This window comes from Raoultibacter timonensis (assembly GCF_022845715.1).
Taxonomy (GTDB): Bacteria; Actinomycetota; Coriobacteriia; order Coriobacteriales; family Eggerthellaceae; genus Raoultibacter; species Raoultibacter timonensis.
In genome coordinates this window covers 3,863,986-3,921,656 of record NZ_AP025564.1, presented here as the reverse complement: position 1 = coordinate 3,921,656, position 57,671 = coordinate 3,863,986, and the positions used below count along the sequence as shown (strand labels likewise).

General features: G+C 60.0%; 43 protein-coding genes (2 of these 43 only partly in view). 22 read left to right on the top strand and 21 right to left on the bottom strand.

Translation table 11 applies throughout. The features are described 5' to 3' along the window. From MWL89_RS15880 to MWL89_RS15865, 4 genes are all read right to left on the bottom strand, one after another. Positions 1-2,171, bottom strand: the 5' portion of a protein-coding gene (locus MWL89_RS15880; RefSeq protein ID WP_244387366.1) for a mechanosensitive ion channel domain-containing protein. It extends 904 nt beyond the left edge of the window; the window shows 2,171 of its 3,075 coding nt (coding positions 1-2,171); the start codon lies at positions 2,169-2,171; its stop codon lies off the left edge, out of view. A 14-nt stretch (positions 2,172-2,185) separates the two neighbouring features. Further along, positions 2,186-3,016, bottom strand: a complete 831-nt coding sequence (locus MWL89_RS15875) for a transporter substrate-binding domain-containing protein (RefSeq protein ID WP_244387364.1) — start codon at positions 3,014-3,016, stop codon at positions 2,186-2,188. 258 nt (positions 3,017-3,274) lie between these two features. Further along, positions 3,275-4,504, bottom strand: a complete 1,230-nt coding sequence (locus tag MWL89_RS15870; protein ID WP_244387362.1) for an MFS transporter — start codon at positions 4,502-4,504, stop codon at positions 3,275-3,277. A 161-nt stretch (positions 4,505-4,665) separates the two neighbouring features. Beyond that, the gene (locus MWL89_RS15865; protein ID WP_244387360.1) at positions 4,666-6,348 is read right to left on the bottom strand and encodes an FAD-binding protein; all 1,683 of its coding nucleotides are present in this window, start codon (positions 6,346-6,348) and stop codon (positions 4,666-4,668) included. 224 nt (positions 6,349-6,572) lie between these two features. On the opposite strand from MWL89_RS15865, the gene MWL89_RS15860 reads away from it, so the two are divergent. From MWL89_RS15860 to MWL89_RS15835, 6 genes are all read left to right on the top strand, one after another. Then, on the top strand, positions 6,573-8,045 hold the full coding sequence (locus MWL89_RS15860) for a helix-turn-helix transcriptional regulator (protein WP_244387358.1): 1,473 nt from the start codon (positions 6,573-6,575) through the stop codon (positions 8,043-8,045). A gap of 128 nt (positions 8,046-8,173) precedes the next feature. Then, positions 8,174-9,901 (top strand): glucose-6-phosphate isomerase, encoded by a 1,728-nt coding sequence (locus tag MWL89_RS15855; RefSeq protein WP_244387356.1) that lies wholly within the window; start codon positions 8,174-8,176, stop codon positions 9,899-9,901. 58 nt (positions 9,902-9,959) lie between these two features. Beyond that, complete coding sequence (hypF, locus tag MWL89_RS15850) at positions 9,960-12,554, top strand: carbamoyltransferase HypF (RefSeq protein WP_244387354.1); 2,595 nt, start codon at positions 9,960-9,962, stop codon at positions 12,552-12,554. Positions 12,555-12,642: 88 nt separating this feature from the next. Next, a complete protein-coding gene (locus MWL89_RS15845) occupies positions 12,643-12,948 on the top strand; it encodes a HypC/HybG/HupF family hydrogenase formation chaperone (RefSeq protein ID WP_244387352.1) in 306 nt (101 codons plus the stop codon). A 2-nt stretch (positions 12,949-12,950) separates the two neighbouring features. Then, complete coding sequence (gene hypD / locus MWL89_RS15840) at positions 12,951-14,027, top strand: hydrogenase formation protein HypD (protein WP_102380276.1); 1,077 nt, start codon at positions 12,951-12,953, stop codon at positions 14,025-14,027. A gap of 164 nt (positions 14,028-14,191) precedes the next feature. Next, positions 14,192-15,481, top strand: coding sequence for an amidohydrolase family protein (locus MWL89_RS15835; protein WP_102380266.1), 1,290 nt, complete (start codon positions 14,192-14,194; stop codon positions 15,479-15,481). A gap of 192 nt (positions 15,482-15,673) precedes the next feature. Here MWL89_RS15835 and MWL89_RS15830 read toward each other — a convergent pair whose 3' ends face one another. Further along, complete coding sequence (locus MWL89_RS15830; RefSeq protein ID WP_244387349.1) at positions 15,674-19,384, bottom strand: S8 family serine peptidase; 3,711 nt, start codon at positions 19,382-19,384, stop codon at positions 15,674-15,676. A gap of 633 nt (positions 19,385-20,017) precedes the next feature. Between MWL89_RS15830 and MWL89_RS15825 the strand changes: the two genes are divergently transcribed. Next, entirely contained in the window at positions 20,018-21,499 is a 1,482-nt protein-coding gene (locus MWL89_RS15825; RefSeq protein ID WP_244387345.1) for a cytochrome ubiquinol oxidase subunit I, read from the top strand. 8 nt (positions 21,500-21,507) lie between these two features. Further along, positions 21,508-22,536 (top strand): cytochrome d ubiquinol oxidase subunit II, encoded by a 1,029-nt coding sequence (gene cydB / locus MWL89_RS15820; protein WP_244412616.1) that lies wholly within the window; start codon positions 21,508-21,510, stop codon positions 22,534-22,536. 91 nt (positions 22,537-22,627) lie between these two features. Here the strand turns inward: cydB and MWL89_RS15815 are convergent, their stop codons facing one another. Next, entirely contained in the window at positions 22,628-23,857 is a 1,230-nt protein-coding gene (locus MWL89_RS15815; protein WP_244387343.1) for an MFS transporter, read from the bottom strand. 192 nt (positions 23,858-24,049) lie between these two features. Further along, a complete protein-coding gene (locus MWL89_RS15810; RefSeq protein WP_244387341.1) occupies positions 24,050-25,552 on the bottom strand; it encodes a helix-turn-helix domain-containing protein in 1,503 nt (500 codons plus the stop codon). 240 nt (positions 25,553-25,792) lie between these two features. Here MWL89_RS15810 and MWL89_RS15805 point away from each other — a divergent pair, with 240 nt between their 5' ends. Genes MWL89_RS15805 through MWL89_RS15795 form a run of 3 tightly spaced genes read left to right on the top strand, consistent with a single transcriptional unit; the run spans position 25,793 to position 29,506 of the window. Next, complete coding sequence (locus tag MWL89_RS15805; RefSeq protein ID WP_244387339.1) at positions 25,793-28,360, top strand: molybdopterin-dependent oxidoreductase; 2,568 nt, start codon at positions 25,793-25,795, stop codon at positions 28,358-28,360. Positions 28,361-28,364: 4 nt separating this feature from the next. Then, on the top strand, positions 28,365-29,186 hold the full coding sequence (locus MWL89_RS15800) for a 4Fe-4S dicluster domain-containing protein (RefSeq protein ID WP_244387338.1): 822 nt from the start codon (positions 28,365-28,367) through the stop codon (positions 29,184-29,186). 32 nt (positions 29,187-29,218) lie between these two features. Beyond that, on the top strand, positions 29,219-29,506 hold the full coding sequence (locus MWL89_RS15795; RefSeq protein ID WP_244387336.1) for a hypothetical protein: 288 nt from the start codon (positions 29,219-29,221) through the stop codon (positions 29,504-29,506). Between the two features lie 35 nt (positions 29,507-29,541). Here MWL89_RS15795 and MWL89_RS15790 read toward each other — a convergent pair whose 3' ends face one another. The 8 genes from MWL89_RS15790 to MWL89_RS15755 form a co-directional block, all read right to left on the bottom strand. After that, positions 29,542-30,828 carry a sensor histidine kinase gene (locus tag MWL89_RS15790; RefSeq protein WP_102380262.1) on the bottom strand — a complete coding sequence of 429 codons (1,287 nt, stop codon included), beginning with the start codon at positions 30,826-30,828 and terminating at the stop codon, positions 29,542-29,544. Between the two features lie 2 nt (positions 30,829-30,830). Next, complete coding sequence (locus MWL89_RS15785; protein ID WP_244387335.1) at positions 30,831-31,511, bottom strand: response regulator transcription factor; 681 nt, start codon at positions 31,509-31,511, stop codon at positions 30,831-30,833. Positions 31,512-31,648: 137 nt separating this feature from the next. Beyond that, positions 31,649-32,344 carry a TorD/DmsD family molecular chaperone gene (locus tag MWL89_RS15780; protein WP_244387332.1) on the bottom strand — a complete coding sequence of 232 codons (696 nt, stop codon included), beginning with the start codon at positions 32,342-32,344 and terminating at the stop codon, positions 31,649-31,651. 13 nt (positions 32,345-32,357) lie between these two features. Beyond that, positions 32,358-33,230, bottom strand: a complete 873-nt coding sequence (locus MWL89_RS15775; RefSeq protein ID WP_180995309.1) for a dimethyl sulfoxide reductase anchor subunit family protein — start codon at positions 33,228-33,230, stop codon at positions 32,358-32,360. A 2-nt stretch (positions 33,231-33,232) separates the two neighbouring features. After that, complete coding sequence (locus tag MWL89_RS15770; RefSeq protein WP_102380258.1) at positions 33,233-33,799, bottom strand: 4Fe-4S dicluster domain-containing protein; 567 nt, start codon at positions 33,797-33,799, stop codon at positions 33,233-33,235. After that, positions 33,796-36,381, bottom strand: a complete 2,586-nt coding sequence (locus tag MWL89_RS15765; RefSeq protein ID WP_244387330.1) for a molybdopterin-containing oxidoreductase family protein — start codon at positions 36,379-36,381, stop codon at positions 33,796-33,798. The genes MWL89_RS15770 and MWL89_RS15765 overlap by 4 nt, the downstream gene beginning before the upstream one ends. Before the next feature lie 37 nt (positions 36,382-36,418). Beyond that, positions 36,419-37,291: a 4Fe-4S binding protein gene (locus tag MWL89_RS15760; protein WP_244387328.1), complete on the bottom strand. Its 873-nt coding sequence runs from the start codon at positions 37,289-37,291 to the stop codon at positions 36,419-36,421. Beyond that, the gene (locus MWL89_RS15755; protein ID WP_244387326.1) at positions 37,288-37,905 is read right to left on the bottom strand and encodes a 4Fe-4S dicluster domain-containing protein; all 618 of its coding nucleotides are present in this window, start codon (positions 37,903-37,905) and stop codon (positions 37,288-37,290) included. The genes MWL89_RS15760 and MWL89_RS15755 overlap by 4 nt, the downstream gene beginning before the upstream one ends. 706 nt (positions 37,906-38,611) lie before the next feature. Between MWL89_RS15755 and MWL89_RS15750 the strand changes: the two genes are divergently transcribed. Further along, entirely contained in the window at positions 38,612-39,157 is a 546-nt protein-coding gene (locus MWL89_RS15750; protein ID WP_244387324.1) for a pyridoxamine 5'-phosphate oxidase family protein, read from the top strand. Positions 39,158-39,349: 192 nt separating this feature from the next. Here the strand turns inward: MWL89_RS15750 and MWL89_RS15745 are convergent, their stop codons facing one another. From MWL89_RS15745 to MWL89_RS15735, 3 genes are all read right to left on the bottom strand, one after another. Next, entirely contained in the window at positions 39,350-40,294 is a 945-nt protein-coding gene (locus tag MWL89_RS15745) for an aminopeptidase (RefSeq protein WP_244387322.1), read from the bottom strand. Between the two features lie 160 nt (positions 40,295-40,454). Continuing rightward, positions 40,455-41,261 (bottom strand): AroM family protein, encoded by an 807-nt coding sequence (locus MWL89_RS15740; protein ID WP_244387320.1) that lies wholly within the window; start codon positions 41,259-41,261, stop codon positions 40,455-40,457. A gap of 9 nt (positions 41,262-41,270) precedes the next feature. After that, positions 41,271-42,230: a DUF1177 domain-containing protein gene (locus MWL89_RS15735; protein WP_244387318.1), complete on the bottom strand. Its 960-nt coding sequence runs from the start codon at positions 42,228-42,230 to the stop codon at positions 41,271-41,273. A gap of 259 nt (positions 42,231-42,489) precedes the next feature. Between MWL89_RS15735 and MWL89_RS15730 the strand changes: the two genes are divergently transcribed. The 4 genes from MWL89_RS15730 to MWL89_RS15715 all read left to right on the top strand — a co-directional run bounded on the left by MWL89_RS15730 (position 42,490) and on the right by MWL89_RS15715 (position 46,804). Then, positions 42,490-43,587, top strand: a complete 1,098-nt coding sequence (locus MWL89_RS15730; protein WP_244387316.1) for a DUF917 domain-containing protein — start codon at positions 42,490-42,492, stop codon at positions 43,585-43,587. Further along, positions 43,587-45,167 (top strand): hydantoinase/oxoprolinase family protein, encoded by a 1,581-nt coding sequence (locus tag MWL89_RS15725; RefSeq protein ID WP_244387314.1) that lies wholly within the window; start codon positions 43,587-43,589, stop codon positions 45,165-45,167. Before MWL89_RS15730 ends, MWL89_RS15725 begins: the two co-directional genes overlap by 1 nt. A 9-nt stretch (positions 45,168-45,176) precedes the next feature. After that, complete coding sequence (locus MWL89_RS15720; protein ID WP_102380250.1) at positions 45,177-46,013, top strand: nitrilase-related carbon-nitrogen hydrolase; 837 nt, start codon at positions 45,177-45,179, stop codon at positions 46,011-46,013. Positions 46,014-46,579: 566 nt separating this feature from the next. Beyond that, positions 46,580-46,804 carry a hypothetical protein gene (locus MWL89_RS15715; protein ID WP_244387312.1) on the top strand — a complete coding sequence of 75 codons (225 nt, stop codon included), beginning with the start codon at positions 46,580-46,582 and terminating at the stop codon, positions 46,802-46,804. Positions 46,805-46,864: 60 nt separating this feature from the next. On the opposite strand, the gene MWL89_RS15710 is transcribed toward MWL89_RS15715, so the two are convergent. Continuing rightward, positions 46,865-48,199, bottom strand: coding sequence for a purine-cytosine permease family protein (locus tag MWL89_RS15710; RefSeq protein WP_244387311.1), 1,335 nt, complete (start codon positions 48,197-48,199; stop codon positions 46,865-46,867). A gap of 223 nt (positions 48,200-48,422) precedes the next feature. On the opposite strand from MWL89_RS15710, the gene MWL89_RS15705 reads away from it, so the two are divergent. Both MWL89_RS15705 and MWL89_RS15700 read left to right on the top strand, forming a co-directional pair. Further along, a complete protein-coding gene (locus MWL89_RS15705; protein WP_244387310.1) occupies positions 48,423-50,396 on the top strand; it encodes an FAD-binding protein in 1,974 nt (657 codons plus the stop codon). A gap of 83 nt (positions 50,397-50,479) precedes the next feature. Next, positions 50,480-51,286 carry a MerR family transcriptional regulator gene (locus MWL89_RS15700; protein WP_244387308.1) on the top strand — a complete coding sequence of 269 codons (807 nt, stop codon included), beginning with the start codon at positions 50,480-50,482 and terminating at the stop codon, positions 51,284-51,286. Between the two features lie 75 nt (positions 51,287-51,361). On the opposite strand, the gene MWL89_RS15695 is transcribed toward MWL89_RS15700, so the two are convergent. Continuing rightward, entirely contained in the window at positions 51,362-51,805 is a 444-nt protein-coding gene (locus MWL89_RS15695) for a GatB/YqeY domain-containing protein (protein ID WP_244387306.1), read from the bottom strand. Positions 51,806-51,921: 116 nt separating this feature from the next. Next, entirely contained in the window at positions 51,922-52,734 is an 813-nt protein-coding gene (locus MWL89_RS15690; RefSeq protein WP_244387304.1) for a prepilin-type N-terminal cleavage/methylation domain-containing protein, read from the bottom strand. A gap of 249 nt (positions 52,735-52,983) precedes the next feature. Between MWL89_RS15690 and MWL89_RS15685 the strand changes: the two genes are divergently transcribed. The 4 genes from MWL89_RS15685 to MWL89_RS15670 all read left to right on the top strand — a co-directional run. Then, positions 52,984-53,472, top strand: a complete 489-nt coding sequence (locus MWL89_RS15685; RefSeq protein ID WP_102380245.1) for a PH domain-containing protein — start codon at positions 52,984-52,986, stop codon at positions 53,470-53,472. Positions 53,473-53,475: 3 nt separating this feature from the next. After that, the gene (locus MWL89_RS15680; protein WP_244387302.1) at positions 53,476-55,506 is read left to right on the top strand and encodes a PH domain-containing protein; all 2,031 of its coding nucleotides are present in this window, start codon (positions 53,476-53,478) and stop codon (positions 55,504-55,506) included. A gap of 153 nt (positions 55,507-55,659) precedes the next feature. Continuing rightward, positions 55,660-56,352: a PAQR family membrane homeostasis protein TrhA gene (gene trhA / locus MWL89_RS15675; RefSeq protein ID WP_180995334.1), complete on the top strand. Its 693-nt coding sequence runs from the start codon at positions 55,660-55,662 to the stop codon at positions 56,350-56,352. A gap of 26 nt (positions 56,353-56,378) precedes the next feature. Further along, positions 56,379-57,671 carry the 5' portion of a hemolysin family protein gene (locus tag MWL89_RS15670; RefSeq protein ID WP_244387300.1) on the top strand. It continues 84 nt past the right edge of the window, so the window shows 1,293 of its 1,377 coding nt (coding positions 1-1,293); it begins with the start codon at positions 56,379-56,381; its stop codon lies off the right edge, out of view.

Genomic DNA, 57,671 nt, shown 5'->3' with positions numbered 1-57,671 from the left:
GAGAAGATGGAGCCGCTGCCGAAGATGCGATCCTGGAACACTACGGCTATAAATACCGCAAGCACCGATATCGCAGCGAGCCATTGGGCGACCGAGAGGATCTTCTGCTCAGCGGTTTTCTCGTTCCACTTGAACGACCTGTTGATCCAGCGGCTTGCCGCCGATTCCGTTTTGATCGTGCGCCCGCTGGGCATCTTCACGTCGATCATGCGCTGTTCGGCATCCGTCCCGTTCTTCGGCTTGCCTGCGAATGAAAACTCGCGGTCGAATGCAAGCAGCAGGAAAATGATGACGAGGCATGCGAGCGCGATGCCGCCCGTTATGAGCGTGAGGGGTACGCGCTCTTCCATGAGCTCGCCTTCGGTACCGGCAACGTAGAGATAATAATTGTCCGTCTCGAGCGACGAGGCGTAGTATTGCTTGGAATCGATGGTTATGTAATCGCAGTAGCCGTCTTTGAGCTGGGATTCGGTCATGCCGTGAGCCAGGGCTTCCTTGCCGAGCAAGCGATCGTCGGGGAAGTACGCAAAGGTGTTGTCGGCCTTGTCCACGGCGAAGGCGAATCCGTCGGTGCCCACTTTCACGCCGTCGAGGATGCTTTCGATCTGGACGCTGGCGAGCAGGTTTTCGAGGCGGGTCGGACGGATGCCGATTTGCACGAAGCCGTCGGCGCCTCCTTCGGCATCGTACAGGGCTACGCCGATGTATTGAGCCATCTCGCCTGAGATTTCATCGGCTTGGGGCTCTTGGACAACGTACTCCACGCCTTGCAGCAGCTGGCGAAACTCGTAGGATTGGTCGGTAGGATCGTCGCTCAACACGAAGTTCGTATACGTGGAATTCGTTGCCGTCAGGGTTCCCGCCGCATCGAATACGAACACGCTCTTGATCTGCAGAACGTCTGCCAGCTCTTGCAGTTTATCCCTGGTTGCAAGAGCGGGATTGCGCTCGATGATGTAGGCGGCCGTCTCGCATTTGCTCAGGTAGCGTTCGCCGTATTGCGCGGTGAGCTCGTCTGCTCGGGCCTCTGCGCGCTGGATGGTGCCTTCGATCTCGTTGACACGCTCGTTGTTGGCGACGGATTCCGAGGAAAGTGCGAACAGGGTTTGCATATAGAAGGATATGACGAGAATGCCCAGGAATCCCACCAGCGACAGCACGGCCGCCTTCTTGCCGATGGTCTTGTTGTAGCGCAAAGGCCCGACAGGGCTGTAGTCTTCGAAATCGTGTCCTCGGCGTTCGTCTTCCCGCATTACGAAGATGCCGTACGTGATGATGATCGTCATGACCGCAAAGAAAACGAAGAGGATAACGCCAACCGTCACGTTGCGCGACGCGGTCATGTCGCTTTCGGGAACCGCAGCGATGTAATATGCATCGTCGATCTTGCTCACGCCGCAATAGAGCTTTTCGCCGTCGAGGGTCATCCAGGTGAAAGCGCCGTCTTCAAGGTCGGTCACATCGATCCCGCCGTCGAGGGCGTCGCTTCCGACGAGGTTCGACAGCGGGTGGTACTCGATCAAGTAATCGCGGCCCGACACCGCAAACATATAGCCGTGCTGACCGATGCTGATGTTCTTGAGCACGCTTGCCGTCGATCCCGTGTCCGCGATAAGTTGGTAGAGCTCCTCGGGATTCTGCTCGATCACGACCATCGTGGAATCGTCGATGCGGGCGGCGTAGTAGCGATCCCACCAATCCTGTTCGGGCAGCTCCGCTTCCACCGCGGCAGAGGGTTCGCCGTCATCGAATACGGTTCTGAGTTGGTTGAATCGGCTTGAGGAGAAGTTCTGGGGGGGGGAATTATATGCTCTGGCGACGATCGTTCCGTCGCGGTCGACGACCATGACGTTATCGACGTCGAGCAGCTCGCAATACTCCGCCATCTTCGCGTCGGTTGCTTCGAATCCGACGTTGTTGTTCGCCATGAAAGCGACGCTTTCGGCTTTCGATTGGTATATTTCGTCGTAGGTGACGGTGTTCTGCTCGGTCTCTTCGTTCGCTTCGGCAAGGAGGGTCTTGAGATCGCTCGCCTCCTGCTTCATCTCGTCGGTATAGCTGTCGAGCGAGAGGCTGCTTTGCATCGTAGTAAGCGATACGGCCATGACGGCCAAGCTCGCTACGGCTACAACGATGAGGATGGCTGTTTTCACCTTGAGTTTTCTTGACATGCGATGCACCGTTCCTAATCCCATTTGTCGATCAGCGCGTCGATGGTTCCGTCATCGAGCATTGCCTGGATGACGTCTGCGACCGGCCGGCTTAAGTCAGAGCCCTTTTGCGTGGCAACGCCGTATTGCTGGTTCGCGATCTCGGTGTCGAGAAGGCTGCGATCGTCGGTGAGGTACGTTTTGGCGATGCTTCCGTCCATGCATGCCACATCGATGGTTCCCCTCTCAAGCGCCTGGCTGAGTTCCTGGTATGAGGGAATCTGCTGGAGGTAGAACGTATCGAACTGCGTGCCCGCCCCATCTTCGCTTTGGGAGACGACCTCGCCGTTGGTGAAGCCCATCTCGGTGAGCTTGATTGCGAGCTGCGGAGCGGTGTTCGATCCCGACATGGTGCCGAACGTCATGCCCTTAAGTTGATCGATATCGGTGATGAGCGAACTGTTCTCCACCATCATGATGGCGGCGTCGTTGTAGTAGGCAGGCGAGAAATCGAAATTCTCAAGACGCGTATCGGATATGGAGTAGCAGGCAACGAGGCAATCGACCTCGCCGTCGAGAAGCATCTCCTTGCGCGTCTCGGGCAAGACGCTTACGAATTCGACGTCTGCGTAACCGAGCCGATCGGCCAGTTCTTCGGCGATGTCGATCTCCAAGCCGTAGTAGTTGTTCGTATCTTCGTTGAGATAGCCGAAGTTCATAACGTCGCTGCGAACGCCGACGCGCAACGTGCTGCTGCCCGAAGCGTTGGCTTTGTCGGTATTGCCGGTACAGCCGGACAGCGGTGCCAGCGCAAAAGCAAGAAGCACGGCGGCGAACACAAGCGCACCCCGTCTTACACCTCTCATGTGCAATCCTCCTGATGAACGTTATGAAGCCGCATGCATACGTCGGCTCGTCCGCTCTGATGTGCACGCTCGTATCGCTCGGGCGGCGGTATCAGGGGATTCGATGACAGACGTGCGTATGCGGCTTCGTGTGCCTTTCCACCATTGTATATGCGAGTAACTGGGTGAGGGAGAGGTCGCGCAGCGGTACAACTAATGGTTAAAGCGCTGCGTAGCCTCGGAGTTCGCGGAGGCTTGCGGCTGCGCGCGCAGTCGTCCTTAACGGGGTTGCCGAGCGGCCTTCGCTTCCTGCGCAAGGTTGGGTGGCTTGCGGTTGCGTGCGAACACGAGAAACAACGCAGCCGATACGAGCGGCAGCGCGGCGAAGCAAAGGTACATGCCCGCATAGCCGAGCGATGCCGCGATCCAGCCCGAAACGACCGATCCGATACCGATGCCGCCGTCGAAGCCGATGAGGAAGGTAGCGTTCGCTGCACCGCGGTGCTCGGGCTCGGCGTCGGCGACCGCCATGGTTTGCAGCGTCGAATTGCAACCGGCGAACCCGAAACCGTAGAGAAAAGCGGTCAGCACGAACATCCCAAGCGAGTGCGCTTGGGATAAAACCACAAGCCCCACTATGACGAGCACGATTCCCGGCAACAGGATCGGCGCGTACCCTTTTCGATCGACGATGCGACCGAGAAAGGGGCGCGAAAGCGCGACGGCGATCGCGTAGGCGGTGAAGAAGAACCCAACGTTTTCGACGCCCTGCGACGAGGCGTGGATAGCCAGGAACGTGACCAGCGAACCGTATGTTGCGCCCATGAAGAGCATGATCAGCGCCGGCAGTACCGACGATCGGTTGAACATGCTTGAGAGATGCAGCGATGCCGGTTTTTTCAACGTGCGGTATTTGAGTGTGCTGGCGAAAGCGAACGCCAAGGCCAGCGTTGCGACGGCCACCATCACGACGGGCACCATGCCGTTCGCGTGAAACAGTTCGAGCGCAACGCCGGGCGCAATGGCGAACGCGAGGCTTGCCGAAAGCGCGAAGAGCCCCATGCCTTCGCCGAAGCGTTTCGGCGGTATGATGTCGCTCGCTACCGTCGAGCTCGAAGTACTCGTGATGCCCCATGCGAGCCCATGGACGAAGCGCAGCGCTAATATGATGCCGACAACGGGGATGAAGGCGAACGATGCCGATGCGAGGCCCATGAACGCGATGCCCGCTAAAAAGATGCCCTTTCTTCCGAATCGATCGAGGATAATGCCGCAGAACGGACGAACGAGCAATGCCGATACCGTGGTGATCGCGGTCACCCAGCCGAGTGCGGCATCGTTCGCACCGAGGGATTGCAGGTAGACGGGCAGCACGAAGGGAAACGTCTGCCAACTGCTGAAGATGAGGAAGTTCACCGCGGCAATGAGAACGAAGTCTTTCGTCCGGAGGGTTTGCTTTGCGTCTTCGGGTACCACGAGCATCCATTCTCTTGATTCGATACGACACATGGTATCACCAGAAGCAATCGGCGACGGCGATCGCGGGCGGTTGCGGACTAACGAGCGGCTGCGGGCCAGCCGATCTGGCCGCAGAAACCCTTGATGCGCGCTGCGAGGGCCGAGCGAACAGGATCGCTCGGCTCTCTAGCAACGGGAGGGGGGAGTCGAGGTTACGCGATGGCCAGAACGTCTTCTTCCGTGACGGGCTTGGAGGCTTCCAGCTTGCCGCCTGTTGCGGCTTGGATTCCGCAGATGCGACCGGTCATGATGCAATGGCCTGCCGACATGCCGCCCTGATACATCGACCAGTCGGGGCTGCCGCACAGCTGGCCCGCGCTGAAGCCGGTTACCCAGAGATTCGGGATAACGGCGCCCTCTTTGTTCAGGGCTTGGTAGTTCTCATTCACGGTGACCCCGGCGCACAGGGCGGAAACGCGTACATGTTTGTGGATGCCCCAGAACGGCGCCTTCTCGATCTTCTTGAGGTACTTCTGCGCCTTGCCGAAATCGGCGTCGAATCCCGCGTCGCAGAGCTCGTTGTAGCGTTCAACCGATTTCTTCAGGGCATCGGCGGGAATACTGAGCTTTTCAGCCAGTTCGTCGAGGGTGTCGCAGCAGTACGTGTCGATGAGGCCTTCGATAACGTTCGCGCCGCTTTCGGCAGAACGATCCATCTCGACGTCGGGCATGTAGGGCTTCATCTTTTCTTTTTCGGTCGGCTTGCCGCCCCATTCGGTGACGGTTTCGAAATAGTCGTCATCGAAAATCTGCGAGTACCAGCCGGGTTTCGGCTGGTTGCGTAGGACGCAGTTGATTTCCTCGAACACGCAGTCTTCGTTCATGAAGCGCTCGCCGTTTTCGTTGACGTTGAGGAACGGCTCGTTGTACATGGGGCCCGAATCGAAATCGTGCATCATGTGGGAGTGGCCGACGGGAACGAAACCCGCGCCGACCGCCATGCTCATGAGGATGCCGTCGCCTGTCTTGTTGACCTGCTTGCGGTCGAATTCCTTGACGTCGGGGCAATAGCGCTCGACAAGGCTTTGGTTGTTCTGGTAATCACCGGTCGAGAGGATGACGCCCTTCGTGGCGTTGAACTTGATGTAGCTGTTGCCCTGCTTGCCGACGATGCCCGTTACGGCTCCCGATTCATCGGTTATCAGCTGAACGCCGGGGGTCGAATAGAATATCTCGACACCCTGTTCTGCTGCATAATCGGCAAGGTGCTCGATCATGGTGCCGTTGTTGTACGGCTTGGGGCCGAACATGATGCTGCGCCTCGAGCATTTGCTGCCGTCGTCGTACGTGGTTACCGCAGTCGGGCGAACGTTGTAGGGCGGAAATCCCGCTTCGGCGCTGCGAACCTGAAGCCAGCGGATGGATTCGCCGGAATACTTGCAGTACGTTTCAGCAAGGCCTCGATCGGCGCGCCAGCGGCAGTCTTCCAGGTAACCCTGCAGGTAGTTTGCGATTCCCTGCTCGTCGCTTTCGTCGAGTAAAACGCCCGAGCACGTTCCGCCCTGCGCGATGGCTTTCGATTCCTTTTGCAGCAGGGCGACGGTTGCGCCCTCCTCGAGGGCGGAAAGCGCCGCGGGAACGCCGCCCGTGCCGGCGCCCACGACAACGACGTCGTAGGTTTTCTCTTCGGAGAACTCGGTGATGGGGGTTATCTCCGCTGCCGAAACCTCGAAGTCTTGTGCGGTTAGCCCGTCGGGGTACTGCACGCCTCCCGCATCGGGTGCAGCGCTTGCATTGCCGTCGCCTGCCGGCGAGCAGGCGACCATGCTCGCGCTTGCGGCTGCCGCCCCGGCGACGAGCGCGCCTTTGAGAAAATCGCGTCGATTGAGTTCCATGACAGAACCATCCCTTCCTTGGTGTTCCTTTTGCCTTCAGATTGCGGCGGGCTTCCGATAGTCGATTGCTCGCGACGAGTTTTCGACTCGGTTGCGCGAATGCCGAATTCGCATATCAAACCTACCAACGAGGATAGATTTTTTCCTACCACAAACGGTATGAAGTTGCTTCGAACGAGCGTTTCGACAGCCGTTTTCTGGTATATATGTCTTCGGGAGGAAAGATGATCAAACGCTTCGCACGCACATCTCTGCACATAGGGGTAGCCGTCATCGGCTTTGCGTGCGCGCTTTTGGTGCTTGAGATCCAACGAATGCCCGCCGTTCACCATGTCAATTTCTCCATGTTCGCCCCTGCTCCGTATTTTGTCGAGGTTGCCTTCATCCTTGCGCTCGCCGCGGGGTACGGCGCGAAAAAGACGCTGCGCATTTCCTCACCGAAGATCGCTCGCGTGGGGATTGCTGTGGTTGCGGCCGCATTCTCGCTGTTGGCGGTATCCGGAGCAGAGTTGCCGAACGATGGGGCTGTGCTGGCGACGCAGTCGTTGTACCGAATCGGGAGCGCTTGCCTTCTGCTGTTTTGGGGCGAACGCCTCGCCGAGCTAGGTGCGCGAAGGTCAGCGCTGGTGTTTGCGGCCGCTTGCCTTGCGTCGGGTTGTATCACCCTTGTCCTGTCGGTGCTCGATCAAGGCATTTCGTACGTCCTCGTCTGTGCGCTTCCGTTGGTTGCGGGCGCGTGCTTCATCGTCTACGAACCCAAAATCGTCTCGGTTGACGGCGCGGCGGAAGACGAGAAACTCGATGACGAGCTCGCTCGCCCCCTTCCGCGATTCTCGTGCGGAAGCAAAAGGGAGACGGTTGTGGCTTTCGGCCTGATCGCGTTGCCGCTGCTTTGCCGCGGGCCGTTCGTATCCATCCAGTCGGTCTGGATGCCGTTTCAAAGCGACTCGCTCGTGACGTTTCTGATCCAGCTCAGCATAGGGTGCGGTGTGCTTATCGCGGGGGCTGTGGCCCTTCTCGTGGTTTTGCGGGTCTGGAATCGTAATTTCATTCTCGTGTTCGAGCTGTTCGTATTGCCTATCACGTTTCTCGCGTTCTACGCATCGCAGGCGTCGGCCGATCTGTGGTTCATCTACCTGCTCATCATCGATGCGACGTACAAAGTGACGCTGTTCTATCTGTTTGCCACGCCGTTTTTGTTTTCCGATCGGATCAATCCGCTGCTTCCCCTGTTGCTGTCGTTCGCCTTGATGATTTTTGCGCGAGCGGCTTCGTCTGCGCTGTACGCAATGCTGCCCGCAGCTACGTTCGCTGCGATAGCTTCGGTGATCGTGCTGGTGACGTTTATCGCAGGCGGCATATTGGCCTTTCTCATGATTCAGAAGAACCTGGTTTCGGCCACATCCGATACCGGGGAGTCGGCTGCTCTGGAGGTTCCGGAAAAAGATTCATGTGCGGTACTGATAAAGCGGTTCGGACTCACCGCCCGAGAAGGCGAGATCCTCGTCCTCCTTGCCCAAAAGTACCATGCGCCCTACATCGCAAAAAAGCTCGTCGTAAGCCAATCGACGGTGAAGACCCACATGCGCAACATCTACGCGAAGCTCGAAGTCCATTCGCAGGCCGAGCTGTACCTGTTACTCGAGCAGATCGAAAACGAGATCGAGGTAATCGACGAACCTGCGCACGAGGGGTGAGTGCGTCTACGACAAAATACCACGTCAGAACTAGGAAATAACGTCCCATTCGGGAGGATATGCGGAGATGGACCTTATCCTGAGCGTGTCTGATAGAATAGGGGGACTTTCGCAGAAAGAAGGTCCCAATGTTAGTCGGTGAAGTTGAGAAGCTCTACCCCTCTGCAAAGATGCTGGTGAAAGAAAAGGTAGCCAGCAGAATCCTTGCGAAGGATGCGAGTCTCTACGAGTTTTCTGATGACGCAAGCGCATGCGCTGCTGAATACATGGGCTGGACCGATTTGGCCAGCAACCCCCCGTATCCCCTTGGGGATATCCAGGCATTTGCCGACGATGCGATCGCCGGCGGGCTGAAAACCGTCGTGCTGATCGGCCAAGGCGGCTCGACGCAGGCGCCTATGACCATCACCAAGTACAACAAGGTCGATTCGGGGATGGTCTCGTTCAAGACGCTCGATTCCGATTCCCCGGTTCGCGTACGCGGCATCTTGGCCGAGGTGAAACCCGAAACAACGCTGTTCATCATCTCGTCGAAGAGCGGCGGCACCATCGAGCCGAGGCTCGCGCTGCGCGCCGTGCGTAACGAGCTTGCCGAGTGCGTGAGCGAAGAGGACCTCGTCAAGCGGCTCGTCGCCATCACCGATCCCGGTTCCGAGCTTGAGAAGCAGGCGAAGGAAGAGGGCTGGGCCGCAGTGTTCCCGGGCGAGCCGACGGTTGGCGGACGGTTCTCCGCGCTCTCGGTATTCGGGCTTTTGCCCGCAGCGCTTGTGGGCATCGACCTGCGCGAACTCATGGACCATGCGATCGAAGCGGAGCGTCGCTGCAGCGAAGACGCCATCGACAATCCCGCCGTCGGCCTTGCGGCCTTCCTGTACGACAACTACCTGCAGGGTCGCAACAAGTTCTCGTTCCTTACGCCGAAGCGCGGTCGCGTGCTCGGCCTGTGGATCGAGCAGCTCGTTGCCGAAAGCCTCGGCAAAGGCGGCCAGGGGATCCTTCCCAACATCGAGCTCGACGCGCTGCTGCTCAACAAGGATACGGGCGATCGCACGGCGATCGTTTATCAGACGAGAACCGATCTGTGGGACGAGCGCAAGAACTTCGAGATGAGCCTTGCGTACCTTGATCCTGCCATACCCCGCCTCAACTTCAAGATCGACAACGCAGCCGAGCTTGCCGAGCATTTCGTCATGTGGGAGTACGCCATCGCGATGTGCGGCTACCTCATGCGCGTATGCCCGTTCGACCAGCCCGATGTGGCTTCGGCAAAGCAGGCGGTGCTCGGCATTTTGCGCGACGGCCAGCCAGCCCCCGATTTTGCCGAGGATTACATCGGCGATGTGCATACCGGTGAGGTTGAGGTTACGGTTGCCCCGATGTTCGACGGCGTATCCGATCTGCGCGGAGCGCTCAGGGCGCTGCTCGGCAGCATCAAGCCGGGCGACTACTTCGCTGTAAATGCGTTTCTCCCGTTCACTGGCGAGGGGCGTCGCGAGGCGCTTGAGACGATTCGCCATGGCGTGGGCGTCACCTGCCGCGTCGTCTCGTGCCTCGAGGTCGGTCCCCGTTACCTGCATTCCACAGGCCAGCTGCAAAAAGGCGGGCCGAACGACGGCGTGTTCCTCATCCTGTCTGCCGACGAGCTCAAAGATATTCCGCTCGATCAGGAGGCGGAAAGCCTCGGCGCGTTGGCGAAAGCCCAAGCGGCGGGTGACCTGATGACGCTTGCCGACCGCGGGCGCCGCTGCATCCATATACATCTCCCCGATCATTCGGGCGTCACGCTACGCGCGCTGTCCGAGCTGGTGGTCGAAGTGCTCGAAGAACTCGAGCAGGAGGCGGCGGAAAAAGAATAGGATCCGCGCCGTCGTGCTGCACCGCGTTGCGGATTCGCGTCCCTAGAAGGATTTTGCGATGATCGAGGCTCTAGACATTCAAGTCCGCGGAATCGTACAAGGGGTGGGATTCCGCCCCTTTGTTTACCGTATGGCGAAAAAATACCTGATCAACGGTTGGGTTCTCAATGCAACCGACGGTGTGTTCATCCACGCAGAGGGCGAGGGCAAGCTGCTTGACGAGTTCGTGATCGAGCTTTCGGAAAACCCGCCCGCCGCTTCGCAGGTTGACGAGCTGTCGCTCAAGGAGGTGCCGCTCGAGGGCTTCGATACCTTCGAGATACGGTTTTCGGATGCTGGAGCCGTGGAGAAGACCACGCTCATTTCGCCCGATTTGGCAACGTGCGAGGATTGCGCCCGCGAGTTTATGAACCCCAACGATCGGCGGTACCGCTACCCGTTTATCAACTGCACGAACTGCGGGCCGCGGTTCACGATCATCGAGAAGCTCCCCTACGATCGCAAGAACACGTCGATGAAGGAATTCCCGATGTGCCCTCGGTGCCAGAGCGAGTATGACGAGCCGCTCGACCGGCGATTCCATGCCCAGCCGAACGCCTGCTTCGAGTGCGGTCCGAAGGTGAGTTGGCGCGAAACCGATGCGGCAAGTGCTTCGGCCTCGGACGGCGCTTCGAGCGATACAGCGGACGCTTCAAGCTCGGACGGCGCTTCTGCCGATACCGCGGGTGGTTTGGCGCAGAACGTCGAGGCGGACGCAGCCGAGTCGGCGGGCGGCCAGAACGTCGAATGGGGCACTACGCGCGAAGAGAGCGATGCGATATTCGCGAAGGCGGTACGGTTCCTGCGCGACGGCAAGATCCTCGCCGTCAAGGGCCTCGGCGGTTTTCACCTGGTGTGCGATGCCGATAACGAGAAGGCGGTTGCCGAGTTGCGCCGCCGCAAGCGTCGAGAGGGCAAGGCGTTCGCGGTCATGATGAAAGACATCGCAGCCGTTCGCCGCGTATGCGAAGTGAACGACGCGGAGGAGCGCCTGCTCACGGGCTCCCAGCGCCCGATCGTACTGTTGAAAAAGCGGGCCGACGCCGGGTTCGCCCCGGGGCTTGCCGACGGCCTTGCCGAGCTCGGCGTCATGCTTCCCTATACGCCGGTGCAGCATCTGCTGCTGAACGATTACGACGGTATGCTGGTGATGACGTCGGGCAACATTCACGACGAACCCATCGTCACCGATGACGGGGAGGCGTATCGCGTGCTCGGCGGCATTGCCGACGCCATCCTCGGGAACAACCGTGCGATTCGTGCGCGCTACGATGACTCGGTCGTGCGCGTGCTCGATCTCGGCGCGGCAGGTCCGGTGATCCAGTTCGTGCGACGCGCTCGCGGATATGCGCCGATGCCGCTTGCGCTGCCCGAGATCGCCGTGGACGAGGCCGGCGAAACGCGGGAGGCCAACGCCGCCGCCGATGCGCCCGATGAGGCCGAAGCCGAACCCGCATCGCTGTTCGCGACGGGTCCCGAGCAGAAGAACACCTTCTGCCTCACGCGTGACGGCGAAGCGTTCGTTTCGCAGCATATCGGCGATATGGAAAACGCCGAGACCTACGACGCCTGGCTTGCCGCAAAGGCGCTCTACGAGCGGCTGTTCGAGATTGCGCCCGAGCGCATCGCGTGCGATATGCACCCAGAGTATCTGACGAGCAAGTGGGCCCATGAGCAGGATCTTCCCGTGTACGAGGTGCAGCATCACCATGCCCATATCGTATCGGTCATGGCGGAAAACAAGCTGGTCGGGCCGGTTGCGGGCTTCGCATTCGACGGAACGGGTTTTGGGGCCGACGGCAATATGTGGGGCGGGGAAGTGCTGCTCAGCAACCTTTCTGCGTACGAACGGTTTGCGAACTTCGCCTACGTTCCCATGCCGGGCGGTGCTGCGGCCATCAAGAACCCGCTGCGGATGGCCTACGGCGTGCTATGGGCGTTCGACCTGCTCGACCATCCTGCGGCGAAGGACCTTCTCGAACAGCTTGGCGAGGCGGCGGAGGTGTGCGGCCAGATGATCGACCGCGGACTCAACACGCCGCTCACCTCGTCGGTCGGCCGTCTGTTCGATGCGGCATCGGCCATGCTCGGCATCTGCATTGCGCCAAAGTACGAAGGGGAGGGAGCTATCCTGCTCGAGGCGGCGATCGGCGATAGAGCGGCCAACCGCGAAAAACGAACAGATGTTTTATGTGAAACATTCGACGCCGATGCTGAAGCCGACGCGGCCGAGCGCTACGCGATCGACATCGTCAAGAACACGGCGACGGCCGAAAGCACGGCGCTCGATACGTCGGTGGTGCTCTACGATGCCGCTCCCGTATTCGAGGCGTTGCTCGACGACAAAGCGGCTGGGGTGCCGGTCGGGTTGATCGCGCGGCGGTTCCACGATGCGTTTGTGACGGCGATCGTGCAGGGCGCGCGGCTGATTCGCGCAACGTACGGCATCGAGATCGTGGCGCTTTCGGGAGGCGTATTCTTGAACCGCTATCTTATGGAGCACGCGATTCCGGCGCTGGCCGATCAGGGATTCACGGTCGCCATCAACCGCGATCTGCCGCCGAGCGATGGCTGCATCTCCTTCGGGCAGGCTGTGGTAGGATTGCGCTTGTAACACGGATAAGCGTAGTGCGGTGCGCGATGCGCTATTTGCTGCGAGCGCGCAGCGGATGCGATCGCGCCGCTTCTGAAAGAAGGCAGTTATGTGTTTGGCAATTCCTGCGAGGATCACCGAGCTCAAAGACGACCATATGGCGACCGTCGACATCCTCGGTGTAACCCGTGATATATCTCTCGATCTGACTCCGCAGGCGGGCGTCGGCAATTTCGTGCTCGTGCACGCGGGCTTCGCCATCGAGGTGGTCGATGAGCAGTACGCCCAGGAGACCATCGATCTTATCAAGCAGTTTCCCGAGCTTGCAATGGACGACGTTCCGCAAGCGGCACCGCAAGGCGCTTCGGCACCATCCCTCGGCGGGGGTGGCTCTCTCGGCTCGTTGGGGCTGTAGCCATGGATCTCTCCCAGTTCAAGGATCCGAAACTCGCCCGCGGGCTTATCGATTCCATCGGATCGCTCGCCCCCGAGCAGGCGACGCTTATGGAAGTGTGCGGAACCCATACGGTCGCCATCGCGCGTAACGGCATCCGCAACCTCATGCCCGAGGGCATCCGCCTTGCATCGGGGCCCGGTTGCCCGGTGTGCGTGACGTCGAACCGCGATATCGATACGGTCATCGCGCTCGCACGCGTCGAGAACGTGACGATCGCCACGTTCGGCGATATGACGCGCGTGCCCGGTTCGACCTCGAGCTTGCTGAAAGAGCAAGCCGCCGGCCGTTCGATCCAAATCGTGTACTCCCCGCTCGACGCGCTCAATCTTGCCCAGGACTGCCCCGATCGTGAGATCGTTTTCGTGGGTGTGGGCTTCGAGACGACGACGCCGCTTGTCGCCATGTCGATCAAGCGCGCGAAGGCCATGGGCCTCAAGAACTTCTCGGTCTTCGCCGCCCACAAGAACATGCCCGGGGCGCTCGAAACCATCGTGAACGACCCCGAGCTCAAAGTGGATGCGCTCATCCTCCCCGGCCATGTGAGCACCATCATCGGCATGGAGCCCTATCGGTTCTTGGCCGAAAAGTACGGCATCGCCGGGGTGATTACCGGATTCGAGCCGGTCGATGTGCTGCAGGGAATCGCCATGATCATGCGGCAGCTTCACGAGGGTCGCGCCGAGATCGAGATCGCCTATGCCCGCGGCGTCATGGCCGAAGGCAATCCGACGGCGATGGCCGCCATCGACGAGGTGTTCGAAACGTGTCCCGCCATCTGGCGTGGTTTGGGCGAGATCCCCGATTCGGGCTATCGCATTCGTCCCGAGTACCGCGAGTTCGACGCGGTACTGCGCTTCGACCCCGAAATCGAACCGACGCAGGATCCGAAAGGCTGCCGCTGCGGCGATGTGCTGCGCGGCATCATGGCGCCGAACGAGTGCCCGCTGTTCCGCAAGGTCTGTTCGCCGGAGAACCCCGTCGGTCCCTGCATGGTATCGAGCGAAGGCAGCTGCGCCGCGTACTACCGCTACTACTGAGGGTGCGTGTAGGTTGCCGTTCGGTCGAACGGCATTCGGTCAATCGGTACACGGTATTCTCGAAAGGTAATCCGGCTAGGGATCTCCTACGTGCTTTTTGTTCCCGATGCGTCAGCGAGCGGTATACTGGCGCTGCAAGGCATTCACGGAAACGAGGCTGGCTCATGGACTACGTGCTTTCAAACTGCAACCTGTTCGATGGAACATCGGATGAGGAAAATCTGCGAGAGGGCGTCGATATCTACGTGCGCGACGGCTCTATCGCCGCAATTACCGATCATGGCGAGGTGGAACCCGGCTTCCAGCGCATCGATTGTGCGGGCAAGTACGCCATTCCCGGCTTGATCAACCTACATGTGCACCTGTTCGGCACGGGCAAGCCGAGCAAGGCGCTTTCGGGCGGCGGCGGTGCGCAGATGCTCATCAAAATCACCAAAACTGCGCTCGGTGCGAAGGTGCTCGATTCGATGGTGAAATCGGGAGCCCAGGCGCAACTTGCTTCGGGCGTAACCACGGTGCGTGCAGTGGGAGATTTCCATTGGTCCGACGTGCGTTTGCGTGACCGTATCAACGCAGGGGCGGTGCGGGGTCCGCGTCTGCTCGTATCGGGTCCGGCGATCACGGTTCCGGGCGGGCACGGTGATGGAACGTTCGCGCAGACGGCGACCGATCCCGAGGAGTTGCGCGCGCTCGTTCGCAGCCACAAGGAGCACGGCGTCGATTTCATCAAGATATGCGTAACGGGTGGCGTGATGGATGCCAAGGTGAAAGGCGAGCCGGGCGAGCTCAAAATGAGTCTTGAGCAGACGGCGGCAGTATGCGATGAGGCCCATAAGCTCGGCTTCTACGTGGCGAGCCATACCGAAAGCACCGAAGGCGTACGGGTGGCGCTCAGCGGGGGAGTCGATACCGTCGAGCATGGAGCTCCCGCAACGCCCGAGATCATCGAGCTGTACAAGCAAACGGGGTCGGCCGACATCTGCACGATCTCGCCTGCCATCCCCCTGTGCAAACTCGATCCGAGCGTGACGCTCATGAACGAATTCACCCAGTTCAACGCCAACGTGGTGTTCGAGGGTATCGTCCAGGGCGCCCGCGATGCTCTCGACGCGGGCATTTCTGTGGGACTCGGTACCGATTCGAGCTGCCCGTTCGTGACCCAGTACGACATGTGGCGCGAGGTGTGCTATTTCGCGAAGCATGTCGGCGTCTCGCCCGCGTACGCATTGCATACAGCTACGCTGCTGAACGCCCGCATTGCAGGTATTGCCGAGGAAACGGGAAGCGTCGAAGCGGGCAAGTGCGCTGACATCGCGCTCTACGACGCCAATCCCCTCGAAGACCTTACTGTCCTTCGCACGCCGAGCATGGTTGTGTCGCGCGGATTGCTCGTCGAGCATCCGGCTGCCAAACGCCTTACGATGGTGGATGCGGAGCTCGATAAGCTGCTCTAGGCGAAGGCGAAGGCGAAGGCGAAGGCTCGGGCGCCGGGTTTTCGCACGACGGCATCCGCAGCGCGCGAGTCAGCAAAACCCGCGCGGTAATCCGCGCACAGCGAGCCCTGGTTTGCTCTGTGCGACGGCAGGTGCTTCAAGGCGGCAAAACGGGCGGTCGTCGATGCGGCCGCCCGTATTCTTCGAGTATGCCTACCGTCCGCTTTTGCTTCGACGGCGGACGGCGAAGCTGAGCGCGAGTGCCGCGAGGCTTGCAAGGCCGATGGCGGCGAGGAGGATCGTGTGCGGATCTCCCACCTTCGCTAACGTCGATCCTGGCTTGTCCGAGCCGCCGGGGTCGGGATCGCCGCCCGGTCCGCCGGTGTAGGAGAAGCGCGCTTCGATGGTGGCAGCTCCGGTCACAGGGAAGGTCCATACGGCATCGCCCGAAAGCAGCGTATTGTCAGGCGCGTACCAGCCGCTGAAGGAGTACCCGGCTTTCGGTAAGGCGCTCGCGGTAAAGCTGTCGCCGACGAGTACGCTGCTGGCTTCTGCCCAGTTCCCGCCCGAAGCGGTACCGCCGCCGCTTGCGGTTACGGCAACTTCGTGCAGATTGCTCGCAGAGGGCATGCGGTAGAGACCGGCGGTCGCCGCAGCGGCGGGTGCGATGCCGTCGGAAACAGACGAGGTGTCCAGAGGCGATTCGGGCGAATCGGAGAGAATCGCGTAGTACGAATCACCGAGTACGGTTGCCCCGAGCACCGGCTTGGCAGGATCGGCCGAGTAGGGGCTCGTCTCCCATGCATCGGCTGCAGGGTCGTACGAGAACAGCGTGCCGTACGAAGTGAGCGAATCGCCGATGAAGTGGATGCGTTCGCCGTCGGCTACCGGATGGTAGCGGCAGAGCGCGGGGCTGTCGATGGCGGGAATGTCGTTCGAGGGACTCTTCTCCGTCCATGCGGTTCCGTCAAACACATAGGGAACGAACTGCCTCGTCTGCGAAATGCCCTCTTCGGCGGTGCCGAACGAGATGAGGAAATCGCCGAGCTGCGTCATGTAGCCGAAATCGCAGACGGTGCCATCGGTGTCGGTCGGGCCTCCGATCACCTCGGACGTCATGGCTACGGGGTCGATCAGAAGCAATCCGAACAAGGTGTCTTCCTCGGAGATGCTCGAGCTTGCCAAAGCTATTCGGCCGTTGTAGGTACCCGCCTGAACCGCATCGGCCGAAGCGAGCCCGTCCACGGCGAACGGATCGCCAAGGCTCTCCCACGCGCCTGTCGCCGCATCGTAGCGATACAGCCAGGCGAGCATCGTGTAGATGGGGTTTTCCGCCTGCGGGTCGTTAGTCGTGTAATAGGCATCGACGGCGTAGAGTTCGCCGTTTGCCGCAAGGTAGTACAGGTTGCTTGCGTGTCCGCTCTCGATGCCTTCTGCCGAGGGCAGGTTCGTCCATGCGTCCGTAGATACGTTGTAGGAATATACCGCTTCGCCCGAATCTCCGGCAAAGTAGACAACGTCGCCGTCGGTGAGCAGACGCTGGTAGTTGAGCATGCTCGAGGAAAGCTCGAAGGGAACGTCGCTTATGCGTTCGAGAAGCTGCGTTTCCGCAGTGTCGTCGGGGAAGAAGTAGCGCGCCTTGTAGGTGTGGCCGTTCTTTTCCACGTTGACGCGATGGTAAGCGTTGTCGGCATAGGCCGATGCATCGAAGGAGGTCGTCATGCCGTCAGGCGCTACCGTTGCCGATGCAGGCGTGTTGTCGATGATGACAGTCGCTCCGTCAAGTGCCCGTCCGTGAAGCGTTGCCGCACCATCCTCGAAAGTGAGGGCGTAGCTTGTGGGATTAAGGGTGCCCGCCGCCTGCACGGCCTCGTCGAAGACGAACCGCCCGCCCGAGGCGATCTTGCCCTGCTCGGTGGAAACGAGGCTCTCGGTGCTGCCGATGAGTCGCCCGCGAAGCTCGAGGGGCGATTCGACATCGCCGTACAGCGAACACAGCGCCGCATAGCAGCCCGCGAGCGTCGGGGTTGCCATCGAGGTTCCGCTCATGATGCCGTAATTGCCGGTTGGAGTCCCGAGGCCGAGGTCGTCGAGGTAGAGCGTGGTGGTCTGCGTCTCTTGGTTGGCAGGCAGCAAAACCAGCTTGACCTCGAGTGTCGGAGATCCGCCGGCAAGGGCGGCAGGGTCGGCGATCTTGTAGGTGACATCGGAGTACTGATGGCTTGGCATCGCTGCGATCTCGACGGAACCCGTGTCGCCGACGAGCTTGACGGCCGCCTGGGCCGAGAGCACGCCCGACGCAGGAGTTTGCCGTTTGCCCATGAAGCCGAGGTAGAGGTCTTCGGGCACGTCTGCAGCCGAGAGGCCGGCGAAAGGGTTGGGTATGTTTAGGGAGAGCTCGACGAAGCCGTCCGGCTCGAAGTCGGCGGTTACCGAGAGCTGCTTCGAATGCCCGTTCTGCTGAAAGCCCCCTGAAACGAGATCGAGCGTAACGGGCACTCCCGGATTGGCGCTTCCGTCCGGATTGTAATACGCGGCCACGATGCCGAGGTCGGCTATTGCGGTTGCGATATCGGGGTAGCTGTCGAAATCATGCAGCGCATAGTTCACGGCTTTCTGCGTCGTCGGGGTGCCCGGTTGCGCCGTTGCGCCGACCGACGAGATGTAATGCTCGCCCACATTTGCCGAGAGCGTCGAGAGGATCGACGAGCCGCCGATGGCCACATCGACGATGGTCTCGTTGTAGTTGGTGAAGTTCGAAAGCGTTCCGTCGGGATCGGCAGATGCCACGACGATGGCGTAAGGGCTTGTGGTATCGGCGGGATGGTTCGGGGTCGGTCCAACGTCCATGCCGTCGTTTCCTGCGGCGATGAAGGTGATGACGCCCGCGCGGCCGATCTGGTCGATGGCGAAATCGATGATGGCGGAGTAGCTCGGTCCGCCCCACGAGCAGTTCGTGGCGACGACGTTCTCGCCCGCCATCTTGGCTTTGAGCACATAGGCGAATGCTCCGATGCACGAATCGTCGTAAATGCCTGCAGTGGCATCGCTCACCTTGAGGCCCATGATGCGCGCCTGATTGGCCGAAGTGCCGGAGAGGCCTTCGCCGTTGCCGGTTTGTGCGGCGATGGAGCCTGCGCAATGCGTACCGTGCGACGTGACGTAATCGGTGCCGTCGGGCATGGGATCGTCGTCGTAGGTGCCGAAGTCGTAGCCGTGCTGCCCCTCAAGCCCGATGGTTCCCGGATTGTTCCACATAACGCCCGCGAGATCGGGATTGGTGTAATCGACACCCGTGTCGATGACGGCCACGATGGGGGAACTTGTCGTTGGGGCACTCGTCGTTTTGCCAGCCGCTTCGAGCGCATCGAACGCCGCCTCGAAGTCGATGCCTTTTGCGGCGGGGTGCGAGGTGGTGCCGTTGCCGAGCGACCATTGGCCCGTTTCATAGAACGGGTCGGAGGCGGGGTCGTATGATGAGATGGTGCGCAGGTAGTTCGGCTCGGCTGCGAGTACGTCGGGCATGGCTTCGAGCTCGGCGATCATGGTCGCCGTGTCGGCGCCGTCCTTCTTCACGAGTGCAACGGAGAGTGAATCGGGATCTTCATCGAGAAGGGAGAGCGGGCGGGCGATCGCATCGGAGGTGGGGTCGGCTGCTTCGTCGGGCACCGTGAAGTCCCATGTGTTCTCGATCGTGTATCCGTCGAGAACGTTTGAGCGAGCGGATATGCCTCCTGCCGAGTTGGCGAGCAGTACGAGCGCCTCCCCCTCGGCGTACGTGCCCTCGACGAGGTCGAGGGGTTGGCTGCCTTCGGTTGCTTCGGCGTACTGCGTCGAACCCGAAACGAGCGGAACGAGTCCGAATGCGAGAACAAAGGCGAGAAAGACTGCGATGATAGCGGAAAGGGGACGGCGTGCGGTCATGGGTCCTCCAATGGATGTCGTGCCTGCGATCAAACCCGCAGCTCGGCTACTGGCAAAACGCTGCCGGAGCTATCGGTCGAACGAGGGCATTCGTTCGCAGGAACAAGCAATAAAACGATAGCGGTAATAGTAGCATAATTTACTTAAGATCTTCCATAAATGGACGAAGTATTCGGCAGGATACAGCTTATATTGATGTGCCTCCGTGCTAACGATTTGTGGGCAATAGGCGTGCTGTAGGCAATAATACGAACAAATGTTTCACGTGAAACACTGGTGGGAATCGAAAACTACGAATCCCACAATCTGTTATGGGGCAAGATAACGAGCAGGTAACAGCCGCACTACCTCGCAGTATCCAACGGACGACCCCCTTGAGAAACCTATTTTCGCAGGCGTATGATGGTATCGACATCTGCGCATCGCGGCTGTTCGTAAGAGAAAATACTCTAAATGATATAAAAAAAGTATCATTTACGGACACAAGGAGCGGTTTCGGTGCTAGAATGTCGACAAAGTTTCCAAGGGGAAACGCCGCTGGTATTCGTAACCGGTGCGTTGGGAGCGAGTCAGACGTCTCATCGCACGGGTAGCGAAAGCGGGTTCAACGCTTGATCAAAAAGGGGGTGTGCGATGGAGATCTTTTCTGATCCGACAATGTTGGCGCGAATTCAGTTTTACCTGACCGCAGGGTATCACTTCTTCTTTGTGCCGCTGTCCATCGGAATTGCATTGATCCTAGCCATCAACGAGACGAGGTACTATCGGTCTCGCAGCGAGAAAGACGCTGCTGCGGCCAAGTTCTGGGTGAAGATTTTCACCGCGACGTTTGTGGTCGGTGTGGCCACAGGCATCACGATGGAATTCTCCTTCGGAACCAACTGGGCGGATTACGCCCGCTTCGTCGGTGACATCTTCGGTGCGCCGCTCGCGGCGGAGGCGCTGCTCGCCTTCTTCCTCGAGTCGGTGTTCTTGGGCGTGCTGCTGTTCGGCCGCGACAAGGTTTCGCCGAAGTTCTATCTGGTGTCGTCTTGGCTGGTGTTCATCGGGTCGGCGCTTTCGGCGCTGTGGATCCTGATCGCCAATTCGTGGATGCAGACGCCTGCGGGCGCCGAACTCAACGCCGACGGCACGAGGGCGGTCATCACCGACTTCTTCGCGGCGGCCTTCAACCCGTCCACCATACCCCGCTACACCCATACGGTTGACGCCCTCATTATCATGGGCGCGTTCTTCGCCATTGCCGTTGCCGCGTACTATCTGCGCAAGGGCAAGCATACCGAGTTCGCCATGAAGACGATGAAGATCGGCGCGGCCGTCGGTATCGTGTCGAGCTGCCTCATGATCGTGTTCGCGCATTCCGCAGCGGTAGTGGTTGCCGAAGAGCAGCCTACCAAGCTCGCCATGATGGAAGGCATGTACGAATCGGAGGTTCCCCCGCTCTATGCGTTCGGCTGGGTCGACGAGGAATCGGGCGAGGTGCTCACCCCGTTCTACATTCCCGGCGGCACAAGCTTCCTTGCAACCGGTACATGGGATACCGAGTTCCTCGGCCTGAACGACCTCGCCGAAACCGAGCAGTACGCCGATCTCGACGTCGATTCGCTGCCGGTGAACGCTGTGTTCCAGAGCTACCACATCATGGTTGCCATGTACGGCCTCATCATGGTGTGCGTGATCCTCGCGCTCGTGTTCTCGTTCCGCAAGGGCAAGGTCAAGAACATGCGCTGGCTGCAAACGTTGCTGCTCATTTCGCCGGTGTTCCCGTTCATCGCGATCCAGACCGGTTGGTTCACCACCGAAGTTGGACGCCAGCCGTGGGTGGTCTATCCGTCGACGACGGGCCCTGACGGCGTGAGCTTGCTCACCTACAACGGCGTATCGCAATCGGTCTCGTCGGTTGAGATACTTATCACCTTGCTGCTGTTCGTGCTTGTGTACGCGTTCATCGCAGTGGCATGGGTGCGCATCGTGATGCACTTCATCAAGCAGGGGCCGGTTCTCGCCCCCGCAGGCGTCGGCATCCTCGGTGCCGAAACGGACGATGCCGACGAGGCGAAGGCTGCTTCGACGGTAAGCGACGACAAGGCTTCGGCGTCGAAAGGTGGTGAGTAGTCGTGGAAATGACATTCTTCCAAGTTCTCTGGTTCATCCTGATCTTCGTTCTCATCGGCGGCTACTTCGTGCTCGACGGGTTCGATCTCGGCGCGGGCACCCTGTACCCGTTCGTGGCTAAAAACGATAAGGAAAAGGCGATCGTGCGCAGGAGCATCGGTCCGGTATGGGACGGCAACGAGGTGTGGCTGCTCACGGCCGGAGGCGCGCTCTTCGCCGCGTTCGCTCCCGCCTATGCGACTACGTTCTCCGGGTTCTACCTGGCCATCATGCTCGTGCTGTTCAGTTTGATCGTCCGTGCGGTCTCCGTTGAATTCCGCGGCTACGATCCGAAGTGGGCGAGCATTTGGGACAAGCTCTTCTTCATCGGGTCGGCGCTTCCGTCGCTTCTGTTCGGCGTTGCGGTCGGCAACATCTACGCGGGCATTCCCATGAGCGCGGGCGGCGATTACATCGGCATTCCGCTTCTGGGGTTGATCACTCCGTTCACGCTGCTCACTGGTTTGCTCGGACTCTCGATGTTCCTCGCGCAGGGCGCTACCTGGCTCGCGCTCAAGTCGCCGAAGCCCTCCGCGCTGCGCGATCGTGCCGTGAAGGTTGCGTTCCCGATCCAGATTGCGGCGCTCGTGCTGTTCGTGATCGTTTCGATCTACGGTCACTTCATCGTCCAGCCCGATATGGTGCCCGAGCTTTCCGTGCTGCGCTTCCTGTTCGCGGCGATCGTGCTCGTGGGCATCGTCGGATCGATGGTTATGATGCGGAAGGGATCCGACCTGTGGGCGTTTCTGTGCCAGTCGGCAGGCGCGTTCTTCCTCGTGGCGCTGCTGGCTGCGTCGATGTTCCCGAACTTCGTGGTAGCATCGCCCGACAGCATCGGCCCGTCCATCACGCTCATGAGCGCCGCGGGCTCCGAGCTCGCCCTCATGTGGATGACCATCATCACGTGCGTGGGCCTGCCGCTCGTGCTCGTCTACCACGTCATCATCTACCGCACGTTCCGCGGCAGGGTGAAAGACGAGGATCTGAAGCACTACTAGGAGATTCGCTTCGCACGGTCAAAGTACCTACGGGAGCCGCCTTCGGGCGGCTCCTTTTTGATCGGTGCTATGGATTTGCGCTGCTCGATCATTACTTGACTTTGATGAGCACCATTGCCACGACGGCGATGATCGCCAAGGGAACGCAAAGCGAAACGGATGCCGTGAGCCAACCCAAGCTACTCGAAAGGCCGCCGAATAAGGGGGAGCCGATGGTCGGTGCGAGGTTCTGCGAGATCTGCATAACGCTCATTCCCATGGCTATGGCGAGTGCTCCGCCGCCCTTCTTTTCCATGATCTCCGGCGTCATCGGACGCGTGCCCGATGCTACTAGGCCGCCCATCAGGCCAAAGATTATGACTGAAGCCCAAACAAGCGAAATGTTGCCCATGAACGCAATAGCGAGCGTGCAGGCGCAGAGCGCAAACGCTGCGACAACGAAGGGCTTGCGACGCCCGATGCGGTCATACACGACGCCCATGATGGGCATGATGCAGATGGTGAGCAACGGCATGATGGATGTGATGGCGCCGGCTTCCGCATTGGTCATGCCGATACCCCGTTCGAGATACATCGGATAGAAGTTCATGAACACGCCGTTGCAGACGAAGTTGAAGCAGAAAAACGCCAGGCACAAGAGCCAGATCTCTTTGTTCTTGAGGAATTTGAGACCGCGGATAAAGTAGCCTTTTTCCTGTTCGACTTGCTCAACGGCATCTTCGCCCGATCCGTTTGCGGGCATTTTAAAGAACAGCAAGACGAGCAGGAACACGACGACAGCTGCGATGACGCACATCCACCACGCCCCGCGCCAGCCGAATGCGTCGGCGATCTGCGGAACGACCAGCATAGCGACCGTCGAGCCAAGGGGCATCCACGTGCACCATATGGCCAGCGGCAACGCTCGCCTGCGTTCGGGAAACCAAACGGAGATCGCAGTCGGTGCCGAAACGCCTATCAGCGCGATGCCGCACCCCTCGATTGCGCGGCTGAAATACAGAAGCGGTGCCGTTTCGGCAAATGCGCCGATGAACGATCCGACTCCGACGCAGGCTATCGAAGCGAGGATTGTTTTCTTGATGCCCATCCTGCCGCACATCCAAGCGGCGGGTATGGCGAGGATGACGCCGCATACGGTGAGCGCCGACATGAGCCAGCCGAATGAAGCGGGGTCGAGACCAAACGCGTCCATCAAGGGTTTCGAAAGCGTCGTTACTTTGAATTGCGCCATGGGTGCGATAAAGCTGGCTAAAAATACGATTAAGAGAATCAACCACGCATACGGCTGCGCTTTTTGACTGCTGGTGCCCCTCGTATCCACAAGAACCTCCCTTTCAACGTTTCCCGAGACGCCCTTTAGCGTTTCGGCGAAATCATGCTACGTCTCAAGGAGGCGGCTGTCTGTCCCACTGAGGCCGCGATTTCAGGGTTCTTTCCGTGTCGTATCAGAGGTACTACAGCTATAGTGATCAGGCGATACATTTGCCTTCGAAAGATGATTGCGTGGTGATGGTTACCGTTCTTGACGTTGCTGCAACAGCTTTTGCTCGATCCGCTCTACATGGTCGAGAAGTTCTTGATGGGTGCTCACCTCCAGCTTTCGGTAGATGCGGTACTTGTGGGTTTTGGCAGTGTTTTCGGAAATGAAAAGGCTGTCTTTGATGAACTTGACGTTGCGTCCGTGGGCCAGCATCCCGAACACCTCCCGCTCTCGCGGGGAGAGTTTGTAGGTGTCCGCTATGAGCTCGCAGGCCTGTTCCCAGCTGTTGCCGCTTCGGTCGATGGGGTCCGGCTTTGGTCGAGCGTCTTCGGGGCTGAGCAGATCCATCTCAAGGAGCGTATTGGTGGCGTAGGGTGCAATGGAAAGCACGATGGTGTAGACAACGATCCAGCCGAAGAACAAAACGAACGGATGGGCAAGATTGCCGCCCGCCAACGCATATGCAGAAGCGATGCCCCATCCGATGCAGATACCGACGGAGGGTGCGAGCAAGCTGGCGGAAAAGTGGCGCGGAGAAGCCGTTTTTCGATCGCGGCCGACGGCGATGATGAGACTCCAGTAAAAGGCGGCGTAGAAGAAGAACATGCTGAGCGCTATGCACGAGGGAACGAACTTGAGAAAATCGGGCAAAGTCGGTACAAGAAAGAAGCATATGGCAGTGATAGGGAAGTAGAGCCGCTCGATAAGGGTGTTGGTAAGCGCACGCCGTATCGTCATAGCTGTTGCGAGGAAAACGGCTCCTCCGACAAGGCAGCCGATGGTTGCAACGCCGAGCGTTCCCCGCATGCCAAAATGCGCTATGCAGTAGCAGGTCAATACGCTGAATGTGCCGCCGACGATGGTGGGCGATAAAAACTTGGGCGCTAGCGTTTCTAATCCGCTTTCCTCGTTCGTCTCGTCGCCTTCGATGCGCCGTTGTGTGCGGATTGCCACGAAGATGATCAGGGTAGTGGCAAAGTACAGGGCGGGCAGAAATGATCTAAGCGGATCGGGGGCGAACAACGCGAGAGCTCCAAATACAGAAGCGCACATCACGGCGCCTCCTATGGAGGCGAGGTGGAGCTTTCTATTCTCTTCCGTGTGCCCAATTTCAGCTTGCAGCGATCCGATCATAGGAAAGAAGATTGCCTGCCCCAAACCCCAAAGCGCCCATGCAGCCGCTTGCAACAACAACGAGGCTTGCAGATCGAAGGAGGCTGCCGCCATGGCGGCAAGAAGCGGAACGGTTAGAAGCGCGGATAGGACGAGCGGAGCGTTTCGGCGATGGCTCCAAGCACGTGAGCGCCCGCGAATCGCGAGGAGCTGAGCGCCCGCAAAAACGAACAAGCCGCAAAAGGCGGGCAGTACGGTGAGCGTCGAACCCACTTCATCTTGGGTTTTCACCGGAAAGATCAGTGTGGTTATGAGAAAGGAGCAATACAGCATAAAGGCAATGGCGGCCATGACGCCATAGATGCTCTCCGGGATCGCTCCATCAAGGCGGTCGGAGTCGCGCTTCTTCACTTCGTCAGTCATTATTTCCCCCTTGTAGTACCAACGACATGACAGGTAAATCAGCTTTTGCAATGGTTCGGCGACTGTGCAGCGCACGCCCCGAAGCTATGGTTATCGCGGGCCGAGCGAATGGGCGCTTCAGGCGGGTTTCTTTTAGGGGCTTGCCCGATATGACGATCTGTGGTGGGACGTCATCGGACAGTGTAGCACCATTCGCGAGGCTCGACGAGTGCAAGCAAGGAGTAGAAAGAGGAGGAGTTCATGGGCGATGCGAGAAGTTATACCGATCCTTTAGATGTTGAGCGTCATACCTCGTGTACAACCGCCGGTCCGATGTTCGTCGACGTGAAAGACGGCAAGATAGTACGCGTAGATCCGCTTTCGTTCGATCCGAGTGAAGTCGACTCTTGGGAAGTCAAGGTGAACGGCAAGTGCTATCGTCCGCCTTTGACGCTGCCGCTTTTGCCTTGGGGGCAAGCGTACAAGGCCATGCAGTCCACCGAAACGCGCGTCAAGTATCCCCTGAAGCGCAAAGACTGGGATCCCCATGGTGAAAGGAACCCCCAGAACCGCGGCATTACCGCCTATGAGCGAATCAGCTGGGATGAGGCATACGATCTTATCGTAGAGGAGATGAGCCGCGTCCGCGCAGCCAAGGGACCTTCGGGCATCGGGTACTGCGACAGCGCCCATACCGAATGGGGAAGCCTCCACTTCGTATTCAGCGACGTGTATCGGTTCTGGCACATGGTTGGCGGTACGTTCATCGAGTTTACACCGAACAGTTGGGAGGGGTGGGCTTGCGGCGCGCCGTTTTTGTGGGGCGATTGGCAGGGGCACGGCCTTCCGGCGGCTCCGGATTCGCTGCAGGACATATCCCGTCACAGCGAACTCATTATACTTTGGGGCAACGATCCTCTCATGCACAGTATCTATAGCGGCATCGATACGGCGAGACTCTGGCAGTACTGGCGCGATCTCGGCAAGGAAATCGTCGTCGTAGAGCCGTTCCTCAATGAAACTGGTTTGAACTACGCTGACAAATGGATTCGCATCTATCCGGGAACCGACGGCGCCATGGCGGCGGCAATTGCCTACACGTGGATCACTGAAGGTCTGTACGATCAAGCGTACCTCGATACCCATGCCGTTGGTTTCGACGACGAGCATCTGCCGGAAGGTATTCCCGCGGGAAGCTCTTTCAAGGCGTACATTCTAGGCGAAGGCGAGGACGGTATTCCGAAAACCCCCGAATGGGCTTCGGCCATCTGCGGGGTAGAGCCGCGGGTGATTCGCGCCTTGGCCCGTCAGTGGGGAACGCACCCCACATCGCTGTGGTGCATGCAGGGTGGTGCTTGCCGTCGGGAGTTCGCCCATGAGTTCACGCGTATGATGGGTACGCTGCAGATCATGCAGGGCCTCGGCAAACCGGGCGTTGGCGTTCAGGGAACGTGCCTGTCGATTTCGGGTCCGTATGATGGCAAGAACCAGGTTGGTCCGACTGGGTATGCCGACGGCGGCATGAACGTGGTTATGGAGCAGTATTACCCCAATCCCGTTCCGCAGAAGATTACCTTCCAGAAGTTCAACGACTGCATCAACAACGCTCCGCAGCATTGGCAGGGCGGCCATCAAGACAACTTCAGCGCAGACATGTTTCTTGAGAAGATGGATTATCCGATGGCGGGTTGCGCGGAGGTTGAATTCGTGTGGCTGCATGGTTCCACGCTAACGAACCCGCCCAACTATCAACACCACGCGGAAACGTATCGCAGCGAAAACATCAAGACGTTTGTGGTAGCTGCCCCTTGGTTCGACCGCGATTGCCGCTACGCCGACATCGTTCTCCCCATTACGACGGTTTTCGAGCGTCAAGACATTACAGAGCCTGCTTCTGTTGGGCAGTACGTTCCGCCTTCGTACGTAGGGCTCCGCAATGCGGTCTTTACGCAGAAATGCGTCGATCCGATCGGTGAGAGCAAAACCGATTTGCAGGTTTATACTGACATTGCGACGCGTTTGGGGTTGGGCGACTACTACATCGAGGGCAATACCGAAGAAACCCTGCTTCAGAAGATGTTCGAGCGGACGAGCATTCCCTTGACATACGACGAGTTCAAAGAGAAGGGCTATTACGTTTGGCCACAGCCGGAAAACTACGAGGAATGCAAGCAGTTCCAGAAGTTCTACGAAGACCCTGAAAACAATCCGCTTGATACGCCTTCGGGGAAAGCCGAGATTTTCAGCATGCGTTTGTATGAGCATTACGGCAACAGCCCCGAGATTCCTCCTGTTCCGCATTTCATTCCCGAGCGCGAAGGACATCTTTCCGAGGAGCTGAAGCGAACGTATCCTCTGCAGATGCTCATGGCGCACCCGAAGTACCGTTTCCATGGGAAATACAACGATATCGAATGGCTTCGTGAGAATTACAAGGTGTACGGCTCCGATGGTTATGGGTACGAACCGTGCTGGATGAACCCGATCGATGCTGAAGAGCGTGGGCTGCAGGATGGCGATATCGTACTGTGCCGCAACGATCGCGGGCGTGTTATGGCGGGCATTCGTATCACCAAGCGGTTGATTCCCGGTGTTGCCTGGCTGTCTTACGGCGCTTGGCAGGATCCGCTGTCCGAAGACGTTCACTCCATCGACCGCGGTGGCGACGGCAACGTTTTATCCAACAATGCTCCCATGTCGGTCCATCATGTTGGCGGCGCGTTCAACTCGGTTCTGTTCGAGGTGGAAAAAGCCGATCTCGAAGCGCTGCAAGCCGAGTATCCCGAAGGTTTTGCCGGCAAGTATCGTACGTGGAACAGGGGGGAATAGACCGATGAAAACGCTATTGATCAACGCTGAGAAATGCATTGATTGCCGCAATTGCCAAACTGCCTGCAAAGACGAGCACTGCGACAACGATTGGAGCCCGATTGCGGCGATCCAATCCCCGAAGCAGTACTGGATCAAAATCCAGAACGTGGAAGCAGGCGATGGGTCTCGGGTTGAGATGCAGCGCACGCAGCTGGTTTGCCAGCACTGCGCCGATGCTCCCTGCATCAAAGTCGCCAAGAACGGCGCAGTGTACCGCCGTGCGGATGGACTCGTCATCATCGACCCCGAGAAGGCGCAGGGTCAGCGGGCCATCATGGAAGCATGCCCGTACCATGCGGTGTATTGGAACCCCGAGCTCGATATCCCGCAGAAGTGCACGATGTGCGCCCACCTGCGCGATGCAGGCCGCGATCCCCGCTGCGTGACAGCATGTCCGACCGATGCGTTGAAGATCGTCGATTCCGAGGATGTTATCGATTCGACGCTTTTGCCGGCATCCGTCGAGCTCCTTCATCCCGAATACAAAACTCAGCCGCAGGTGCTTTACCAAAGCCTGCCCCGTCCGTTTATTGCTGGCGAAGCGTGCACGGCCGACGGAAAGGCGTGTCTTGCCAACGTAAAGGTGACAGCAACCCATCAGATCCTCGGGCTCGAGTACCGCGATGTTACCGATGCTTTCGGAGAATTCAAGCTCAAGGGTCTTGAGCCCGGGTTCTATACGGTTTCGTTTGAAAAAGACGGCTACGACTACAAGGTGCTCGCAAACATGGATGCTACCGAGTCGATAAACCTCGATGCCGTCAAGCTCTACGCGCTCGTGTAAGGGCGTACGAAGAAGAGAAAGGATACAGTGCTATGTGTTTTAGACCACCTACTGTCGAGATGGCGAGTCCTGTTTGTCCCCAATGCGGGCATGAGAACTTCATCGGTGTAACCGTATGCGCCCAGTGCGGCGCGGGCATGGCTTCAGGCCCCGTGGGAACCCATTCGGCGGAGAGCCGCGATTGGACTCCCGGCTTGGAGTTCCAGCAAAACGCCGCACCAGCGGGTGTGCCGACTGGTGCACCGAAGCCGCCTGCGGCTCCGGGTGTTCCTGGTGCACCAGCCGCACCGTCTGCGCCCAAGCCGCCGAGCGCTTCGTAGCAGCATGTCGGGGGGGGGTCGTCTTTGGCGGCCCCTCATTCATGAAACGTAATGGTGAAGCGGGTTCCCTCGCCGAGAACGCTCGAAACGGTGAGCTCGGCATCGTGGCGGTCAACGATCCAGCGGGCTATCGCCAGGCCGAGGCCGGTTCCTTCGGGATTGATGAAGCGGGCCTTGTCGTTGCGGTAGAACCTTTGGAAAACGGAATCGATCTCATCGTCGGCTATGCCGATGCCCGTGTCCTCGATGCTCACAACGGGTCGGCTTTTGTCGAGGGTGCAGGAGATTGTGACGGTGCCGCCCGGCTCGGTGTAGCGGATGGCATTGTCGAGCAGAATCGAAAGCAGCTCGCCGATCCGCTCCCGATCTCCTGTTAAACGCACTCCTGGTTCTATATGGGCGATAACGCGTATATCGCGCGCACTGGCGATCTGTGCGAATTGTTCGTACATGCTTTCGGCAACCTCGCTGAGGTCGACGCTGCTGTAGGAAAACTCGTCTTGGTCGGCGTCGGCGCGGGCAAGGGTGAGCAACGTCGAGATCATCGAAGCCATGTGGTGGGAACTGTCGAGAATGGCTGCAACATGCTTGCTTTCCTGCTCGACCGTACGATCGGGGTTCGCGAGTAGCAGCTCTGCGTTGGTTTGGATCGAGGCGAGCGGGTTGCGCAGTTCGTGCGAAGTGTCGGCCGCAAACTGCCGCTGCTTCTCCCATGCTTCGTTGATGGGGACGATGGTTTTGCGCGCACGCCAATAGCTGAAAACGCCGAAGATGAGAATGCTTGCAATCAGGCAGCCGGCACTGGCGAAGCGCAGCGAGTCTATCATGGCCTTTTCGGAGGTGATATCGAGAAACGAGACCGTTTCGGTGACGTTGTACGATTCGTCCTGCTCCCAGAACACCAACGTCTCGTCGTATACGACGCGGTATATCCGATAGCTCCGATCTCCAATTACTTGCGTCGAATAACCTTCGGGCAGATTGCGAGAGAGGATTTCGTCCATGTGCTCGGCAACCATGTAATCGGCGGGATGGGGGTTGATGTAGCCCTCTTGCGCATCGAAGAAGAAGATGAGGGGGAGCAAACCCGAAGGCAGCCTCTGCGAATGCGATTCGGATGATAGGTGTGATTGGGAGAATCCGGCAAGATCGCGTTCGAGCTTCTCGTCGGTTCGGGCTGTCATGCTCGTTTGCGTAAACACGTTGAGAAAGACGATGCACAGCGCAAACAGGATAACGAGCATGATCAGGTTCGCAAGCGTGAGCTTTCGCGTAATGCGCCGTGACGATTCGCCTGCAGAGTATATGCGTTGCTTGCCCATGCTCAGCGTCCCTCGGCCTTGAACTGGTATCCGACACCGCGGATGGTTTTGATGTTGTCTTCGCACGATACAGCAGCGAGCTTCTTGCGAAGGTTGTGCATGTGCACATCGAGAATGCCGAAACCGATGTTGGTATCGAAGCCCCAGAGCCGATCGGATATTTGGCTTCGAGTGAGAATGGACCCCTTGTTGATGATGAGGAACTCGAGAAGCTCGAATTCCTTCATGGTAAGGTTGAGGTCGCATCCGTTGTAGCGGGCTTCGCGGCTGAGAAGATCGAGTTCGAAGGCACCGTGCGCGAGAACCCGCTTGGTCGCTTCGCCGGCGCTCCGGCGCAGCAGCGCATGCACGCGCGCGATCAGCTCGGCCAGGGCAAACGGTTTGACGAGGTAATCGTCGGCTCCGATGCCGAGCCCCGTAACGCGATCGGCTATGGTGTCGCGTGCGGTGACGAACAGGACGGGGGTATCGATGGCGTTGGAGCGCAGCTCCTTGACGATTTCGAGCCCCGACATGCTGGGCATCGTTATGTCGAGCACAAGCAAGTCGTAGATGCCTTGCGCTGCGAAAAAGTACGTATCGGCGCCGTCGCCGACGCTGTCCACCTCGAAGCCTTCCTTGCCGAGGGCTTCAGAAATTGCTTGGAGCAGAGAAGCGTCGTCTTCGGCGACCAAAAGCCTCATGGCATCCTCCTTCGCGGTGCTCCATCCTGTTGTACCATCCGTTGCTGCGGCAGTCAAACGAGGGACGGCGGGCAGGTGCGATCCGAACGTTTACGGGGGTTGCCGTCTGCCGCGAGAACGGCAGACGGCAACGACGGTTACGCCGCTCCGGCCTTCGACGGGGTCGCTTGCGGCTCGCCTTCGACGATCGAGGCGTCGAGCATAAGAAAATCGCTGGCGATGTCTGCGATCGCGCGATAGAAATCGGTCTTCGCACAGCGCTTGACATCGGCGCAGAAATCGGGGATCCACCGCATGGCATGGCCGAGGAGAAAGCCGATGCGCTCCGATTCGACGCTCCAAGCGCCGTCGGTATCCCCCTTGCCCAGGAGGCGGCGCACGTCGTGTGCGTAGCGGGCAAGCAAGGCGAGCTCGGTCGAAACATGGTCTTCGTCGGAAACCATGTCGATGGCAAGCGCGATGCGCTTGCTGCGCAACACGGCGTTCATTTCGTCGAACGCTTCCTGTTTGAGCAGCTTCTCATCGCTCGTGTACACCGATTCGTAGGGAAACGCGCCATCATGGCGAGGCCCGATGCCAAGGAACGTGGCCGCATAGTCGACGGCGAGCTCGGTAAGAGGCGCATCTTCGCAGCGGGCCGCATAGCGCGCCAACCGGGCGAATCCCCCTGAGGCGTCGCTGTTCGATTCGGTGTGCGCTGCGGCGATGTCCTCGACCGCCTGCCAGAGCCGTTCGTCCGCCTCTTTGCTGAACGCCTGGCCGGTGAAAGCGTATATGCTTTCCCGTGCGGCGGATAGCTGCTCGAGCTCTTCTGCGGTGCAGTAGTGAGACATGGGGCCTCCTCGCCTAGTAGATGAACGATTGGACGCTGCTGCCGAGCAGGTACATGATCGATCTGATGGCCACCGATCCGGCAACGAGGCAGACGAGCCCGACGAACAGCACGCTCGGGCGGGAAAGGACGGCGGTGCCGCCTTTCGCCTGCGGCTGCTTCCCGAACGCCTGCATCGCCGTGAGCGCAAGCGGCACGATCAACCCGAGTGCAACAGCCGCGCCCCAGAACAGCAGGGCCAGATCGCCGCTCAGCAGCCGATCGATCGAGCGGGAGGGATCGGGGTAGGGGGCCAGCGCAACCGCCGAAACGTACAGCACCACGGTGACGGTGCATATGATCGCCGCGACGAAGGATGCTCTGCCGATCAGGGTGCGGTCGGCATCGTCGACGTGCTTGATGCGGGAAAGCACCGTCATGGTAAGGGCTCCCATGGCGAACGCCGCACCGACGTACATGATCGGGAGGAACAGCGTGTTCCATGCGGGGCGCGCCCCCTGCACGTATGCTTCGCCCGTGATGAACGGAAGCGCGATGGCGGCGATCAACCCCAAAACCGCAAGCGTCTTGAGCACGGCGGGCGACGCCTTCTTCACCAAGGCGATGCAGAGGGCGACGATCAGTACGCCTGCCACCGCCGTTGCGAGCAGCTCCTGGGTGATGCCCGACTGAAGGTTGCCGAGAATGTAGAGGATCCTATCGGGGTTTCCCAAGTGAAACGCCGAGGCGAGGCCTCCCGCAGCGATCGCTGCAAGAGCGATCACGACGCCGGGCATCCGCAGGGATTCGGCTTTCCCCGCCAGAATGAAAGCGCACACGAAGCCGAGGCATCCCATGCTCAGGCCCGCGAGCACGCCGAATACGAGTAAAGGCCACTGAATATCCATTGCTAGCTCCTCCATGTCTGATTGGCCAACAGAAACGCTTCGCCGGGGGTGTTGCCTACGTCGGCAAGACGGTGCAGGCTGTCACCGGCAGAGGCGAGCTTTTGGGCGACCTCGGAAGCCGGATCGTCGGCATCTCCGAAAATGCGAGCATGGCCCGGGCAGATATCGACGCATGCCGGGTTCTTCCCATCGTCGACCAAGTGCGCGCACAGCGTGCATTTCTCGATAACGCCGAGGCGGTCGTTGCGCGACCGCACGCCGTAGGGGCATGCCATGATGCAGTATTCGCAGCCGATGCACTTGTTGTGATCGACGAGCACGATGCCGTCTTCTCGTCGGTACGAGGCACCGGTGGGGCATACCTTCACGCAGGTCGGCGTTTCGCAATGCTGACATTTCACCGGCAGGTAGTACTCTTCGACGTTCGGGTACGTGCCGGTCGGTCCGACGTTGATCACTTTGGTGTAAAAGCGGCCGAGGTCGATTTCGTTCTCCTGGATGCACGCCGCGGTGCACGAATGGCACCCAATGCACCGGTCGAGATCGACGATCATGCGGTGGGTCGTCATTGCTGGTCCTCCTGTCCGTTGCTCAGAAACGCCGAAAGCTCTTCAGGGGTTGTGAAGATGCCCTCGGGCGGCCCGTCGGGCGACTTGTAGATTCTGCACATCGAGCTGAAGTTGTCGGTTCCGACGGCGGGGTCGAACACCTTGTCGTTATCGATGATCGCGTTGGGGTTGCTGTCGAACGCGCCGTGGAGGCCGTCCTGTGCGCCCTTCTCGGGGAACCACCAGTCGTGGTCGCAGTGAACGACGCGTGCATCGATGCCTTCGGTCAGATGGGCCACCTGCTTGATCGACCCCATCGTGGTTTCGATGCATACCCAATCGCCCTCTTCGACACCGTTTTCGTGCGCGGTTTCGGGGTTGATCTCCACCACGGGAAACGGTCTGATGGAGCGCATGTACGCCGACTCCCGGTACTCGCTATGGAAGTACTGGTGGTTGCGCCCGCCCGTCAGCATGACATAGGGGTACTCCTGTGCGAGGTCGGGGTCGCTGAAGGGCGATTGCGGCTGCTCGCGGTATCCGGGAATGCCGCCCCAGCCGAAGCGCTGCAGCTCTTCGGAGAAGATGTTCACTTTCCCGGTCTTGGTTTCGAATCCCGGTTTCATATCTTTTCGGAGAAGGCCCTTTTCGTGTTTGCCGTACGTAATCTCGTCGACGAATTCGCCGGCTTCCCTGAATTCCTCGAAGGTCATTCCGGTTGCTTTGAGCGCGAAATTGAACCAATCGTACTTGTCTTTCCACGTCATATCGATGTCGAGACGGCTGGCCAGATCGAAGAGGATGTCCACCTCGTCGCGGCATTCGCCCTGCGGCTCGGTGAACGGCTGCCTGATCGTCGCCGTATGGTTGGCGGGCCAGCAGTGTCCCGACTGCGGATACTCGATGCGGTCGATCTCGTTTTGATGGGCGGCTGGCAGCACGATGTCGGCCAGCTCCGCCGAAGGCGACATGAGGAGGTTGACGTTAACGGAGAAGTCGATGTTCTTCAGACCTTCTGCAACCTCCAAGCTGTCGGCGCAGCTGATGATGGGTTCGCAGTTCATGCCCCAGTAGATACGCGGTTGGAACGGCTTTCCGGTGGTAAGCGCGTGGGTTGCCGCCGAGTAGACGCCGTCGCGTATGCCGTAGATCTGGGCTTTGCCCGGGCACATGCTGTAATCGTCGATGTTCGCTTCGATTTCCTGGCGCACTGCGCTTTTCGGGGGCACCGCATCGAACAGAGCCGATCCCTTCGTCGAAGTGCCGGGCTTCACGCTGTTGCCGCCGGGAATCTCGTAATTGCCCGCAAGCGCCATCATGATCGTGAACGCATGCGACACGCTGCTGCTGTTATCGCTGAAGTCGGTTTTCTGACCGCGCGTGAAGCAGGTGCCGGGGCTGCTCTCGATGTACAGCTCGATAGCGTCTTTCACTTGGTCGGTTGTAAGCCAGGTCGTCTCGGCGGTTTTTTCGACCGTCCATTCGGCAGCTGCGTCGGCAAGCTTTTGGAGCGACGTCCGGCGCTCGATGCCTTCGACGTCGTAGGAGCCGAGCAGCGCGGGCTTCGGGTCGTCGACGCTCCAGGCAAGATCGACGGTATCCCAGAACTGCACCGATCCGGTGCCCTCGTCCCAGTAGGCGATCTTATCCTTTGAGCCGCCGTCGGCAAGATCGCTTTCGCGGAGCAGCAACCCGGTCTGGTCGTTGAGCAGAAACGACGAGTTCGTCCACTTGGTCGCAAAATCCTTATCGAAGCGTCCCGAGCTGATCATTTCGTTGATGATCGCAAGGATGAGCGCCATGTCGCTTCCTGGGCGGATCGGAACCCACATCGTCGATTTCGCCGCTGCGGCGGTATGGCGCGGGTCGACCACCATGAGCTTCGCACCGCGGTCGAGGGCTTTCTTGATGTAGATCCAATCGTAATAGCCCCACGAGAACATGCCGCGCGCCCACATGACGATGAGATTCGTGTCCTCGGGATTCCAGCCGGTGAATTGGCAGGGGTTTCCGATCGTGGTCTTCTGGACGAAGTCGCCGGCGATCTTGCAGATGCTGCCGACGCCGAACCCGCCGACACTGCCCATATCGTAGAAGCACTTCTGAAGCACCGATATATTGAGCTGATCGCGTCCCGTCCCGTTGTTTGCGAGAATCGTGTGGCCGCCGTACTGCTCGATGACTTCCTTGAACTTCGGAATGATGATGTCCCACGCCTCATCCCACGTGATGCGCTCCCACTTCCCCTCGCCCCGTTCTCCGACGCGCTTCATAGGGTAGCGGACGCGCAGCGGGCTGTTGACAAGCTGCGGAATCGCGAAAGCGCGGCTGCAGATGGTTCCCTCGGAATAAGTACCCGGTCGTCCCTCGACGCGGACGAGCCGTCCGTTCTTCACGATCCCGTTGATGGTACAGCGCCCATAGCAGTTGCGGCACGCGCTGCGGATGACCTGCGTTTCGCCCTCGGTTTGCGCGCTGCCGGCATCGTCCGCCGCAAGCGCGGTGAACGGCTTCCAGGCTTCGTAACCGAGTGCTGCGGCTGTCGCGAGGGCACCCGAAGCGGCCATCGCCTTGACGAACGATCGTCTTGATACTGCGTTCATAGCTTTATCCTTTCTTCCCTGTCGTCTTGCTGGTACGTTATTCGGTGGATTCGGTCATGCGCTCCTCCTTTTCGGCTCTTCGGGGCGATATGCCGACAGCGAGCGATCGATGCGGACATGCTTGTGCGCATTCGAGGCACAGCGTGCATGTTTCGTCGGATCCGACAACGATCGACGGGGGTTCGAGTGACTCCGGGCAGGCTTCCGAGCAGGCATGGCAGGACGAGTCGATGCGGCAGGTGCCAAGGTTCGCTTTCGTCTTGAGCTTGAACGGGCTTATGCGGGCGATGAGGCTTGCAGCCGCTCCGAGCGGGCAGATGCGGCTGCACCATGATCCGAACAGCCGAAGCTCGATGATCAGCATGAGCGGAAAGATGACGAGATCCCAGCTCGGTTGGTACACCGTCAGCGATCGAAAGATGGCGAACATGAGCCCGAACACCAGGCCGATCGGGCAGAACAGGCAGAAAACGGGGAACCCGACGATGAACGACGCGAGCAGCACGGCGGCGATGAGCGCGATGCTCGGCAGCGGGTGTGCGGCGGACGCACTGCACGATTTTCCCTGCGACGCGCATCCCCCCTTGCTGTCCTGACCGCCTCGCTTAGTGGCGCTCGATCTCGCACGGCTCGCCCCGCGTTTTTTGACCAGACCCGAAGGGCATCCCCACGAGCAGAACGCGCGGCCGAGCAGCGCTGCCGCAGCGATCACCGCGACCAAGGGCGCCAGAACAGCCGCATGGAACTCGCGAGATGCAAGCGATGTTTGGGCGAACCCGAGCGGGCACCATGCGCAGAGGGTCCCCGCATCGGTGCCGAACGCCACGCCTGCGCCGATGGCTGCCAGCACCGCAACAGCAACGCCGGTGCGCACGAGGCGAATCGGATGGGACGGCTTGGGCGGTTTCATGCTCGTTCACGCTCCTTCGCAACGACGACGATGCCCTTCGCTTCGGAGCGGCCGCCCCCGTACGAGCGCAGCGACGAACTCGGGCAGATGAGTTCGCACAGGCCGCATCCGTCGCACAGGGCATCGTCTACGAGGGCGCGCCCCTGCTCGTCGAGCGCGATGGCGTCCTGCGGACACTCGTCGACGCAGACGGTGCAGCCCTTCCAATCCCAGGCGATGCAACTCCGTTCGTTGACGACGGCGATGCCGTTGACGGTGGCCTTGCCGGACTGCGGAAGGAGGGCTTTGGTGGGGCATACTTCGGAACAGCGGGGCCTCCCCCCGTTCTCCTCGGCGCAGAAATCGCAGTAGTTGCGCGAGAAATCGAGCGTGGGCGTCGAGGCTCCCTTGATGCTTTCGGCGATCGAGAGCGGTTGGATGACACGGGCGTGGCAGACGGAGACGCACTTCTGGCAGCGCATGCACCGGGCGAGAAACCCGTGCTCGGATTGTGCGCCCGGCGGCCTGAGCACGGCCTTGTCCTCGGCGAGCGCGTTGGCGACGTCCCCCGAAGCGACAAGTCCTGCCAGCACCCCTGCTGAAACGAGAAAACCCCTGCGTGACAATCCGGCCATCGTTTCCCCCTGTCGACCGCTGTTGCCTGTTGGCACGCATGATACGGGGGCTGTCTTAATTCTTTCTTAAGAGGTCAATTGCTGCGTCGATGCCTTCATCGGACGCGTGGAACCCTGCGGCTTTGCGGTTGCGAAAACTACGAACGCGAAAACGGCGGCAGAGGTTTGCCTCGCAAGCGGTCGGTACGGGTCCTTTGCAGGTCTCTTCGGCAAGCGGTCGGCTCGAAAATGCAGGTTTTTGCGGATTATGCTGCGCTCGGCTCCCTATTTCGGCCCCTTTGTCGCACTGTCCGCGGCTTGCGGAAAAACCCGTGGGCGTACCGAAGTGAGTGCACGCCTATGATCAGGTGATACGTCTTGAACTGGAAAACCTGTCGGATTGCGGCGACGGTTTCGGGCAGTCGGGTGCAACACAATGTGAAAAAACCTGCAGAACCGGGCAGCAGGCCGAATCGCCGCCTGCGGGCGTGTCGCAGCTGGACGGCGGACGGCCTTCGGGGCGATGCTCGCTCGAAACCCTGACTTTCGAACCGTACATTTGCAAGCGTATTTTTCCTCGTCGGCGGAGAAAAACGGTCTAACCCCGTTTTCTCCTGCGTCAAATTTAGGTACCATGGCCTCCTTATCATGCCGAATGAATCGCACCTGCTTCGATGCGTGCGGTTGCAGACGCGTCGCGTGCGCGCGGCGCATAGAAAGGACGATCATGTTTCGAGAGATACGCAGAAGTAGGCAAGCGCTGCCTGCAGAAGAGGGCAGAGAGATACTCAAGCGCAATACGGCAGGCGTTTTGAGCCTGCACGATGAGCTCTATCCCTACGGCGTGCCGATCAGCTATGCCTACGAGGAGCCTTCGCGCGAACCGGGAGTCCTGTACGGCACCGTTTATTTCCATTGCGCGATAGCGGGGCACAAACTCGAGGCGATCGGGCGCAACGACCGCGTTTCGTTTTGCGTGATCGACCAGGATCGCATTGTACCCGAGAAGTTCACGACCGAATTCCGCAGCGTGATCGCATTCGGCATCGCGCGCGTGGTGTCGGACGATGACGAGAAGCGCCACGGGCTCAAGCTGCTCGCTGAGAAGTACTCCCCGGGCCTCGAAGAGGCAGCCGATGCCGAGATCGAAGGGGAGTGGAAGCATACCTGCGTGGTGGCGATCGATCTCGACTACTTCAGCACGAAGGAGGCCATCGAACTCGTGCGGGCGCGCGGTGCAGAGCTTGCCGCCGACGAAGATTCGGAAGCATAGCGCAGCCTTCGGATAAACAGTTTTTGCACGTGCGCGTGCGTGCGGAAGAGGTTGAGCTTTCGAGCGGTATCCGCATAATTTCTGCACGTGCACGTGCGTGATGCGACGATGCAGCCCGACGTCCGCGCGAAGTGCCTCGAATGGGTAAAATGGCGGTCGGTATCCGAACAGGTTGCCGGCCGCGCGCGCCCGCTACTCGCCCACGAACACGCCCTTGTCGATGATGAGCTCGTCGTCGAGGTACAGCGTCGGCTGGAGGATGATGCCGTCGTAGTGGCAGTCTGCCTTGTTCGTTCCGCCGAACGAGGTATTGGTGCCGAAGGCGATGTGCACGGTGCCGTAGAGCTTTTCGTCTTCGAGGATGATGCCCGAAAGGATGGCCTCGTCGTTCGTTCCGATACCGAGTTCGGCCACCGCGCCGTTTTCCGGTCGGGCGAACAGGATGTCGAGAGCACCCGTGTCGTCGCCGTCCATCGAAACCAGGTGCCCGTTTTCAATGGTGACAGTGAGGGGGCTGTCGAGCTTGCCGATGCCCACCATCGACCCGTCGATTATCATCGAGCCGCCGCCCGCGCCCTCGACGGGGGCGATGTAGGCTTCGCCCGAGGGAAAGTTGCCACTCGATCCGGACTCGCGGTACACGCCGGGGCTCGGTATGCCGGGGCGTCCGTCCAAAGAGAGCTCGAGGACGTGCCCGTCTTTCTCGATGCGGGCGGTTTTCGCACAGTCGAGCCGTTCGGTTAGCCGTATCGTGCGCTTCTCGACACGCGTGTAATCGGCGCATGAGGCCCCTTCGCGCAGCATGTCCAAGGTGATGCCCGGCATGGTGACCACGCGGGTGCCAGCGGCCGCCGCTTCGATACGGGCATTGGTATGCGTGATCGATTTTGCCGTGGGGCACAGCGCCACATCCGCTTTGCACATGGCGGCTGCGACCGCCGCGGGAGGCTCCTGCCCGGCAACGTCGAGTTCGGGCATCTGCATGAGGAGCGCCTTACGGCCAAGTTCTTGGGCGGCTCGGTAGAAAAGCGCGCCCACCTCGGCGGTGGGATCGTCGGTAACGACGAGCAGGGTTTCATCCTCGGCAAGGCAGAGGCTGTCGATGATGATGCGCTTGGCGCGTTCGGTCAGTTCCATATACGGGCTCCTCTTGTGTTGTGATAGCGAACAAATGTTTCACGTGAAACATGGTGTATCGCGGCTCGGGAAACGTGCACTGTCGTTCGTCGGTTGCAAAACCGAGCAGCGGTTCGGATGCCTCGGGCGACGCAGGCAACCATAGCCTGGCCTCTGCAGATCATAGCAGTTCCTTAGCCGCTTCGGCGACGATGGCGCGCGGCAGCACGACGGTCTTGCCGCTTGCTCGTTCGATATCGCGCGCCATGGCGGTCGAGTAGCCGATGCAGTCGAGTACGATGGCGCCGGCGTCGGTGCGTCCGATGGCTTCGGCTGCAGCGATTCTCGGTTCGGCGGGGCCGTACGGCGAAGCGGCAAAGAGCGCGGGCCTGCTTCCGAGCAGCTGCTCCCACCGGTTTCCGATATCGCCTATCTGCGACTCGTCGGGCACCATGACGGCGATGCCGTCGCCGCAAGCCCCATCGCGCACCATGCGCACGACGGCCTCTGCGAGGACGACGTTCGGGTGGATGAGCGGCACCGCAGAGGTGGGCGGGTTGCGCAGCGTTGCCGTGCACAGCAGCACGACGGCGAATGCGCCCCGGGCTACCACCCGATCGATCGCCTGCTGCACGAGCGGCATGACTTTTGCTTCCGACACGATCACGCCTGTGCCGTCGGCCAAGCGCGAAGCGAGTGCCGATTCGCCCCCCTGCGGGGCAAGCGGCGAAACGTCGCTTACTCCATCGAGCGCGCCCGCTTCGATGACACGGACGTTCGGGCCGAGAAGCGGTGCGATGTCGGCGGTCACATCGGTGCGCGGGGCCTGCCCGATCGTCACGGCTCCGAGCAGGAGCTTGCCGCTTCGGGAATCGTCCTGCGTCGGTGTGTTTTGGCCGCCGCTTCGGGGATCGCCCTGCGCATGCCTACGCTCTCGAACGTCGTGCTGATCGTTCGCTTTCGGCTCGTTCTGCTGCGGTTCTCCCATGGTGTGCGCTTACGCCATCTCGTTCTCGGCGGGAAGCGCGCCCATCGTCTGCAGGGCGGCCATCGAACCGTAGCGCTTGCCGAACAGTTCGAACTCGGCCTCGTCGAAAAACGAGCAGGAGCCTTCGCCGAACGCCTTTGCGGTTTCGAGCATGAACGTGCCCGCCTCGTCGAGGTCGGTGAGGTGCGTTGCCCCCGTCGCGCATCCGGGTACTGCCGTTTCGGTGGTGATGGCCACGCCGACCACGGGCGCATCGGTGGCCGTGCACGGCTGCAGGATCGAGTTGAGGTGGTAGAGCCCGTTGCCGTACGGCGTGATGTCGGCCATCGAAAGCGCGAACACGTTGGGCCTTCTCCCCGTGGAGATTTCTACCAGATCGAGCAGGTCTTCGCTCACGCGCAGGATGACTCCCTGCTTCACCGTGGGCGAGATGGCGAAACCGCGGTAGTTCGCGATGCGATTGCCCTTGGTGGTGTCCACGACGAGGATGGCATCGAGTTCGTCGGTGACCTCCTCCTTGTTAACGGCTGCGGTCGCTACGGGCGATCCCATGAACGGTACGGGTTTGTGCGGCATCGTGGGCGCATGGGGACACACGTGAGTCGAGACGAACACGTCGCCTGCAAGCACGTCGCCCTTGCGGCGCATGTCGATGAGCTTCGCTGCGCACGAGAGCGCGACAAGCGCTCCGTCGCCGTCGGATACGAAGCCGATGCGCTCGGGACGTGCGCCGAGGCCTCCGAGGCGGCCGAGCAAGCCGATGGTGGGAGCGCTGCCCCCGACCGATTTGCCGCGCGAACCGGGAATGCGGATGCGCACCATGTCGGTTGTGCCCTTGGCGCTTGCCAGCGGATAGGTCTCGACGTTGCAGTCGGGATCGATGGCTTCCATAAACGCCTTGACCGCCTCGCCGCTCGCAGCGGGCGAGTCGAGCAATTCGTACAGATCGAGCAGATGTTTGAGAAGCATCGGTCCTCCTTTGACGCGCAGTCGTTCGGTTCTCGGTACGGCACTTGATTTTACCTCGTATTTCGCCGATCGTGGTTTGCTCTTAAGGTAAGGTTCTATACAATCTCATTTTGTATACAGGTTCCCGTACGCGGGCGGCGCAATCGAATCGCCGCTTGCGTGTGGTGCGCGGTGCGCAGCTGTCGGAGGAGCGACGAGGTTCGTCCGATGCGGCAGCACGTAAACCGTGCACGTGGTGAGACCATGAAAGGTGCGATATATGAGAAGGATGATCGGTGTCAAAGAGATCGAGGACATGGCGCTCGGCGCAACGGTCCTCGGCGCTGGGGGCGGAGGAGACCCCTACGTCGGCAAGCTGATGGCCATCGAAGCCATCAGGCGCTACGGCGAGGTCGAGCTCATCACGCCCGACGAGGTTCCCGACGATGCGCTCGTGGCTGTTTCGCAGATGATGGGCGCTCCCACCATCATGGTGGAGAAGATCTGCAGCGGAGCCGAGCCCATGGCCACCTACGACGAGCTCGTGAAGGAGCTGGGCGAGGAGCCCTACGCCATCTACGCGGTTGAAGCGGGTGGCGTGAACTCCACGATTCCGTTCATCCTGGCTGCCACGCGCGGCATCCCTGTGGTTGATTGCGATCTCATGGGCCGCGCTTTTCCCGAGCTGCAGATGGTCACGCTCAGCATCAACGGCGTCAAGGGCCTGCCTGCCGTGCTCGCCGACGAGAAGGGCAACACGGTTACGGTGCGTGGCATCGACGACAAGTGGCTCGAGCGCATCGCCCGCCAGGCCACCTCGGTGATGGGCGGCTACACCATCCTGGCCTCATACCCTTGCACGGGCAAGCAGCTCAAGGATTTCTGCATCCCCAACACGCCGACGCTCTGCGAACAGATCGGGCGGACCCTGCGCGAGGCGCGCGAGCAGCATGCCGATCCCATCGATGCCGTGCTCGAAGTGACGAACGGGTTCCGCCTGTTCCGCGGCAAGGTGGTCGATGTCGAGCGCAAGACCGACGGTATGTTCGTGCGCGGCCAGGCTGTGGTGGACGGCCTCGACGAGGACAAGGGCAGCCGGATGGTGATCGAGTTCCAGAACGAGAACCTCATTGCGCTCCGCGATGGCGAGCCGGTAACCACTTCCCCCGATCTCATCATGTCGCTCGACATGGAATCGGGAACGCCCGTGACCACCGAGGGCCTCAAGTACGGCGCGCGCGTCGTGGTCGTCGGCATGCCGTGCGCGCCGCAGTGGCGCACGCCTGAAGGCCTGGCCGTGGTGGGGCCACGCGCCTTCGGCTACGATGTCGACTATCTGCCTGTTGAAGAACGCATGGCGAAGGGAGGACGAGCATAATGGCTCAGACGACACGGACCTGGCGCCTCGGCATCGACGTCGGCGGCACGAATACCGACGCGGTCATCATCGACGGCGACCTCAACCTCGTCGCGGCAACGAAAAGTCCGACGACCGAAGACGTGATGGGCGGCATCAAGGCCGCAATGCATGAGGTGGTCACCCAGATCGGACCCGAAGATGCGGAAAACATCGGATTCGCGATGCTCGGCACCACTCACTGCACGAACGCCATCGTCGAGCGCAAGCGCCTCAACAAGGTGGTGGCTCTGCGCATCGGCGCTCCGGCAACCACGGCCATCAGCTGCATGGCCGATTGGCCCGAGGAACTCAAGAGCGCCATGGGCGTACGCGATTTCATCGTCCACGGCGGCAACGAGTTCGACGGCCGCGAGATCAGCGAACTCGGCGAAGACGAGATCCGCGACGTCGCCCGTACGGTGCGCGAGGAAGGCTTCGAGTCGATCGCGGTGACGAGCGTGTTCTCTCCGGTGTCTGACGCCCACGAGAAGCGCGCGGGCGCAATCCTGCGCGAGGAGCTCGGCGACGAGTTCCCCATCACGCTCTCCTCCGAAATCGGTTCGCTCGGATTCCTCGAGCGCGAGAACGCTTCGATCTTAAACGCAGCGCTCCACGATGTGGCGCAGACCACGGCGTTGAGCTTCGAAGCGGCGCTTGCCGCCGAGGGGCTCCATGACGTAGCGGTGTACCTCGGCCAGAACGACGGTACGCTCATGTCGGTCGAGTACGCGAAACGCTATCCCATCTTCACCATCGCCTGCGGTCCCACGAACTCCATCCGCGGCGCATCGTTCCTTACGAAAGAGAAGGATGCCGTGGTCGTCGATATCGGCGGCACGACGACCGATGTGGGCGTGCTCGCCCACGGCTTCCCGCGCGAGAGCATGGTGGCGGTCGAAATCGGCGACGTGCGCACGAACTTCCGCATGCCCGATCTTGTGTCGGTAGGCCTCGGCGGCGGCTCGATCGTGCGCAAGCGCGACGACGGCCGCGTGACGGTGGGCCCCGACAGCGTGGGCTACAAGGTGACCGAAGAAGCGCTGTGCTTCGGCGGCTCAACCCTCACGGCCACCGACATCGTGGTGGCTAAGGGGCTGGCCGCAGGCGTGGGCGATCCTGCGCTCGTGGCCGACCTCGACGCCGATCTGGTCGATGCGGCGTACAAGGAGATCACGCGCATCATCGAGGATGCCGTCGATGCGATGAAGACTTCGGCGGGCGACGTGACGGTGATCCTCGTGGGCGGCGGTTCCATCCTCGCGCCGAGCACGCTCGAGGGCGCCGATCCGGTGCTCCGCCCCGAGAACTTCGGCGTGGCGAACGCCATCGGCTCGGCTATCGCGCAGGTGTCGGGCCAGATCGCCAAGGTGTTCTCGCTGTCCGAGACGCCGCGCGACCAGGCTATCTCGCAATCGAAGGAACGTGCGTGCGCTGAGGCTATCGAGGCGGGCGCCGATCCCGAAACCGTCGAGGTCATCGACGTGGAAGACATCCCGATGGCGTATCTGGGCGATGCGCTCTGCATTCGCGTGAAGGCCGTGGGCGATCTCAACCTGTAAGGAGTACCGATGGAAACGACAAAACGCACGCCGATGAAGATCGCGCTCATCCAGTTCGAGGGAGCGATCTGCGAGGTGGAGGCGAACACCGCCCACGCGTGCGACCTCATTGCCGAAGCGGCCGGCAACGGCGCCGATCTCGTGGTGTTGCCCGAACTTTTCTCTACGGGCTACAACCTCGACATCGTGGGTCCGCGCATCCTCGATCTGGCCGAGCGCGTCGATGGGCCTACCGTTGCGGCCCTGCGTGCGGCCGCCCGCGAGAACAACGTGTACGTGATTGCGGGTTTGGCGCTCGTGAAGGAGCAGCTTCCCGCGGTGGCCTTCAACAGCTCGGTGTTCATCGATCGCACAGGCGAGCTCATGGGCACGTTCGACAAGGCGCACCTGTGGGCGCTCGAGCGCTTCTACTTCCGCTCGGGAAACGAGCTTCCTGTATTCGACACCGAATTCGGCAAGGTCGGCGTCATGATCTGCTACGACATGGGCTTTCCCGAGGTTGCGCGCATTCTGGCCCTCAAGGGTGCCGAGCTCATCGTGTGCCCGTCGGCCTGGTGCGAGGAGGACCACGATGTGTGGAACTACAACACGCAGTGCCGCGCGCTTGAGAACACGGTGTTCTTGGCTGCCGTCAACCGCCATGGGCGCGAAAACGATCTCTACATGGGCGGCCACACGCGCGTATGCAACCCGCGCGGCGCAGTGATTGCGGAGCTAGCCGAAGAGGCCGAAGGCATTCTCTATGCCGAACTCGATTTCGAGCAGCTCAAGACGTTCCGCACCGCGAGCCCCTATCTGCGTGATCGCCGCCCCGATTTGTACGACGAGGTGAAGCTCTGGCCGTAGAGCTACGGCGAAATGTTGCTGCAGCTGTTTTTCGCACGACGCGCTCGATCCTATCGTCGGATCGGGCGCGTCTCGTTATGCGTGCGCCTCATCTGCGAGCGCGGGACGCCGGTGTCGCCGCCATGTGCCGTAGACGGGCGGGCCGACCCCGGCGCGCACCGAATCCTGGGTTTGTGGCAGAAAAACGACGATATTCGTTGCTCGGGCCTCTTCCGAGTGGCGAGGCGCACGGCCACCGCGCGAGACCTTCGCATCACGCCCGATCAGAAAGATGGCTGGGAAACCGACACCGAGGGAAGGATTCGACGGCGACGAATAAGGCCCCTTTCCTGCCACGAGTTCGCCCTTCTGCCGCTGGGTCTGACTTTAGGCAAAGCCGAGGACACCATGTCGACCAAGATCAAGTAACCCAATATGTTACAGAAAACTTGCGGGGGGGGGCGTCTCTGCTATTGTTTGCAGATTGAAAAGCTATGCGTGCAGGTAATCGATTGCGAATGCTGTTTGCGACGGCGGTTGCATCGGGCGGTCGGTTACGAATGCACGGGGAAAGGGGCCGAAGATACATGGGCCTGATTGACGACATCGCTATGAAATCGGGATGCGAGTACGTGTCCGAACTCAAGTATCATCCGGAGCGATACCGCGCACACGAGGTGCTGAGTGCGCTGCCCGTCGAATCGTATAACGAGCAAGAATGGTGTGAGGCGGTTGCCTATCTCGTCGATGCAGAGGCTTCGTGCGAAGATCGCGAAGCGTGCAAGCATCGTTTGCTCGAATATTTCTCGTGAAAACAAAAGCGGCGTGCGAAATCTTCCCGCACGCCGCTTTTCGGTTTTGCTGAGACGAACCTACAGAACCTGATCGGTTTCCTTGAACTCCACGACGTCGACCTTCTTGATGCTGCCGTAGATCTTCATGACGACCCAGTACAGCACGCCCGCGAGGATGAGCGAGTTCAAGCCGGGGATGCCGATGTTCATCATGCTCGTAACCTGGCCCACCACGAAGCCGGCGATCCAGCAGACGATGGCGATCGGGTTCCAGTTCTCAACCTTCTTGGGCAATTCTCCCTTGGCGCGTGATTCGTCGAGCTTCTTGCGGCTGCGGCGCAGCACGTAGTAGTCGATGACCATGATACCCGCAACGGGCGGAATGGCAACGCCGAGCAAGGTGAGGAAGTTGGTGAAGTAGTTGATGATGCCGATGACGGACAGGATCGTGCCCACGATGCCGAGTGCCCAGATGATCGTGTTGCGCTTGACCGTTTTGTTGAACAGCGCATTGATGAGCGTCATGAGACCGAGGCCCGACGAGTACAGGTTGATGTCGTTGAGCTTGACCGTCGAGGCGACCACGATGATGACGCCGATGATGCCCGAGGTGGCCATCATGAGATCGACGACGTTCTCGGTGCCCGTGGCGTGGGCGAGCATGACGGCGAGTAGGTTCATGCCGAGCTCGCCGATGAAGGTGCCGATGAGCGTCATCCAGAACACCTGGGTGCCGCCCTTGAGGAAGCGTGCGTAGTCGGGCGTGCATATGGCGCCCGCGATAAAGCCGCCCGCAACCATGGTCGTTGCCGCTCCGAGCGAAAGGGCTGCTCCCGGGGGAGCCATGCTCACGAGTTCGGCAAGCGTGTGATCCTGCAGGATCACCCACGTGGCGTAGATGACGACCGCGATGAAAACGGGTACGAAGATGGTTGCGAAGTTCGCGATGGCCTTGATGCCGAACACGACGAGCAGCGTGATGCCAATGCCCGTGATGATGGCCCAGACGGGATACTCGAAGTCACCGAGGAAATCGGTGAAACCGACGATGGTGGCCATGCCCTGACCGAATACGGCGTTCTGTACGCCGAACCAGCCGACCATCGAAATGGCGACGACGCCGCCGAACAGTGCCGAACCGCCCTTGCCGAAGCCGGTCCATCGAGAAAGCAGGCTTGTCGAGAGGCCTTCGTGGGCTGCTGCGGTTCCAAGTGCCCAGCTGACCACCTGAAGCAGTACCGAGCCGAGCATCGTAGCCAAAAACGCGTCCCAGAACGTCATGCCGAAACCGAGAGCGGCTCCGAGCATGAGCTGCGAGACGCAGCAGATCGCGCCGATCCTGATGAAGAGAATCTTCCAAAACGGCTGTTTCGCTTCATCAGGTACGCGCGATAGCGAGTAATCGTTATCCATGGCAATACCTTTCATCCGTCTACCTTGCAAACCGTATCGCGAACGCGGAGCGGTTCGCAGATTCGAGTTAGCGTGGAATTATACCTTGTAACCTCTTCAACGAATGTATGAAATGAAAAGTTAACCAACGAAAGGATCCATACGGAGGCGTACTTGACTTGTCTAAGGTAGACAGCCCTACACTGCACCTCGCTTGTTCGTTCAATCACAAGGAGGAAAGCGCATGGAACCGAAAAGCTATTCGAGAAGAAGCTTTCTCAAGGGTGCCGGCTTGGGGATGGCTGGTATCGGGGCGGCAGGTCTCGGCATACCGGGGCTTGTGGGGTGCAGCGCCGAGCAGAAAGGGGCAGAATCGGGGCCGTTCACGTTTGCAGACACTGTTGCGTGGAACGCCGAGTACGATGTCGTGGTTATCGGGTTCGGCGGGGCTGGCGGCGTTTCGTCGATATACGCCGCCGATGCGGGTGCACGCGTTTTGCTGTGTGATGTCGCTCCTGAGGGGGAAGAGGGCGGCAACACGCGTTTTGCTGCCCAGATGTGCGTAGCAGGCACCGACCCCGAGAAGACGTACACCTACTACCGCGATGGCCTCGCGTGGCATTTCGATGTTGACGAGGAGATGCTGCGCACCTACACCGACGGTTTGTGCGGGATGAAGGAGCTGCTCGAATACCTAAATGCAGAAGAGCCCTCCAAGTGGCCAAACGGCACCGTGGTGACGCCTGAGTACCCCGAATATGAAGGTGGCGATGCGATTGAGGAGTGGTATGCCCGTCCGGGTATGTATAATAGCTCTCTCTGGCAGACGATCCGCAGAAACGTTCTCGAACGCTCCGACGCCATCGATGTGTGGCTCGAATCTCCCGCAGCGCGTCTTATCCAGGACCCGATCACCCGGACGGTCGTGGGAGTCGAGGTCGATCGAAAGGGCGAAACCGTGCTCGTCCGTGCAAAAAACGGCGTTGTGCTTACCTGCGGAGGATTCGAGAACAATAGGGAGATGATACAGGATTACCTGGGAGCTGCGCGCTTAACGCCGTTCGGTACCCTGCATAACAGGGGCGATGGCGTGCGCATGGGCATCGAAGTCGGTGCCGACCTCTGGCATATGGAGGCATACGAATCGCTGGGTATACTGAGCGGCCACGCGTGGGCTGTCGAAGAGGGGAAGCGGGGGCTGCTCGAGCCGAGCATCGCCAATTCCCGCTCGCCCCTCATTTCCCTCGACAGCGAGGACTACGGCAATGGCAGCATCATGCTGGTTGGCGATGACGGAAGCCGGTTCATTGACGAGCATGCCGGCCATCGCCACGGACACGTGTACTCGTGCGGTGTTTGGCGGACGCCGGTCGCCAACTATACGCCCCATCTCGTGTTCGACGGTACGCAATACCAGCTGCTCAAGGATGACGGCTACATCTCCGAAGAGCGTGAGGCCGCAATCAAATCGGCAGACACCCCCGAAGCACTTGCCGCGCTGATCGGTGCCGATCCTGAAATCCTCGCTCGCACCATCGCGGATTTCAACTCCTTTGCCCAGAACGGTCGCGATTACAAGTGCGAGCGCGATCCTGAAAGCATGCGAGCGTTCGACGGGGGCGCCTACTATGCGGCTGAATTCCGCCCCATGGTGCTCAACACCCAAGGCGGTCCGCGACGCAACAAGAATGCCGAGATAGTCGACACGAAAGGCGAGCCCATTCCCCATCTGTACAGCGCCGGGGAGCTTGGGGGCATCACGGCATTCCAGTACAACTCGGGCGGCAACCTCGCCGAATGCATGGTGTTCGGCAAGATCGCAGGGACCAACGCTGCAGCAGAGAAGGAGCCTTTGCCCTCCCTCGCCGCGCCGCAGGCTGTCGAGCCCGCCATCGCATACAATCCCGGGGACGTGAGCGATGCGAGCGCGGAAGAGGAGAGTGCGGATGTCCAGCTTGCTGCCGGCGAGTATCTCGGGGTCGGATCGGGTGGCATGGGCGGCGATATCAAGGTAAAGGTCGCCTATGCGGACGGCACGATAACCTCAGTTGAGGTCGTTTCCGAGAAAGAGACGCCCGACATCGGGGGAAAGGCGCTTGAGAAGCTGCCCGAGATGGTCGTTTCTGCGAATTCAACCGACATCGATGCTGTCAGTGGTGCTACGCTTACCACGAGCGCGTTCTTGGCTGCCGTCGATAACGCGATATCGCAGGCATAGCCGCTGCGAGCATGCTGAGCTCATGGGCGGATGCGCGAAAGGCGCATCCGCCCATCTTGGATGGCACGACTGTGGGAGGCGTTGTGAAGGGGAACGACACCGAAGCAGAGTACACGGTCAACCAGCTTGCCCGCGTGCTCAATATTTCGCGCACCACCTTGCTTTACTACGAGGATGTCGGGCTGGTGACGCCCGAGCGCAAGGACAAGAGCAACTACCGCGTGTACCGGAACAAGGATGTGCTCAACCTCATGAACATCATCATGCTCCGCAATATCGGCCTCGGAACCGAGGAGATAGCCGAGCTCAAGCGAAACGGTGATCCGCTTTCCGAGGAGAACATCTCGTCGTACTGCGACCATCTAACTGAGCGCATCGAATACCTGGAGGCGGTGAGAACCGCCCTCACCAACTATCGGGCGGAAAGAGGGCAAAGCGATGATCCGTTTGCGATTGCCGATGTGCCGCGCTACTACTATGCTCTGTCAAACTGCGATCAGGGGTGGGATCAGTTCAATAAGACGCCGGTCACCGATGAGCTGTTGGCTCATATGCCGCTGACCGGTATCGGCGCCATCTACGATGAGGATATCTTTCAGGAAGGCCGCACGATACGGTGGGGCAGGTTCGTCGCCGAAGAGAACCTCCGCTTTCTCGCCATCGATCCGAGCGAGCTTCTCTCGATCGGGGGCTGCCGCTGCCTTATCGTGCGCGTGTGGGGCGGGGCCTCGCTGCAAAACGATTCCGGTGAAATGCGGATGCGCGAGGCTCTCGTGTTTCTCGAAAAGCACGGCTATCGTCCCGAGGGTCGCGGGTTCTCACCGTGCATGCAGCCACGCGAGCGCTTTTTCTTCGAGCTGTATCAGCCTATCGTTGCGGTTGCGCACTGAGCGCTCGGCGTCGGGTCCTTGCTCGAACCGGTCGATTGCGGCTGCCGAACCCCTTGGGCTGCGGCAGCCGAGCTGCTACGAGAGCTTCGCGCCCAGTTCCTTTGCCGCCGCCGCTTTATCGAAATTGCCGCCCGTCGCCTGGGTAAGCGCTCCCATGACGCGGCCCATGTCCTTCTTGGTCGAAGCGCCCGTTTCCGCAAGCACCTGATCGATCAACGCGATCAGGGCATCGCCCGAAACCTGCTCGGGAAGATATCCTTCGAGGATGGCTACCTGTTCGGTCAGCGTGTCGGTGCGCTGCTGGTCATTGCCGGCCTTGATGGAGCCGTCGAGTGTTTCCTTCGTTTGCTTGATCAGCCGCTTGAGCATGTCGTCGACGTCTTTTTCGGTAACATCGCGGCGTTCGTTCACCTCGATGTTCTTCAGCTCGCCGTGCAGCTGCCGCAGGATGGACAGACGCACCTTGTCCTTGGTTTTCATGGCTGTTTTGATCTCGTCTTGCAGTTCGCTGTAGTTCATGATGCCCTCTTTCGGCTCGCACTATGCTGTTGTATCGGAAGTCAACATCAGTATAGCGCATTGAGGCAGCGAGCTCTCGGCTGCAAGGCATGGGCAGGCGAACTGGTGCAGACCCGTTATCCTTCGACGAAGCGCCCGTCGACGAGTTCGACCTTGTTGTCCTTGTTCTTTTCGAGAATGGCTCTCATGTCGCTCTCGTTCTTCGCGATCCCCTCGCCGTTCGGGTTCGAGGTGACGCGGTACCACTGGCCTTTGCTGCCGCTGCCGAGCAAGCCGGTGTTGTCGCAGATGTAGTAGGCCGTCCAGTCGGTGGCGCTCGGATCTTTGTTCGTACCGGCGTAAAGAAACGTCGTGTTGGCGCTGTTGCCGTAGCTTTTGAACTCGATGTAGAAAGTTTTGTCGTTGCCGTCTTTGTCGAAGCCGGTAACGGAAGGCCACTCCGTGATTCCATGCTCTTTTGCATATTGTTTGCGGATGTCGGGATCGCTTGTGAGCCTGTTTCCGTCCTTGTCGGTGAACTGGTGCCACGCCCCGTTGAAGGTTTCCTGCACCCAGTACCACATGCTCAGGTCGATGCCCAGTCCGTGCTTTGAGCACTGCACGACGATGTGCCCTTCGCCATCGTCGCTTTTGATCGAGTAAGCGCCGCCCGTCGGGCAGGTGGTTTCGTTATTCTCGGCTTTCATCTCGTCGAGGCATTTTTTGAACACGGAATCGGAATTCTTGTCGTCGCCGAGCGCGTAGTTCGCCAAGAACATCGATTGCATGGAGCGGCGGTTGGCCTCGCATGTGGCATCCTCGGCTTTACCGAGGGCTCCTGCGAACAGGGGTACGGCGATAGCGATGAGCACGAGCAGGATGGCAACTACGACGAGGAGTTCAGCCAACGTGAACCCTGCACGATTCTTTTTCGATGTGCGCTCCAGCATACATACCTCGTTTGACGGAAACAATACAACGGTGCCAGCCCGTCACTTGCAGATAAAGCGCTCTCGGGAGTCAACGAACGCTGATGTTGAAATATTACTAAATAAGTTCTATATGCACAACAGACGCGAGGGCGATTCCGTTGCGTCCGATTAGCTCATCTGGTTACAGGTTTGTAAGATCATCAAAGGATTCGGCAGTTCTTTGGTATCATTGTTGCGTCAATTACCGATCGCGCGAGAAAGAAGCCGATGAGAGACCTTCCAAAGGATCAACTGAATCCTAAAATCAAAAACGTATGGCGCATTAACGATGCAATTTGGCTTACGGTGGCGTTTCTCTGCCTCTTCATACCGTTCCTTATCGCGCTTATCGTCGAATCGGCTCCGTGGATCGGCATCACTTTGGCGGCTATTGCCGCCCTGTATGTGATCGGACTTATCGTGTGGCTCGTTATCCTGCCGCCCATCAGATTCGTGCGGTGGCGCTATGAGCTTTCGGAAGACTACCTCGATATTGCGCGCGGCATCGTGTGGCGCAAGCGCTTCATCATCCCGTTCATCCGCGTGCAGAATACCGATACGAGGCAAGGGCCCATTCTCCGAGCGTTCGGCCTGTCGAGCGTCACCGTGTCGACTGCTGCCGGCGAGCATGAGATCCCCGGCCTCGAGACGCACGTGGCCGAGCAGCTTCGCGACCGCGCGGCCGAGCTTGCCCGTATCGCCCAAGAGGACGTGTAGGCCATGACCGAAGAGCAGCGAAGCCCCGAATCCGGCATGCCGCCCGTGCCGCCGAGCGCGTCGGGCGAACAGCAGCCGGTACAGCAGGCTTCCCAACAGCCTGCCTACGGGCAGCAGATCCCCCCGTACCAACAGCCTGCACCAGGCGGATACGCCGCGCAGCCGACGGCGCAGCAGCCGTACGGCGCCCAGCCGGTTTTCGATCAACACCCCGTACAGCCTGCGTACGGCCAGTATCCCAACGGCGCGTATCCGCAGCAGAACCCTGCCGAGCCGATGCGCCATAAGGTTCACCATAGCTATATCTGGCTCGGTAGCCTGCAGGTCGCCGGCATGCTCATCGTGATCGCGTTCTTCTCCGTGTTCTCTTCGGTGATCGGGGCGATCGCCGACGGCGAGAGCATCGGGCGCGCCGATGCCCCCGTTTTGCTCATAGTCGGCATTGCCGTCATCGTCGGGCTCATCGTTATCGTCGGTTTGACGGCGCTCATCCAGACGCTCTCGTACAAGCACCTCTATTACGAGCTCGGCCCCGACGAGTTCAACCTGTACTCGGGCATCTTCAACAAGAAGCGCGTTCACGTACCTTACCAGCGCATCCAGTCGGTCAACCAGAAAGCGACGCTCGTCCAACGCCTTGCGGGCGTATGCACGGTCAACATCGATACGGCGGGCGGTTCGGCGAACAAGGCCATCACGATCCCGTATCTGCAGAACTCCGAAGCCGAGCGCCTCCGTACCGAGTTGTTCGCCCGCAAGCAGGCGATTCTCTCGGGTCAAGCCGCCCAGGTAGCGGGTCAGGCAAACGTCGTGCAGGGCCAGTCGGGGGCCGTCTATCCGGCTGGGCACCCCCTTGCGGGCAACGTGCTCGACATGCCCGCCGAAATCCTTACCGACGTGCGCGGTGTATTCGGCGGCGCCGCCGTCGATACGGGCCGCGTTTCCTACGAGTACGGGATGAGCAACAAGGAACTCGTGCTGACGGGCCTGTCGAACAATACGGGATTCATTCTCATCGTTTTGGCCGCACTCGGCTCGGTTGCGGGTCTTGCCGAGCAGATTCTGTCGACGGCCATCGGACGCATGCTCGTCGACAACGGCGTCAACTTCGTGATGCAATCGTTTGCGGGCAACACCATCTGGGCGATCACGGGCGTCGTGGTCGTAGTGTTTCTTGTCGTGTGGGTGCTTTCGATTATCGGAACGTGCATCTCCTTCGGCGGGTTCAAGGCGCGCAGGCGCGACAGTCGCATCGAGGTTGAGCATGGTCTTCTGCAGCACCAGTTCCACGGCGTCGATATCGATCGCGTGCAGTCGGTGATCATCAAGCAGAGCTTCATCAGGCGCTTGCTCGGCTACTGCGAGCTTTCGCTCGGCAAGATCGATGCGGTGACCGAAGGCGAAGAGGGTCAGCAGAAGAGCCTCAACCCGCAGGGCCTCGTCATCCATCCCTTCGTCAAAATGAACCGCGTTCCCGAAATCCTCGCCGGGCTCGTCCCCGAGTTCGCCGACGTGCCGACCGATAGCAGGCCGGTTGCCAAGGTTGCGCTCAGGCGCGCTATCATCCGTCGCGGTATCCTGCAGGGCAACGGGTTCTGGCTTGCTGTCGTGGTGGTTGTCGGCCAGCTGCTCGCAAACGCCCTTCTGCCTTCGACCGAGCCCGATGCCGCAAGCATACTGCTCTTCGTGAACACCGGCGCCATCGTGCTCTACGTGCTGTGCGCGTTGTTGCTTGTGCTCGATATCATCGGTGCGGTTCTGTGGTACCGGGGTTCGGGCTTTTCGTACAACCGTCGGTTCATGCAGGTATCCAACGGCGGTTTCTCCCGTGAAAGCGTGAGCTTCCCGCGCAAGAAGATACAGTACGGCTTTTTGAAAACGAATCCGTTCCAGCGCAACGCCCGGGTGGCGACGATCAATGCGAGAACGGCGGCAGGTGTGGGCGGAACGACGTTACGGCTTATCGACGTAAGCGAACAGGATGCAAACACATGGCTTGATTGGGTAAAACCCGGTGGAAGTATGGTACAGTAAGCAATCATGAGCGAGCGTACCAACAAGGATTCAAAGGACTGCCGAAGTACCACTTCGCAAGAGGCTCCTGCGCCTCAGGCTGAGCCTTTGAGCCCTTATTCCCAGCCGGGAACGTGGACGCCGTCTCAATTCAAGCCGAAGAACATGGCCGAAATGCGCGCCAGAGCCGACGGGCCGACGAACACTTACGGCAACGCCAACAGGAAAAAGCACAACGTACGCGAGTATACGCTCGGCGAGGAAATTGCCAATTCGATCACGCACGGCCTCGGCATCGCGCTCGCCATTGCGGCGATTCCGATCCTCGTCATAACCGCGACGGGCGACGGCGGCGGCATCCGCCTGTTCGCTGCGCTCGTGTACGCGATTACGATGGTGCTCGAGTACACGATGTCCACGCTCTACCATGCGATCGCCGTCGAAAAGGCCAAACGGGTCTTCAAGATTCTCGACCACAGCTGCATATACCTGTTCATTGCGGGGTCCTACACCCCGTTCTGCCTCGTATCGCTCGCCGATTCGGGCGGCATCTGGCTGTGCGTGTTCGTGTGGGTGGTTGCGCTCGCCGGCGTGGCCTGCGAGGCGTTCTGGGTGTTTCGCCCCCGCTGGATATCGGCGGTGCTCTATCTGCTGCTCGGATGGTGCGTGATCTGGTTTCTGCCTGCGCTCATCACCGCCATTCCCGCGCCGGGCCTCTGGCTGCTCGTCGGCGGCGGGGTGTGCTATTCGGTGGGGTGCATCTTCTACGTGCTCAAGAAGATCCCCTACATGCATTCCATCTTTCATCTGTGGGTGCTGGCTGGCAGCATCCTGCAGTTCTTGGCCATCGCACTGTACGTGCTGTAGTTCTAAGGAGTGAGTCCTAAACCCATATGGACGTTGGCATAAGCATTGTCGTCACTTTCATCCTCGTGCTGGTAAACGGCTATTTTTCCATGTCGGAGATGGCGCTCGTGAACGCGAAGCGCGTGCTTCTCGAAAAAGACGCCGAGGGAGGCGATAAGCGCGCAGAGCTCGCTGCGGGCCTCGCCGCCGATACCAGCCAGTTTCTCGCAACCATTCAGGTTGCCATCACGCTCGTGGGCTTCTTCGCGTCGGCTGCGGCGGCAACGAACCTCTCCGACCCCCTGGCCCAATGGCTGAGCGGGTTCGGCATCGATTGGCTGTCGTTTATCGCACCGGGTTTGTCGCCGGTTCTCATCACGCTTCTCGTCTCGTATCTGAGCATCGTGGTGGGCGAGTTGGTCCCCAAACGCATGGCCTTGGCCGATGCCGAAAAGGTCGCCAAGCGCGTGGCGGGTCCGCTTATGGTGTTTCGCACGATCGCCAAACCGCTCGTATGGCTCACGTCGGCTTCTGCCGACGGGTTGTCGAAGCTCTTGCGCATCAAGAGCGCCGACGAACGCCAAGATGTGTCGGAAGAAGAGATCAAGTACATGGTCACCGACAACAAAGAGCTGCTCGACGACGAGAAGCGCATGATCCACGAGATCATCGAGCTCGGCGATACCACGGTGCGCGAGGTCATGCAGCCGCGCGTCGATATGATTCTCGTCGAAGACACCGAGACGGTGAAGCAGGCGCTCGATCGTATGCGCGGTACCGGCTACTCGCGCCTGCCCGTGTACCACGAAGACTACGACAGCATCGTGGGCATCGCTCACTACAAGGATCTTGTGTCTCCGTTGATGGATGGCAAGGCCGACGAAGAAGTGGGCAAGTACGCCTACGAGGCCATGTTCGTTCCCGAAACCAAGGATATCTATCCGCTTCTCTCGGAGATGCAAACAAATCGGCAACAGATGGCTATCGTAGTGGACGAGTACGGTGGCACCGATGGTTTAATTACCCTCGAAGATATCGTTGAGGAAATCGTCGGCGAGATCATTGACGAATCGGACTCTGAAAGCGAGTACGTCACGCCGATATCCGAGGACGAATGGTCGGTTGACGGGCGGTTCCCGACAGACGAAGCCGAAGAGCTCGGATGGCCCGTTACCGAGTCTGACGATTACGAGACGATAGCAGGATGGCTGCTCGACCGAATCGATACGGTTCCCCAGATTGGCGACCAATTCGATATCGACGGGTATTCGTTCAGGATACAGTCCATGCGCCGAAGGCGGATTTCATCCATTCGGGTGAAGAAGCTGCAAGGCGTTGAG

What these genes read in the sequence shown, in the direction of transcription:
- MWL89_RS15755 (WP_244387326.1), bottom strand. Translation starts at nt 37,905, where the DNA reads ATGGCCGGATTGTCACGCAGGGGTTTTCTCGTTTCAGCAGGGGTGCTG.
- MWL89_RS15770 (WP_102380258.1), bottom strand. Translation starts at nt 33,799, where the DNA reads ATGACGACCCACCGCATGATCGTCGATCTCGACCGGTGCATTGGGTGC.
- MWL89_RS15805 (WP_244387339.1), top strand. Translation starts at nt 25,793, where the DNA reads ATGGGCGATGCGAGAAGTTATACCGATCCTTTAGATGTTGAGCGTCAT.
- MWL89_RS15720 (WP_102380250.1), top strand. Translation starts at nt 45,177, where the DNA reads ATGGAAACGACAAAACGCACGCCGATGAAGATCGCGCTCATCCAGTTC.
- MWL89_RS15725 (WP_244387314.1), top strand. Translation starts at nt 43,587, where the DNA reads ATGGCTCAGACGACACGGACCTGGCGCCTCGGCATCGACGTCGGCGGC.
- MWL89_RS15735 (WP_244387318.1), bottom strand. Translation starts at nt 42,230, where the DNA reads ATGCTTCTCAAACATCTGCTCGATCTGTACGAATTGCTCGACTCGCCC.
- MWL89_RS15830 (WP_244387349.1), bottom strand. Translation starts at nt 19,384, where the DNA reads ATGACCGCACGCCGTCCCCTTTCCGCTATCATCGCAGTCTTTCTCGCC.
- MWL89_RS15860 (WP_244387358.1), top strand. Translation starts at nt 6,573, where the DNA reads ATGATCAAACGCTTCGCACGCACATCTCTGCACATAGGGGTAGCCGTC.
- MWL89_RS15690 (WP_244387304.1), bottom strand. Translation starts at nt 52,734, where the DNA reads ATGCTGGAGCGCACATCGAAAAAGAATCGTGCAGGGTTCACGTTGGCT.
- MWL89_RS15730 (WP_244387316.1), top strand. Translation starts at nt 42,490, where the DNA reads ATGAGAAGGATGATCGGTGTCAAAGAGATCGAGGACATGGCGCTCGGC.
- MWL89_RS15685 (WP_102380245.1), top strand. Translation starts at nt 52,984, where the DNA reads ATGAGAGACCTTCCAAAGGATCAACTGAATCCTAAAATCAAAAACGTA.
- MWL89_RS15750 (WP_244387324.1), top strand. Translation starts at nt 38,612, where the DNA reads ATGTTTCGAGAGATACGCAGAAGTAGGCAAGCGCTGCCTGCAGAAGAG.
- MWL89_RS15865 (WP_244387360.1), bottom strand. Translation starts at nt 6,348, where the DNA reads ATGGAACTCAATCGACGCGATTTTCTCAAAGGCGCGCTCGTCGCCGGG.
- MWL89_RS15775 (WP_180995309.1), bottom strand. Translation starts at nt 33,230, where the DNA reads ATGGATATTCAGTGGCCTTTACTCGTATTCGGCGTGCTCGCGGGCCTG.
- hypD (WP_102380276.1), top strand. Translation starts at nt 12,951, where the DNA reads ATGGATCTCTCCCAGTTCAAGGATCCGAAACTCGCCCGCGGGCTTATC.
- MWL89_RS15740 (WP_244387320.1), bottom strand. Translation starts at nt 41,261, where the DNA reads ATGGGAGAACCGCAGCAGAACGAGCCGAAAGCGAACGATCAGCACGAC.
- MWL89_RS15870 (WP_244387362.1), bottom strand. Translation starts at nt 4,504, where the DNA reads ATGTGTCGTATCGAATCAAGAGAATGGATGCTCGTGGTACCCGAAGAC.
- MWL89_RS15780 (WP_244387332.1), bottom strand. Translation starts at nt 32,344, where the DNA reads ATGTCTCACTACTGCACCGCAGAAGAGCTCGAGCAGCTATCCGCCGCA.
- MWL89_RS15680 (WP_244387302.1), top strand. Translation starts at nt 53,476, where the DNA reads ATGACCGAAGAGCAGCGAAGCCCCGAATCCGGCATGCCGCCCGTGCCG.
- trhA (WP_180995334.1), top strand. Translation starts at nt 55,660, where the DNA reads ATGCGCGCCAGAGCCGACGGGCCGACGAACACTTACGGCAACGCCAAC.
- MWL89_RS15695 (WP_244387306.1), bottom strand. Translation starts at nt 51,805, where the DNA reads ATGAACTACAGCGAACTGCAAGACGAGATCAAAACAGCCATGAAAACC.
- MWL89_RS15835 (WP_102380266.1), top strand. Translation starts at nt 14,192, where the DNA reads ATGGACTACGTGCTTTCAAACTGCAACCTGTTCGATGGAACATCGGAT.
- MWL89_RS15800 (WP_244387338.1), top strand. Translation starts at nt 28,365, where the DNA reads ATGAAAACGCTATTGATCAACGCTGAGAAATGCATTGATTGCCGCAAT.
- MWL89_RS15765 (WP_244387330.1), bottom strand. Translation starts at nt 36,381, where the DNA reads ATGAACGCAGTATCAAGACGATCGTTCGTCAAGGCGATGGCCGCTTCG.
- MWL89_RS15790 (WP_102380262.1), bottom strand. Translation starts at nt 30,828, where the DNA reads ATGGGCAAGCAACGCATATACTCTGCAGGCGAATCGTCACGGCGCATT.
- MWL89_RS15855 (WP_244387356.1), top strand. Translation starts at nt 8,174, where the DNA reads ATGTTAGTCGGTGAAGTTGAGAAGCTCTACCCCTCTGCAAAGATGCTG.
- MWL89_RS15810 (WP_244387341.1), bottom strand. Translation starts at nt 25,552, where the DNA reads ATGACTGACGAAGTGAAGAAGCGCGACTCCGACCGCCTTGATGGAGCG.
- MWL89_RS15795 (WP_244387336.1), top strand. Translation starts at nt 29,219, where the DNA reads ATGTGTTTTAGACCACCTACTGTCGAGATGGCGAGTCCTGTTTGTCCC.
- MWL89_RS15705 (WP_244387310.1), top strand. Translation starts at nt 48,423, where the DNA reads ATGGAACCGAAAAGCTATTCGAGAAGAAGCTTTCTCAAGGGTGCCGGC.
- MWL89_RS15715 (WP_244387312.1), top strand. Translation starts at nt 46,580, where the DNA reads ATGGGCCTGATTGACGACATCGCTATGAAATCGGGATGCGAGTACGTG.
- cydB (WP_244412616.1), top strand. Translation starts at nt 21,508, where the DNA reads ATGACATTCTTCCAAGTTCTCTGGTTCATCCTGATCTTCGTTCTCATC.
- MWL89_RS15760 (WP_244387328.1), bottom strand. Translation starts at nt 37,291, where the DNA reads ATGAAACCGCCCAAGCCGTCCCATCCGATTCGCCTCGTGCGCACCGGC.
- MWL89_RS15745 (WP_244387322.1), bottom strand. Translation starts at nt 40,294, where the DNA reads ATGGAACTGACCGAACGCGCCAAGCGCATCATCATCGACAGCCTCTGC.
- hypF (WP_244387354.1), top strand. Translation starts at nt 9,960, where the DNA reads ATGATCGAGGCTCTAGACATTCAAGTCCGCGGAATCGTACAAGGGGTG.
- MWL89_RS15710 (WP_244387311.1), bottom strand. Translation starts at nt 48,199, where the DNA reads ATGGATAACGATTACTCGCTATCGCGCGTACCTGATGAAGCGAAACAG.
- MWL89_RS15845 (WP_244387352.1), top strand. Translation starts at nt 12,643, where the DNA reads ATGTGTTTGGCAATTCCTGCGAGGATCACCGAGCTCAAAGACGACCAT.
- MWL89_RS15875 (WP_244387364.1), bottom strand. Translation starts at nt 3,016, where the DNA reads ATGAGAGGTGTAAGACGGGGTGCGCTTGTGTTCGCCGCCGTGCTTCTT.
- MWL89_RS15825 (WP_244387345.1), top strand. Translation starts at nt 20,018, where the DNA reads ATGGAGATCTTTTCTGATCCGACAATGTTGGCGCGAATTCAGTTTTAC.
- MWL89_RS15785 (WP_244387335.1), bottom strand. Translation starts at nt 31,511, where the DNA reads ATGAGGCTTTTGGTCGCCGAAGACGACGCTTCTCTGCTCCAAGCAATT.